At 58.4% G+C, this 56820-nt stretch carries 52 protein-coding genes and 1 pseudogene (2 of these 53 cut by a window edge); 39 read left to right on the top strand and 14 right to left on the bottom strand.

Going from position 1 to position 56820, the window contains the following annotated elements; translation table 11 throughout:
• The 10 genes from AC1RKH_RS21895 to AC1RKH_RS21850 form a co-directional block, all read left to right on the top strand.
• Nucleotides 1-349: the end of a glucokinase gene (locus AC1RKH_RS21895; RefSeq protein ID WP_493063163.1), read on the top strand. Its footprint begins 602 nt before the window's first position; 349 of the gene's 951 nt are visible here — the last part of the coding sequence; its start codon lies off the left edge, out of view; the stop codon is at nt 347-349.
• Between the two features lie 167 nt (nt 350-516).
• Complete coding sequence (locus AC1RKH_RS21890) at nt 517-1248, top strand: response regulator (protein WP_019693222.1); 732 nt, start codon at nt 517-519, stop codon at nt 1246-1248.
• A 31-nt stretch (nt 1249-1279) separates the two neighbouring features.
• Nucleotides 1280-2707, top strand: a complete 1428-nt coding sequence (locus AC1RKH_RS21885) for an ATP-binding protein (RefSeq protein WP_493063181.1) — start codon at nt 1280-1282, stop codon at nt 2705-2707.
• 229 nt (nt 2708-2936) lie between these two features.
• Nucleotides 2937-4196, top strand: coding sequence for a D-mannose isomerase (locus tag AC1RKH_RS21880; protein ID WP_493063162.1), 1260 nt, complete (start codon nt 2937-2939; stop codon nt 4194-4196).
• Nucleotides 4197-4313: 117 nt separating this feature from the next.
• Nucleotides 4314-5621: an ABC transporter substrate-binding protein gene (locus tag AC1RKH_RS21875; protein WP_493063161.1), complete on the top strand. Its 1308-nt coding sequence runs from the start codon at nt 4314-4316 to the stop codon at nt 5619-5621.
• A 155-nt stretch (nt 5622-5776) separates the two neighbouring features.
• Complete coding sequence (locus AC1RKH_RS21870) at nt 5777-6685, top strand: carbohydrate ABC transporter permease (RefSeq protein ID WP_493063160.1); 909 nt, start codon at nt 5777-5779, stop codon at nt 6683-6685.
• The gene (locus AC1RKH_RS21865; protein ID WP_123426693.1) at nt 6678-7523 is read left to right on the top strand and encodes a carbohydrate ABC transporter permease; all 846 of its coding nucleotides are present in this window, start codon (nt 6678-6680) and stop codon (nt 7521-7523) included. Before AC1RKH_RS21870 ends, AC1RKH_RS21865 begins: the two co-directional genes overlap by 8 nt.
• Before the next feature lie 3 nt (nt 7524-7526).
• A complete protein-coding gene (locus AC1RKH_RS21860) occupies nt 7527-8687 on the top strand; it encodes an ABC transporter ATP-binding protein (RefSeq protein ID WP_493063159.1) in 1161 nt (386 codons plus the stop codon).
• 192 nt (nt 8688-8879) lie between these two features.
• Entirely contained in the window at nt 8880-10226 is a 1347-nt protein-coding gene (locus AC1RKH_RS21855) for a carbohydrate porin (protein ID WP_493063158.1), read from the top strand.
• Nucleotides 10227-10353: 127 nt separating this feature from the next.
• Nucleotides 10354-11208: a D-hexose-6-phosphate mutarotase gene (locus tag AC1RKH_RS21850; RefSeq protein ID WP_493063157.1), complete on the top strand. Its 855-nt coding sequence runs from the start codon at nt 10354-10356 to the stop codon at nt 11206-11208.
• A 63-nt stretch (nt 11209-11271) separates the two neighbouring features.
• Here AC1RKH_RS21850 and AC1RKH_RS21845 read toward each other — a convergent pair whose 3' ends face one another.
• On the bottom strand, nt 11272-11841 hold the full coding sequence (locus AC1RKH_RS21845) for an antibiotic biosynthesis monooxygenase (protein WP_493063156.1): 570 nt from the start codon (nt 11839-11841) through the stop codon (nt 11272-11274).
• Between the two features lie 209 nt (nt 11842-12050).
• Between AC1RKH_RS21845 and AC1RKH_RS21840 the strand changes: the two genes are divergently transcribed.
• Nucleotides 12051-13010 (top strand): MerR family transcriptional regulator, encoded by a 960-nt coding sequence (locus AC1RKH_RS21840; RefSeq protein ID WP_493063155.1) that lies wholly within the window; start codon nt 12051-12053, stop codon nt 13008-13010.
• Between the two features lie 3 nt (nt 13011-13013).
• On the opposite strand, the gene AC1RKH_RS21835 is transcribed toward AC1RKH_RS21840, so the two are convergent.
• Nucleotides 13014-13619, bottom strand: a complete 606-nt coding sequence (locus AC1RKH_RS21835) for a hypothetical protein (RefSeq protein ID WP_493063154.1) — start codon at nt 13617-13619, stop codon at nt 13014-13016.
• A 324-nt stretch (nt 13620-13943) separates the two neighbouring features.
• Between AC1RKH_RS21835 and AC1RKH_RS21830 the strand changes: the two genes are divergently transcribed.
• From AC1RKH_RS21830 to AC1RKH_RS21815, 4 genes are all read left to right on the top strand, one after another.
• The gene (locus AC1RKH_RS21830; protein ID WP_493063153.1) at nt 13944-14399 is read left to right on the top strand and encodes a flavodoxin; all 456 of its coding nucleotides are present in this window, start codon (nt 13944-13946) and stop codon (nt 14397-14399) included.
• 190 nt (nt 14400-14589) lie between these two features.
• Nucleotides 14590-15372, top strand: coding sequence for a class II aldolase/adducin family protein (locus AC1RKH_RS21825; protein WP_123426700.1), 783 nt, complete (start codon nt 14590-14592; stop codon nt 15370-15372).
• Complete coding sequence (locus AC1RKH_RS21820) at nt 15372-16274, top strand: alpha/beta fold hydrolase (RefSeq protein ID WP_493063152.1); 903 nt, start codon at nt 15372-15374, stop codon at nt 16272-16274. The genes AC1RKH_RS21825 and AC1RKH_RS21820 overlap by 1 nt, the downstream gene beginning before the upstream one ends.
• A 143-nt stretch (nt 16275-16417) precedes the next feature.
• Nucleotides 16418-17329: an SDR family oxidoreductase gene (locus AC1RKH_RS21815; RefSeq protein WP_123426702.1), complete on the top strand. Its 912-nt coding sequence runs from the start codon at nt 16418-16420 to the stop codon at nt 17327-17329.
• Nucleotides 17330-17387: 58 nt separating this feature from the next.
• On the opposite strand, the gene AC1RKH_RS21810 is transcribed toward AC1RKH_RS21815, so the two are convergent.
• Together AC1RKH_RS21810 and AC1RKH_RS21805 are read right to left on the bottom strand one after the other, a co-directional pair.
• Nucleotides 17388-17645, bottom strand: coding sequence for a hypothetical protein (locus AC1RKH_RS21810; RefSeq protein ID WP_493063151.1), 258 nt, complete (start codon nt 17643-17645; stop codon nt 17388-17390).
• The gene (locus AC1RKH_RS21805) at nt 17645-19720 is read right to left on the bottom strand and encodes an S-type pyocin domain-containing protein (RefSeq protein WP_493063150.1); all 2076 of its coding nucleotides are present in this window, start codon (nt 19718-19720) and stop codon (nt 17645-17647) included. The genes AC1RKH_RS21810 and AC1RKH_RS21805 overlap by 1 nt, the downstream gene beginning before the upstream one ends.
• Before the next feature lie 751 nt (nt 19721-20471).
• Here AC1RKH_RS21805 and AC1RKH_RS21800 point away from each other — a divergent pair.
• From AC1RKH_RS21800 to AC1RKH_RS21780, 5 genes are all read left to right on the top strand, one after another.
• Nucleotides 20472-22265 carry a DUF1302 domain-containing protein gene (locus AC1RKH_RS21800; protein ID WP_493063149.1) on the top strand — a complete coding sequence of 598 codons (1794 nt, stop codon included), beginning with the start codon at nt 20472-20474 and terminating at the stop codon, nt 22263-22265.
• A 22-nt stretch (nt 22266-22287) separates the two neighbouring features.
• Nucleotides 22288-23655: a DUF1329 domain-containing protein gene (locus tag AC1RKH_RS21795; RefSeq protein ID WP_493063148.1), complete on the top strand. Its 1368-nt coding sequence runs from the start codon at nt 22288-22290 to the stop codon at nt 23653-23655.
• A gap of 307 nt (nt 23656-23962) precedes the next feature.
• Complete coding sequence (locus AC1RKH_RS21790; RefSeq protein ID WP_493063147.1) at nt 23963-26518, top strand: LuxR C-terminal-related transcriptional regulator; 2556 nt, start codon at nt 23963-23965, stop codon at nt 26516-26518.
• A gap of 220 nt (nt 26519-26738) precedes the next feature.
• Entirely contained in the window at nt 26739-27086 is a 348-nt protein-coding gene (locus AC1RKH_RS21785; protein ID WP_493063146.1) for a hypothetical protein, read from the top strand.
• A gap of 190 nt (nt 27087-27276) precedes the next feature.
• The gene (locus AC1RKH_RS21780) at nt 27277-29736 is read left to right on the top strand and encodes a dermonecrotic toxin domain-containing protein (protein WP_493063145.1); all 2460 of its coding nucleotides are present in this window, start codon (nt 27277-27279) and stop codon (nt 29734-29736) included.
• 25 nt (nt 29737-29761) lie between these two features.
• Here the strand turns inward: AC1RKH_RS21780 and AC1RKH_RS21775 are convergent, their stop codons facing one another.
• Nucleotides 29762-30565 carry an IclR family transcriptional regulator gene (locus AC1RKH_RS21775; protein ID WP_493063144.1) on the bottom strand — a complete coding sequence of 268 codons (804 nt, stop codon included), beginning with the start codon at nt 30563-30565 and terminating at the stop codon, nt 29762-29764.
• A 154-nt stretch (nt 30566-30719) separates the two neighbouring features.
• Here AC1RKH_RS21775 and hmgA point away from each other — a divergent pair, with 154 nt between their 5' ends.
• The 3 genes from hmgA to maiA are packed head-to-tail and all read left to right on the top strand — an operon-like array spanning nt 30720 to nt 33983.
• Nucleotides 30720-32024 carry a homogentisate 1,2-dioxygenase gene (gene hmgA / locus AC1RKH_RS21770; RefSeq protein ID WP_493063143.1) on the top strand — a complete coding sequence of 435 codons (1305 nt, stop codon included), beginning with the start codon at nt 30720-30722 and terminating at the stop codon, nt 32022-32024.
• A 3-nt stretch (nt 32025-32027) separates the two neighbouring features.
• The gene (gene fahA / locus AC1RKH_RS21765) at nt 32028-33332 is read left to right on the top strand and encodes a fumarylacetoacetase (protein WP_493063142.1); all 1305 of its coding nucleotides are present in this window, start codon (nt 32028-32030) and stop codon (nt 33330-33332) included.
• Nucleotides 33333-33344: 12 nt separating this feature from the next.
• Nucleotides 33345-33983 (top strand): maleylacetoacetate isomerase, encoded by a 639-nt coding sequence (maiA, locus tag AC1RKH_RS21760; protein WP_493063141.1) that lies wholly within the window; start codon nt 33345-33347, stop codon nt 33981-33983.
• Between the two features lie 129 nt (nt 33984-34112).
• Here the strand turns inward: maiA and AC1RKH_RS21755 are convergent, their stop codons facing one another.
• Nucleotides 34113-34973, bottom strand: a complete 861-nt coding sequence (locus tag AC1RKH_RS21755; protein WP_178098709.1) for a MurR/RpiR family transcriptional regulator — start codon at nt 34971-34973, stop codon at nt 34113-34115.
• Between the two features lie 206 nt (nt 34974-35179).
• Between AC1RKH_RS21755 and zwf the strand changes: the two genes are divergently transcribed.
• Genes zwf through AC1RKH_RS21740 form a run of 3 tightly spaced genes read left to right on the top strand, consistent with a single transcriptional unit; the run spans nt 35180 to nt 38032 of the window.
• Nucleotides 35180-36649 (top strand): glucose-6-phosphate dehydrogenase, encoded by a 1470-nt coding sequence (gene zwf, locus AC1RKH_RS21750; protein WP_123426712.1) that lies wholly within the window; start codon nt 35180-35182, stop codon nt 36647-36649.
• Nucleotides 36636-37349 (top strand): 6-phosphogluconolactonase, encoded by a 714-nt coding sequence (gene pgl / locus AC1RKH_RS21745; protein WP_493063140.1) that lies wholly within the window; start codon nt 36636-36638, stop codon nt 37347-37349. The genes zwf and pgl overlap by 14 nt, the downstream gene beginning before the upstream one ends.
• A 17-nt stretch (nt 37350-37366) precedes the next feature.
• Nucleotides 37367-38032: a bifunctional 4-hydroxy-2-oxoglutarate aldolase/2-dehydro-3-deoxy-phosphogluconate aldolase gene (locus AC1RKH_RS21740; protein WP_024264889.1), complete on the top strand. Its 666-nt coding sequence runs from the start codon at nt 37367-37369 to the stop codon at nt 38030-38032.
• A 422-nt stretch (nt 38033-38454) separates the two neighbouring features.
• Here AC1RKH_RS21740 and AC1RKH_RS21735 read toward each other — a convergent pair whose 3' ends face one another.
• Together AC1RKH_RS21735 and AC1RKH_RS21730 are read right to left on the bottom strand one after the other, a co-directional pair.
• Nucleotides 38455-39636: an aminotransferase class V-fold PLP-dependent enzyme gene (locus AC1RKH_RS21735; protein ID WP_493063139.1), complete on the bottom strand. Its 1182-nt coding sequence runs from the start codon at nt 39634-39636 to the stop codon at nt 38455-38457.
• A gap of 21 nt (nt 39637-39657) precedes the next feature.
• Nucleotides 39658-39894 (bottom strand): DUF3820 family protein, encoded by a 237-nt coding sequence (locus tag AC1RKH_RS21730; protein ID WP_019693207.1) that lies wholly within the window; start codon nt 39892-39894, stop codon nt 39658-39660.
• Between the two features lie 202 nt (nt 39895-40096).
• On the opposite strand from AC1RKH_RS21730, the gene AC1RKH_RS21725 reads away from it, so the two are divergent.
• Nucleotides 40097-40564 (top strand): PA2169 family four-helix-bundle protein, encoded by a 468-nt coding sequence (locus AC1RKH_RS21725; protein WP_493063138.1) that lies wholly within the window; start codon nt 40097-40099, stop codon nt 40562-40564.
• Nucleotides 40565-40659: 95 nt separating this feature from the next.
• Here AC1RKH_RS21725 and AC1RKH_RS21720 read toward each other — a convergent pair whose 3' ends face one another.
• Nucleotides 40660-41130: a MaoC family dehydratase gene (locus AC1RKH_RS21720; RefSeq protein ID WP_071553717.1), complete on the bottom strand. Its 471-nt coding sequence runs from the start codon at nt 41128-41130 to the stop codon at nt 40660-40662.
• Between the two features lie 42 nt (nt 41131-41172).
• Entirely contained in the window at nt 41173-42117 is a 945-nt protein-coding gene (locus AC1RKH_RS21715; RefSeq protein WP_493063137.1) for an alpha/beta hydrolase, read from the bottom strand.
• A gap of 228 nt (nt 42118-42345) precedes the next feature.
• Between AC1RKH_RS21715 and fadD2 the strand changes: the two genes are divergently transcribed.
• The gene (gene fadD2, locus AC1RKH_RS21710) at nt 42346-44034 is read left to right on the top strand and encodes a long-chain-fatty-acid--CoA ligase FadD2 (protein ID WP_493063136.1); all 1689 of its coding nucleotides are present in this window, start codon (nt 42346-42348) and stop codon (nt 44032-44034) included.
• A 374-nt stretch (nt 44035-44408) separates the two neighbouring features.
• Nucleotides 44409-46109: a long-chain-fatty-acid--CoA ligase FadD1 gene (gene fadD1, locus AC1RKH_RS21705; RefSeq protein WP_493063135.1), complete on the top strand. Its 1701-nt coding sequence runs from the start codon at nt 44409-44411 to the stop codon at nt 46107-46109.
• A 172-nt stretch (nt 46110-46281) separates the two neighbouring features.
• On the opposite strand, the gene AC1RKH_RS21700 is transcribed toward fadD1, so the two are convergent.
• Nucleotides 46282-46659 carry a hypothetical protein gene (locus AC1RKH_RS21700; protein ID WP_071553721.1) on the bottom strand — a complete coding sequence of 126 codons (378 nt, stop codon included), beginning with the start codon at nt 46657-46659 and terminating at the stop codon, nt 46282-46284.
• Between the two features lie 197 nt (nt 46660-46856).
• Here AC1RKH_RS21700 and AC1RKH_RS21695 point away from each other — a divergent pair, with 197 nt between their 5' ends.
• The 3 genes from AC1RKH_RS21695 to def all read left to right on the top strand — a co-directional run bounded on the left by AC1RKH_RS21695 (nt 46857) and on the right by def (nt 48717).
• Nucleotides 46857-47048, top strand: a complete 192-nt coding sequence (locus tag AC1RKH_RS21695) for a CsbD family protein (protein WP_123426720.1) — start codon at nt 46857-46859, stop codon at nt 47046-47048.
• A 182-nt stretch (nt 47049-47230) separates the two neighbouring features.
• The gene (locus tag AC1RKH_RS21690) at nt 47231-48175 is read left to right on the top strand and encodes a YihY/virulence factor BrkB family protein (protein WP_123426721.1); all 945 of its coding nucleotides are present in this window, start codon (nt 47231-47233) and stop codon (nt 48173-48175) included.
• A gap of 2 nt (nt 48176-48177) precedes the next feature.
• Complete coding sequence (def, locus tag AC1RKH_RS21685) at nt 48178-48717, top strand: peptide deformylase (RefSeq protein WP_493063134.1); 540 nt, start codon at nt 48178-48180, stop codon at nt 48715-48717.
• Between the two features lie 19 nt (nt 48718-48736).
• Here the strand turns inward: def and AC1RKH_RS21680 are convergent, their stop codons facing one another.
• Complete coding sequence (locus AC1RKH_RS21680) at nt 48737-49153, bottom strand: GNAT family N-acetyltransferase (protein WP_493063133.1); 417 nt, start codon at nt 49151-49153, stop codon at nt 48737-48739.
• Nucleotides 49154-49513: 360 nt separating this feature from the next.
• On the opposite strand from AC1RKH_RS21680, the gene AC1RKH_RS21675 reads away from it, so the two are divergent.
• From AC1RKH_RS21675 to AC1RKH_RS21660, 4 genes are all read left to right on the top strand, one after another.
• Nucleotides 49514-50455, top strand: coding sequence for a fatty acid desaturase (locus AC1RKH_RS21675; protein WP_493063132.1), 942 nt, complete (start codon nt 49514-49516; stop codon nt 50453-50455).
• 9 nt (nt 50456-50464) lie between these two features.
• Nucleotides 50465-51256, top strand: a complete 792-nt coding sequence (locus AC1RKH_RS21670; protein WP_493063131.1) for a phosphate/phosphite/phosphonate ABC transporter substrate-binding protein — start codon at nt 50465-50467, stop codon at nt 51254-51256.
• 153 nt (nt 51257-51409) lie between these two features.
• Nucleotides 51410-51955, top strand: coding sequence for a sigma-70 family RNA polymerase sigma factor (locus AC1RKH_RS21665; protein ID WP_493063130.1), 546 nt, complete (start codon nt 51410-51412; stop codon nt 51953-51955).
• Complete coding sequence (locus tag AC1RKH_RS21660; RefSeq protein ID WP_493063129.1) at nt 51952-52965, top strand: ABC transporter substrate-binding protein; 1014 nt, start codon at nt 51952-51954, stop codon at nt 52963-52965. Before AC1RKH_RS21665 ends, AC1RKH_RS21660 begins: the two co-directional genes overlap by 4 nt.
• A gap of 26 nt (nt 52966-52991) precedes the next feature.
• Here AC1RKH_RS21660 and gstA read toward each other — a convergent pair whose 3' ends face one another.
• Nucleotides 52992-53600 (bottom strand): glutathione transferase GstA, encoded by a 609-nt coding sequence (gstA, locus tag AC1RKH_RS21655; RefSeq protein ID WP_493063128.1) that lies wholly within the window; start codon nt 53598-53600, stop codon nt 52992-52994.
• Between the two features lie 99 nt (nt 53601-53699).
• Between gstA and AC1RKH_RS21650 the strand changes: the two genes are divergently transcribed.
• From AC1RKH_RS21650 to AC1RKH_RS21640, 3 genes and pseudogenes are all read left to right on the top strand, one after another.
• Nucleotides 53700-54578 (top strand): LysR family transcriptional regulator, encoded by an 879-nt coding sequence (locus AC1RKH_RS21650; RefSeq protein ID WP_493063127.1) that lies wholly within the window; start codon nt 53700-53702, stop codon nt 54576-54578.
• Between the two features lie 329 nt (nt 54579-54907).
• Nucleotides 54908-55681: pseudogene (locus tag AC1RKH_RS21645) on the top strand (PAS domain-containing protein); the annotation flags it as partial.
• Nucleotides 55682-55687: 6 nt separating this feature from the next.
• Complete coding sequence (locus tag AC1RKH_RS21640; RefSeq protein ID WP_493063180.1) at nt 55688-56227, top strand: methyl-accepting chemotaxis protein; 540 nt, start codon at nt 55688-55690, stop codon at nt 56225-56227.
• Between the two features lie 80 nt (nt 56228-56307).
• Here AC1RKH_RS21640 and AC1RKH_RS21635 read toward each other — a convergent pair whose 3' ends face one another.
• Nucleotides 56308-56820 carry the 3' portion of an IucA/IucC family protein gene (locus AC1RKH_RS21635; RefSeq protein WP_493063126.1) on the bottom strand. The gene runs 1398 nt beyond the window's last position, so the window shows 513 of its 1911 coding nt (coding positions 1399-1911); the start codon falls outside the window, past its right edge; the stop codon is at nt 56308-56310.

The following is a 56820-nucleotide window of genomic DNA, read 5'->3' as shown; positions in this document are numbered from 1 at the left end:
GGCGATCTGTGCCGTGGACGGGCATGAACCTGTGCTCGATACCCCGGAAGCCATCACCGCCGCAGGCCTTGCTGGTGACCCGATTGCCCTGGAAGTGCTCGAGCAGTTCTGTTGCTGGCTCGGTCGGGTGGCCGGCAACAACGTGCTGACCACCGGTGGACGTGGCGGTGTGTACATCGTCGGTGGGGTGATTCCGCGGTTTGCCGATTTCTTTCTCAAAAGTGGTTTTGCCCGTTGTTTTGCTGACAAGGGGTGCATGAGCGAGTACTTCAATGGCATTCCCGTCTGGCTGGTGACCGCACCGTATTCCGGATTGACTGGTGCGGGTGTGGCACTGGAACAGGCTTGAGACCGCGTCGACTTCATCGCGAGCAGGCTCGCTCCCACAGGGTTAATTGCATACATTCAAACCCTTGTGGGAGCGAGCCTGCTCGCGATGAGGCCCTGACAGGCAACATAGATCCATGAACGATCAGGCATAATCCGCCCCAACACTAACAACAAGGACGCCGCCCCGTGAGCTCAGTCAACAAGTCGATTTTGTTGGTCGATGACGATCAAGAGATACGCGAGTTGCTGGACACCTACCTCAGCCGCGCAGGCTTTCAGGTGCGGACCACGCCCGATGGCGCTGGCTTTCGCCAGGCACTGAACGAGGCGCCGAGTGATCTGGTGATCCTTGATGTGATGCTGCCGGACGAAGACGGCTTCAGCCTGTGTCGCTGGATTCGCCAGCACCCGCGTCAGGCCCAGGTGCCGATCATCATGCTCACCGCCAGTTCCGACGAAGCCGACCGGGTCATTGGCCTGGAGCTCGGCGCCGACGATTACCTTGGCAAGCCCTTCAGCCCCCGTGAGTTGCAGGCACGAATCAAAGCCTTGCTACGGCGTGCGCAGTTCGGTCAGGAGCGTTCCGGGGGTGAGGTGCTGGCCTTCGATGAATGGCGGCTGGACATGGTCAGCCATCGGCTGTTTCACACCGACGGCGAAGAGGTGATTCTCTCTGGAGCCGATTTTGCCCTGCTGAAACTCTTCCTCGATCACCCGCAGGAAATCCTCGACCGCGACACCATCGGCAATGCCACCCGTGGCCGTGACCTGATGCCGCTGGATCGCATCGTCGACATGGCCGTCAGTCGTTTGCGTCAGCGTTTGCGCGATACCGAAAAGCCTCCACGCTTGATCCGCACCGTGCGCGGCAGCGGCTATCAACTGGCCGCCAATGTGGTCGCCAGCAATGGTCACTGAGTTCTTCACGCGCCTGATACGGCGGATGCCGGTGCCGCGTTCGCTGCTCGGGCGGATGTTGCTGTTGACTCTGCTGGCGGTGTTGTTCGCGCAGACGCTGTCGAGCGTGATCTGGGTCTCGCAATTGCGTGCCACGCAGTTGGAAGGGTTGGTCACCGCCGCCCGCAGCCTGGCGCATTCGATGACTGCCAGTGTCAGTTACTTTCGCTCTTTGCCGGTGGCGTACCGGCCGTTGGTTCTCGACCAGTTGCGCAGCATGGGCGGCACCCGTTTCGTGGTGACGCTCAACGACAAACCGCTGGAAATGCAGTTGTTACCGCCGACCCCGCGCAAAGAAGCGGTGCTGGCGGCGGTGGATGAGGTGCTGCGGCAATCGCTGGGTGCGGACACCGATATCTCGGTGCAATTCGTCAGCCCGGACGATCTGCGGATCTTCAATGGCGGTTTGAAACTCGATGAATTGCCGCGTTCCTGGGCGCACTACGCGCTGACCCTGGAACCGGTCAATCCGCCGGTGCTGGTCACCCAGATCAAACTGGCCCAGGGCGAATGGCTGTACATCGCCTCGCTGTTGCCCGAGCCCTATACCAGCCTTGAAGAACAGGGGCTGCCTTCGCAGCAGGTCTGGTTCATCGTGCTCACCAGTGGGTTTCTGTTGTTGTTCATTGGTCTGTTGGTGCACTGGCAGAGCCGGCCACTCAAGCGCCTGGCACGGGCGGCGCGGGACATGTCGCTGGGCGCCGAAGTGGAACCAGTGGCCGAGGGCGGCGGCAGTGAGGTGGTCGAAGTCGGCCGCGCCTTCAACGCCATGCGCGCGCGCATCAGCCGCTACCTGACTGAGCGCAGCCAGTTGTTCAGTGCTATTTCCCATGACTTGCGCACGCCCATCACTCGTCTGCGACTGCGGGTCGAGCTGCTGGAGGATGAGCGACTGCAAGCCAAGTTCGGGCGGGATCTGGATGAGCTGGAGCTGTTGGTCAAAGGCGCGCTGCAATGCGTCAAGGACACCGACATCCACGAAAACATCGAGCCGGTGGACCTCAACCATGTGCTCGATTGCCTGGTCGAGCCCTACCTGGCACCCAATGGCAATGGCCGCGTGACCCAGCAGGGGCGGGCGCTGGCGCCGTATCCCGGTAAGCCGCTGGCGCTCAAGCGCTGTATTGGCAACCTGATCGACAACGCCCTCAAGTATGGGCAGAACGCGCATTTGCACATCGACGACGATGACGCTGCGTTCATCCTGCACGTCGACGACGAAGGCCCGGGGGTGCCCGAGCAGCGACTGGAGCAGGTGTTCGAACCGCACTTTCGTTTGGCCGGGCAGCAGCAGGGTTATGGGCTGGGGTTGGGCATCGCGCGCAATATCGCCCATAGCCATGGGGGGGAAGTGAGTTTGCAGAATTTGCGCGAGGGTGGACTGCGGGTGACGTTGCAGTTGCCCCGCAGTGTTGATTAAAAAGACCGCGTTATCGTTCATCGCGAGCAAGCTCGCTCCCACAGTGGTTCCGCGTCGTACACAAATCCAATGTGGGAGCGAGCCTGCTCGCGATGGCGTCAGTCCCTTCAACACATTCCTCAAGGCCAATGTCACAAGTCAGTGACATACCCAGCCGGCTTCGTTACCTGCGCCTTCCCACACGTTGTTTAGACTCATCTGCAGTCATAACAACAAAAACAGGTACCCAATGAACATCCTCCAACCTGCCTTCAGCAGTTGGCTGAACGCGCCTGCCCATCAGCAATGGCTAGCCGACGAAGGCCTGCGCCTGCTGGCTTTTGCCAAGGCGTCGAAGCTGCCCGAAGGCTTCGGCAATCTGGATGAATACGGTCGCCTGCCGGCCGACGCCCAGGCACACACCATGAACACCGCACGCATGACTCACAGCTTCGCCATGGCGCACATTCAGGGCTTGCCGGGATTTGCCGAGCTGGTGGATCACGGCATCAACGCCCTCAATGGCCCGCTGCGTGACTCCGAATTCGGTGGCTGGTTTGCGGCGCCCGATCACCGTGATGGCGATACCGGCAAGGCCGCTTACCTGCACGCTTTCGTGGCACTCGCGGCGAGTTCTGCGGTGGTCGCCCAAAGGCCCGGTGCAGAGGCCTTGCTCAGCGATGCCATCGCGATCATCGACCAGCATTTCTGGAACGAAGAGGAGGGCGCAATGCGCGAATCCTTCAACCGCGACTGGAGCGAAGAGGAACGCTATCGCGGCGCCAACAGCAACATGCACGCCACTGAAGCCTTTCTTGCGTTGGCCGATGTCACCCAGGACAGCCGTTGGTTGAACCGCGCCTTGCGGATTGTCGAGCGGGTGATTCACGGGCATGCGGCGCAAAATCAGTATTTGGTGGTCGAGCATTTTGATCCGCACTGGCAACCGTTGCGCGACTACAACCAGGCCAATCCGGCCGACGGTTTCCGACCTTATGGCACCACGCCGGGTCATGGTTTCGAATGGTCACGGCTGCTGTTGCACCTCGAAGCGGCACGCGTGCAGGCCGGCATGCTGACACCCGGCTGGCTGCTGATCGACGCGCAACAACTCTTCGCCCACAACTGCCTTCACGGTTGGGACGTCGATGGCGCGCCCGGCATTGTCTACACCCTCGACTGGGACAATCGCCCCGTCGTACGCCAACGCTTGCACTGGGTTCACTGCGAAGCCAGCGCTGCCGCCAGTGCCTTGCTCAAGCGCACGGGTGAGGCGCAGTACGAAACCTGGTATCGGTGCTTCTGGGAGTTCAGCGACAGCTGTCTGATTGACCGAATCCACGGCAGCTGGCACCACGAACTTGACCCGCAAAACCGCCCGAGCGCCGAGATCTGGGGCGGCAAGCCAGACCTCTATCACGCCTGGCAAGCGGTGTTGATTCCACGCTTGCCGCTGGCGCCGAGCATGGCCAGTGCATTGGCTCAGGGCTCTAATTCGGTACTTATGTAACCATGCGGTGACATTTTGCCGTCGCTTCGTTACCTGCCAAGCGATCTACGCTGTTTAAACTCGTTTGCAGCGCAAGCACCAGACTTGCATGCATAACAACAAGAAAGGTACTGCTAGATGAATGCGATTTCTCGCCTCGCCACTGTCGTTTCCCTCGCCTCGCTGCTTCCCCTGACTGCATTTCCTCTCAGCGCTCTTGCCGCCGATTCCAAAGGTTCCGTGGAAGTCGTGCACTGGTGGACTTCGGGTGGTGAAAAAGCAGCGGTCGATGTCCTCAAGGCTCAAGTCGAAAAAGACGGCTTCACCTGGAAGGACGGTGCGGTCGCCGGCGGCGGTGGCGCTACGGCCATGACCGTGCTCAAAAGCCGCGCCGTGGCCGGTAACCCACCGGGTGTTGCACAAATCAAAGGCCCGGACATTCAGGAGTGGGGCAGCACTGGCCTGCTCAGCACCGATGCGCTGAAAGGCGTTTCCAAAGCTGAAAACTGGGATGGCCTGCTCTCGAAGAAAGTCTCCGACACCGTCAAGTACGAAGGTGATTACGTCGCGGTTCCGGTGAACATTCACCGCGTCAACTGGCTGTGGATCAACCCGGCAGTCTTCAAGAAAGCCGGTATCGAAAAAGCCCCGACCACCCTCGAAGAATTCTATGTCGCTGGCGACAAACTGAAGGCCGCAGGCTTCATTGCCCTGGCCCACGGTGGTCAGCCTTGGCAGGACAGCACCGTGTTTGAAGACGTGGTGCTCTCGGTCATGGGCGCTGAAGGCTACAAGAAAGCCCTGGTCGATCTGGACCAGAAAACCCTTTCCGGCCCGGAAATGGTCAAGTCCTTCACCGAGCTGAAAAAACTCACCGGTTATATGGACCCCAACCGCGCGGGTCGTGACTGGAACATCGCTGCTGCCGATGTCATCAACGGCAAGGCTGGCATGCAGATGATGGGTGACTGGGCCAAGAGCGAATGGACCGCCGCCCACAAGGTAGCGGGCAAGGACTATCAGTGCGTGCCGTTCCCGGGCACTGAAAAAGCTTTCACCTACAACATCGATTCCCTCGCGGTGTTCAAGCTCAAGGCCGATCGCACCGGTGATATCGCTGCTCAGCAGGACCTGGCCAAAGTCGCGCTGGGTAAAGATTTCCAGAAGGTCTTCAGCATCAACAAAGGTTCGATCCCGGTTCGCACCGACATGCTCAATGACATGAGCACGTTGGGCTTCGACTCCTGCGCTCAGGCGTCGGCGAAGGATTTCCTGGCGGACGAGAAGACCGGCGGCCTGCAACCGAGCATGGCGCACAACATGGCCACGTCCCTGGCGGTACAGGGCGCGATCTTCGATGTGGTGACCAACTTCATGAACGACAAGAGCGCTGACCCGGCCAAGGCCAGCGCCCAACTGGCATCGGCCATCAAAGCCGCCCAGTAATCCCTGACGCCGCGTGACCCTGTGGGAGCGAGCTTGCTCGCGATAGCTGACTGACATTCAACAGAGATGTCGACTGTTATTGCGTCATCGCGAGCAAGCTCGCTCCCACAAGGGGTCACTGTGCGCATTCACTTCTCTTCACCTGGATTATCCCGATGAGCTCTGTGGCGGTTTTCAGCAAAGCCTCACCGTTCGACGCATTGCAGCGCTGGCTTCCCAAACTGGTTTTGGCGCCGAGCATGCTGATCGTCCTGGTTGGCTTTTACGGTTACATCATCTGGACATTCGTTTTGTCCTTCACCAACTCCAGCTTCATGCCGAGCTACAAGTGGGTCGGCCTGCAGCAGTACATCCGGTTGATGGAAAACGACCGCTGGTGGGTCGCGAGCAAGAACCTCGCGGTCTTCGGTGGCATGTTCATCGGCATCAGCCTGGTGCTCGGGGTGTTTCTGGCGGTGCTGCTGGATCAGCGCATTCGCAAGGAAGGCTTCATCCGCACCATCTACCTGTACCCGATGGCGCTGTCGATGATCGTCACTGGTACCGCCTGGAAATGGCTGCTCAACCCGGGCCTGGGTCTGGACAAGATGCTGCGTGACTGGGGCTGGGAAGGCTTCCGCCTGGACTGGCTGGTGGATCAGGATCGCGTGGTTTATTGCCTGGTGATCGCCGCTGTGTGGCAAGCCTCCGGGTTTGTGATGGCGATGTTTCTGGCCGGCCTGCGCGGTGTCGATCAGTCGATCATCCGTGCCGCTCAGGTCGACGGTGCGAGCCTGCCGACTATCTACATGAAAATCGTCCTGCCGAGCCTGCGTCCGGTGTTTTTCAGCGCCTTCATGATCCTTGCGCACATCGCGATCAAGAGCTTTGACCTGGTGGCGGCGATGACGGCCGGTGGTCCGGGTTACTCCTCCGACCTGCCGGCGATGTTCATGTATTCCTTCACCTTCAGCCGTGGCCAGATGGGCATCGGTTCGGCGAGCGCGATGATGATGCTCGGCGCGATCCTGGCGATTCTGGTGCCGTACCTGTACTCCGAACTGCGAGGCAAGCGCCATGAGTAATCAGCCTGGCAAACCTGCCATCAGCTTTAGCCGCATAGCGATCTACGCGACCTTGTTGCTGGCCGCTGCGATCTACCTGATCCCACTGGTGGTGATGCTGCTGACCAGCTTCAAATCCCCGGAAGACATCCGCACCGGCAACCTGCTGAGCTGGCCGCAAGTGATTGACGGTATTGGCTGGATCAAGGCCTGGGACGTCGTGGGTGGCTACTTCTGGAACTCGGTGAAAATCACCGTACCGGCGGTGCTGATCTCGACCTTCATCGGTGCAATGAACGGTTATGTGCTGTCGATGTGGCGCTTCCGTGGTTCGCAACTGTTCTTCGGCCTGCTGTTGTTCGGTTGCTTCCTGCCGTTCCAGACCGTGCTGCTGCCAGCCTCGTTCACCGTCGGCAAACTCGGCCTGGCGAACACCACCACGGGCCTGGTGCTGGTGCACATCGTCTACGGGCTGGCGTTCACCACGCTGTTCTTCCGTAACTACTACGTGAGCATTCCAGATGCGCTGGTGAAAGCGGCGCGGCTCGATGGCGCGGGCTTCTTCACGATCTTCGGGAAGATCCTGCTACCGATGTCGATCCCGATCGTGATGGTTTGCCTGATCTGGCAATTCACCCAGATCTGGAATGACTTCCTGTTCGGCGTGGTCTTCGCCAGTGGCGATGCCCAACCAATCACCGTGGCCCTGAACAACCTGGTCAACACCAGCACCGGGGTCAAGGAATACAACGTTGATATGGCGGCGGCGATGATCGCCGGGCTGCCGACACTGCTGGTCTACATATTCGCTGGCAAGTATTTCCTGCGTGGGCTGACGTCCGGCGCGGTCAAGGGGTAGAACATGGCAACTCTCGAATTACGCAACGTCAACAAAACCTACGGCAGCGGCTTGCCGGACACCCTGAAAAACATCGAACTGAAGATCGATGACGGTGAGTTCCTGATCCTCGTTGGCCCATCCGGTTGCGGCAAGTCGACCTTGATGAACTGCATCGCCGGACTTGAAAACATCAGCGGCGGGGCGATTCTGGTGGACGACGCTGATATCAGCGGCATGAGCCCCAAGGATCGCGACATCGCCATGGTGTTCCAGTCCTACGCGCTGTACCCGACCATGAGCGTGCGCGACAACATCGCCTTCGGCCTGAAGATTCGCAAAATGCCGGCCGCCGAAATCGACGAAGAAGTGGCGCGCGTCGCCAAGCTGCTGCAAATCGAACACCTGCTTAGCCGCAAACCCGGCCAGCTCTCCGGTGGTCAGCAACAGCGCGTGGCGATGGGCCGTGCGCTGGCGCGGCGGCCGAAGATTTATCTGTTCGACGAGCCACTGTCCAACCTCGACGCCAAGCTGCGGGTCGAGATGCGTACCGAAATGAAGCTGATGCACCAGCGCCTGAAAACCACCACGGTCTACGTGACTCACGACCAGATCGAAGCCATGACTCTGGGCGACAAGGTGGCGGTGATGAAGGACGGGATCATTCAGCAGTTCGGCACGCCGAAGCAGATCTACAACGATCCGGCCAACCTGTTCGTCGCAAGTTTCATCGGCTCGCCACCGATGAACTTCATCCCCCTGCGTTTGCAACGCAAGGACGGCCGTCTGTTGGCGCTGCTCGACAGCGGCCAGGCGCGTTGCGAGCTGCCGTTGGGCATGCAGGACGCCGGTCTTGAGGACCGCGAAGTGATCCTCGGCATGCGTCCGGAACAAATCGTTCTGGCGAACGGCGAGGCCAATGGTTTGCCGACCATTCGCGCCGAAGTCCAGGTCACCGAGCCGACCGGTCCCGACACCCTGGTGTTCGTCAATCTCAATGAAACCAAGGTCTGCTGCCGCCTGGCGCCGGATGTTGCGCCGGCCGTGGGCGAGACCCTGACCTTGCAATTCGATCCATCGAAAGTGCTGCTGTTCGATGCCAAGACTGGCGAACGTCTGGGGACGGCTGGTCAAGCGCAAACCGGGACTCACAGCGCCAACGTCGCTCAATTCAAAGGGCGCTGAAGATCAAGGTGGGAGCGAGCTTGCTCGCGATGGCTATCTGACATTCAACATCGATGTCGACTGAAACACCGCTATCGCGAGCAAGCTCGCTCCCACAGGGGGATATGCAGCGGGTGGTTTGTCACCCGCCGCAACCGCTGTAAACCGCGTTAGATAAAAACAGTTAATAACAATAAAGACGAGGATGTAGGGATGAAAAAGAACAACAACGCTCAGCTTATCTGCCAATTGTCAGCTGTTGCGGTGCTGATCATGGCCGGTAATGTACACGCGGCTGACGCATTCAGCGCCGACTCCAAATGGATGACGGGGGACTGGGGTGGCGAGCGGACCAAGCTGATCGAACAAGGTATCGACATCAAGGCGGATTACGTCGGTGAAGTGGGCGCCAACCTCCACGGCGGCTACAACCACGACAAGACGGCGCGTTACGCCGACCAGTTTGGCCTGGGCGTGGCGCTGGACCTGCAAAAGCTGTGGGGCTGGGATAACACCCAGGCCAAGATCCAGCTCACCAACCGTAACGGTCAGAACATCTCCAATGACCGTGTCGGCGACCCGCGTGCCGGCACCTTGAGTTCCTCCCAGGAAGTCTACGGCCGTGGCCATATGGTCCGTCTGACCCAATTGTGGGTCCAGCACCAGTTCCTCGACGGCAAACTGGACGTCAAAGCCGGTTACTTCGGCGAGGGCGAAGACTTCAACACCTTCCCTTGCGAGTTCCAGAACCTGGCGTTCTGCGGCTCCCAAGCGGGTAACTGGGCGACCGGTATCTGGTTCAACTGGCCGGTCATGCAGGCGGCGGTTCGCGTGAAGTACAACATCACGCCTGAGTTCTATGCGCAGATCGGCGCGTACAACCAGAACCCATCGCAACTGGAGCACGGTAACGGCTTCAAGCTCAGCGGCAGTGGTACCAAGGGCACCGTCTTGCCGGTCGAACTGGTCTGGTCGCCGAAGGTCAACAACCTGCCGGGCGAATACCGTGTCGGTTACTACAAGAGCACTGCCGACGCCAATGACGTCCGTAAAGACGACAATGGCAATGATGCAGCGACCACAGGCAACGCCTTCCGCAGCCATGACAGCAAGCACGGCTACTGGTTTGTGGCGCAGCAACAACTCACCACCCACAACGGTGACGCTTCTCGCGGTCTGAACATCGCGGCCAACGCCACTTTCCACGACAAGGACACCAACGTCGTCGACAACTACCAGTCGCTGATGTTTGTGTACAAGGGCCCATTCGACGCACGTCCAAAAGATGACGTCGGGATCGGTTTTGCCCGTATCCATGTCAACGATGACGTGAAGAAAAACGCCGAGTTGGTCAACGCCGCCAATGGTGTCACCGACTACGACAATCCGCTGTTCTCGCCACTGCGTTCCACCGAGTACAACTACGAGATCAACTACGGTTTCCACGTTACCAACTGGCTGACTGTGCGTCCTAACCTGCAATACATCACTCACCCGGGCGGTGTTGATGAAGTCGACAACGCGCTGGTGGCCGGTTTGAAAATTCAGTCGGTGTTCTAACGCTGTTGCGATAAGCTCCTCTCCATGTGCGCATTTTTGCGGACGGCCAAGGCTGTCCGCTTTTTTTTGGGGCGGCGCAACCCTGTAGCTCCTATCGGTATGGCAATGATTTTCAGGACCGCGGCACATGCTTGAGCATCCGCTACAACGCTTCTTCAAATCCCTGCGCGAGCGCCCGGTATTTGCCTGGGAGCGCTATCAGCAGCGCGAGGTGCTGGTGATCGACCATCCGCTGTGTCAGGCGGTGTTCAGTCGTCAGGGCGCGCAGTTGCTGCATTTCCAGCCCAAGGGCCAAAAGCCCTGGCTCTGGTGCGCGGCGAAGTGGCCGCATGTCGGGGCGATTCGCGGTGGCGTGCCGGTCTGCTGGCCATGGTATGGCCGTCATCCGAGTGAAAATGCCTGGCCGTCCCATGGTTGGGCGCGGCTGATCGACTGGAAACTGATCGACAGCAGCACCGCTGACGATGGCATACGCCTGCATTGGCAATTGCAGTTGTGCGACTGGCAAGTGGACCTGCATGCGCACTTGGGTGAGCGTATGGATTTGCGCCTGAGCACCGAGCATCAGGACAGCCTGCCGTGCCAACTGAGCCATGCATTGCACGCCTATTGGCGTATAGGCGACGTTGGTGAGGTAGCGCTGTCTGGACTCGATGGCGCGCAGGGTTATGATCAGCTCAAACGTGAGTTTTGCGAGCAGAAAGGCGAGTTGCGGGTTGAGGGTGGCTGTCAGCGGGTGTTCCAGCACGAGGGCGAGTTGCAGCTCAAGGATCACGCCTGGCAGCGTCAGTTGTGCATCGACACCGGTGACAGTGCCGACACGGTGGTCTGGCATCCGGGGTCACGGCCGCTGCTGGGCGTGAGCTGGAACGAAATCTCGGAGTTTGTCTGCGTGGAGGCGGCCAGCGGCGGCACCGATAGCCTGAGCCTGGCGCCCGGAGAGCGGGCGCATTTGAGTCTGCAGGCGCGGGTGGGGGCTTAGCTCAACGTGTGAGGCGGGGCTGATGAGGCTATCGCTGGCAAACAGACCGCCGTCCGGACACTCCTACGGAATTTGTCTCGAAGGCGCCGAGGGTAAGGGGCGCGTGGGTGTGTTGTTCAACCAGCCGGCCAGCAAGTGGGTCGACAGGGGAATGAAGAAGTAGACCATCAACGGCGTCAGGGCCAGGGTGCTGACGAATACACGGGTCAGCAGGCCCATGTCGCTCAGCAACGGACCGAGAACAAAGTTGAACAGCAGTGAAACCGGGAAAAACGCCAGCCAGATCGCCACGGCCTGTTTCCACCGGGGTGGGCGTTGCCCGACCGCGCCGAACCAGCCGTCGATGCCGCTGACCCGATGTTCGGAAGGGTGGGCGAACAAGTCGCTGCCGCGTCCCAGCCACGCAGTGCGCGAGGCGGAGTGTTCCCAGGCATGCAGGGTCTGCTCATCGGCGAAGCGGAAGATAATCTGGAACTCGTCATCGTCGGGTGGCGGAGCGAGCACGCCAGAGCCGAGATAGCCGGGAAAGTCGGTGGCCAGTTCTTCGCCTTCGCGCAGCCAGGCGATCAGGTCCTGATAACGGCCGTTGGCAACGCGGCGCGCAACCATCAGCGTGACGGGTGAGGTAGACATTGTGTATCTCCGTAGGGCGAGCACGCGGTTCCGGGTAGGAGGCGTACAAAACGCAGCACCGGGGTAAAGGGCTGTGTTTAAAAACAAGCAAGGATTATTCCCGATTTCACGCAATACGCCAGAGACGTTGGTCGGCTAACACTCCCTTGTATATTTGACACCGTTGAGCGCTAAATGGGATCCAATCTGACACGGACGTCTCAAAGCTCATGGTGGCTATCACTGAACCTCCCCAGACCTTGCAGTCTTCTGCCTCTGTAAAGCAGGAGCAAATGTTCCCGATCCGTGAAGTGGCACGCCTGACGGGTATCAACCCGGTGACCCTGCGGGCCTGGGAACGGCGCTATGGTTTGATCCAGCCGACACGCACCGAAAGCGGGCATCGACTGTATTCCATGACCGATATCGAGCGGGTTCGCAGCATTCTTGGCTGGATCGGTCGGGGTGTGGCGGTCAGCAAGGTAGGCAAGATTCTGGCGAAGAACAATGCAGCGTTGGCGTTGTCAGCCATCATCCCGGATGAGCTGGTTCAGGCTGACTATGCCCAGTGGCACACTCAGATCAAAGCAGCGCTCGGCAATTTTGACGATGTGGAGTTGGGGCGGATTTACGGCCAGGTATTTTCCACGTATTCACTGACCGTGGTGTTCCAGGACATTTTGATGCCACTGTGGACGCAGTTACTCCAGCAACACACCCTGTTCGGAGAAACCAGCGAGTGGGTGATGCTGGACGGGTTTCTACGTACCAGAGTTCTTCAGCGGCTGTTTTTGTTGCGAGGTACGCAGCCGTTGCGGGTGGTTGTTTCTGCGATGGATGGACAGTGCCGCAAGCTTGAGTTGCTATTGGCGGCTTTGTATATGGGCAGTGCAGAGGTGGGAATCAGGCTACTGGCACTGGGGCAGCCATTTGATGAGCTGTCCCTGGTCTGTGACAGGATCAAGCCGCACGCGCTGGTGTTGTTCTCCAATCAAGCGCCGACGCCTGACTTTTTCCGCCGTCTGAATGGATTGGCGATGGGCCTGGATTGCCGCCTGATGCTGGCCGGTGATTCGGCAGATCTGGCACAGGAGAGCCTGGCCGGGTCGTCGATTGGTTGTCTGGGGAGTGACGGAGCGTTGATGCAACAGCGTCTCCAGCAGTTCCTCGCGGGAACGCTCGATACCTGACACTCAAATATGCAAGGCGGGATGTGTCAGGCGATGCTGCTGAAGGATGTACTGACGCAGGCGTTCGGTTTCATCCTTGTCGCTTTGGCTGAGCCGATAGGCGTAATAGCTGTGCTCGGTTTCTCGCTCGAAGGTCCCACGCAACGCAATGCGTTCGTAGCCCGAAGGGCTGAACCACAACGCAAAGCTTTTTGGCGGCTTGGTCCGGTTACGGACTTCCAGCAAAATCCCTTTGAATGACACTTCGTGCACCCACAGCGTACCGGGCTGGCCTTTGGCATTCTCCAGGGCTACGGGCTCCTCCAGCGCCAGGCGCCAAGGGCGAACCATCGGTCCGTCCTCGTAAATGCTCGGTACGCCCAGGCGCAAATGCAGCGCATGAAACTCATCCTCCACCAGGTGCAGTGGAAAGGTCATTTGCTGATTTTCGAAGTGTGCCTGGATGGTGACCTGCTCATTGGCCGCCAGGCGGGTCAGCAAGTCGCGGATTTGCGAACCCCCATTAACCAGCAGGCTCGACGTCGCATCGCGCACATTGAGCTGCGGGTTGTGCTGCATGGTCTGGATGAAATCCAGTTCATCCTGAGTCAGGAGGGCATCGCGATGCATGGTTTGCTCGAAAGATATAATTACAAAGTCATTGGTGATTGTAGTTAATGACCATTAATTCGACAGCTTGTTTTGACCGTTTGTCGCTTTGAGCGCATGCAGTTCCGCTTGAACTTTGGCCCGTTGGACTTCCAGTTGTGCAATCCGTTGTATCAGCTGGGCATTGATCATCAGAAAGTCTTTTCTGCGCTAAATGATGCGCTGCATTTTATGACATGGCTGCGGGCTGTCCACTGGCCGGCAGCGCTAATTGAGAGGCAATCGCAGTTTTTTGGCGTCAGCTGTTAATATTCCGGTCTTTTATTCAGCTTCAGGATCAGATTGATGAAAGTCGCCATCCTTTCCGGCTCGGTGTACGGCACGGCTGAAGAAGTCGCCCGGCACGCGGCCAACCTTCTCAAGGCTGCGGGTTTTGAAACCTGGCACAACCCGCGTGCAACCCTGGCGGATGTTCAGGCATTTGGCCCGGAGGCCTTTCTGGCCGTGACCTCGACCACTGGCATGGGCGAGTTGCCGGACAACCTGCAACCGCTGTATTCGATGATTCGCGATCAACTGCCCGCTGCCTGGCGCGGTTTGCCTGGTGCAGTGATTGGTCTGGGGGATGCCAGCTACGGCGATACCTTCTGCGGTGGCGGCGAACAAATGCGCGAGCTGTTCGGTGAGTTGGGCGTGCGTGAAGTGCTGCCGATGCTGCGCCTGGACGCCAGCGAAAGCGTGACCCCGGAAACCGACGCCGAACCTTGGCTGGCAGAACTGATCAGTGCTCTGCGCGACTGACCGGGTTGTTGAACCTGTTTGCCGCGCCCTGTTGGCCCGGGTGTTGTGACAGTGCTCACGTCATTTAGCGGCCGAAAGCTTGCTGACCCGGTAGGTCAGTAAGCTGGCTGCCAATGCAACTACACGAATCCCGACAGCTGACTAGACTGCATTCACACCCACAAAATAATAAGAAACAGAGGTCCTTGCCGTGAGCGTAACCCCCGTTCAATCGACACCCGATGTGAAAGATCAGGTCAGTGCCGCCGAGTGGCAAACCCGTGTTGATCTGGCAGCCTGCTATCGGTTGGTGGCCCTGCAGGGTTGGGACGATCTGATCTTCACCCACATCTCGGCCAAGGTGCCGGGCACGGAAGATTTTTTGATCAATCCGTTCGGGATGATGTTTCACGAAATCACCGCTTCGAGCCTGGTCAAAGTCGATCAGGCCGGCAACAAGCTGATGGACAGCCCCTACGAGATCAACCCCGCCGGTTACACCATTCACAGCGCCGTGCACGAAGTGCGTCACGACGTGGTGTGTGTGCTGCATACCCACACGGCCGCCGGTGTGGCGGTTTCCGCGCAGAAGCAGGGCGTGTTGCCCATCAGCCAGCAATCGCTGTTTGTGCTGTCCAGCCTGGGGTATCACGCCTATGAAGGCGTCGCCCTCAACCACGAGGAAAAGGTGCGCCTGCAAGCTGACCTCGGTGAAAACAACTTCCTGATGCTACACAACCACGGACTACTGACCTGCGGCAGCAGCATTGCCGATACCTTTTTGATGATGTTCACCTTCCAGCGCGCTTGCGATATCCAGGTGCTGGCGCAGAACGGCGGGGCTGAACTGATTGCCATCGAACCGCAGATCCTCGCAGGCGCCAAGGCGATGATTGCCGGCGTGACCAAAAGTGCTCAAGGGATGGGCGGCGCACTGGCCTGGCCGGCGTTGCTGCGCAAACTCGATCAACAAGCCCCGGGTTTCAGACTCTAATGCCACTCGCCGAGATCCCTCTGTGCGTCTGGCGCAAACGCGGCCAGAGCTTCTTGTTCCGTGGCCAGACCATCCGCTACTGGGTGGCCGGACAGGGTGACCCGTTGCTGCTGATCCACGGTTTCCCCACTGCCAGCTGGGATTGGCATTATCTGTGGCAGCCATTGGCCCAGCGGTATCGGGTGATCGCTTGCGACATGCTCGGTTTTGGCGACTCGGCCAAGCCGCTGGACCATGAATATTGCCTGTTGGAGCAAGCCGATTTGCAGCAGGCACTGCTGGAACATTTGGGCGTCCGGCAGCCCGTACACCTCCTGGCGCATGATTACGGGGACAGCGTGGCTCAGGAGTTACTGGCGCGGCATGCTGAAGCGCGCATCGAGATCGGCAGTTGTGTGTTCCTCAACGGTGGCCTGTTTCCCGAGACTCATCGGCCGGTGTTGATGCAGAAACTGTTGCTCAGCCCGTTGGGCTGGATGATCGGGCGGGCGTTTAGCCGGGATGGGCTGGTCAAGAGTTTCCGGCAGATCTTCGGTCCCCAGACCCGTCCGAGCGAAAGCGAACTGGATGATTTCTGGAGCCTGATCGACAACAATCGCGGCACACGGATCATGCACAGGCTGATCAATTATATTCCACAGCGACGTATGCAGCGGGATCGCTGGGTCAGGGCCATGCAAGCGGGGACCGTCCCGCTTCGGGTGATCGATGGCGAAGTCGATCCGGTTTCCGGCGGCCACATGGTCGAACGTTACCGGCAACTGATCCCCAATCCGGACACGGTGTTGCTGCCCGGGATTGGTCATTACCCGCAAATCGAAGCGCCGGTTCAGGTGCTCAAACATTACCTGGCGTTTCGTGACCAGGTGGATCCCCCCGCGCTGAAAACCGCCTGTTCCTGATTCACGGATCGGCGTAAGCGCATCGTGCGCTCATCATCCTCCTGCCTTATCGCGCACCATTCAGCCTCAGCCCTGTTGATTGTGAGCACTCGCGCCGTGCCTGACACTCGGACTCACTGTCCCTGGTCCGCTGGAGTTTGGTAATGAAAGAGTCTGTTCGCTTCGAAGATAAAGTCGTGATCATCACGGGTGCAGGCGGCGGCCTCGGACGGGCTCATGCACTGTTATTCGCCAGGCAGGGCGCCAGGGTGCTGGTCAACGATCTCGGAGGCTCGGCTCAAGGTGAAGGCGCCAACGCTTCAGCGGCAGACCGTGTAGTCGCGGAAATTCGCGAAGCGGGCGGTATTGCCGAGGCCAACCACGATTCCGTCACCGACGGCGACAAAATTGTGCAAAACGCGCTTGATGCCTTCGGGCGTGTCGACGTGGTGGTCAACAACGCAGGGATTCTGCGTGACAAGACCTTCCACAAAATGGAAGACGGCGATTGGGACCTGGTTTACCGCGTCCATGTCGAAGGTGCCTATAAAGTCACCCGCGCCGCGTGGCCGCACATGCGTGAGCAAAACTACGGTCGAGTGATCTTCACTGCCTCGACGTCGGGCATCTACGGCAATTTCGGTCAGTCCAACTACGGCATGGCCAAACTCGGCCTCTATGGCCTGACCCGAACCCTGGCCATCGAAGGCCGCAAGAACAACATCCTGGTCAACGCCATCGCACCGACGGGCGGCACGCGCATGACCGAAGGCCTGATCCCGCCGCAAGTCTTCGAACAGCTGAAACCGGAACTGGTCAGCCCGCTGGTGGTGTACCTGGGCAGCGAAAACTGCCAGGAAACCTCCGGCCTGTTCGAAGTTGGCGGTGGCTGGATGGGTAAGGTGCGCTGGGAGCGCAGCCTCGGCGCCGGGTTTGATCCGCGTGAGGGGTTCTCGCCAGAAGACGTTGCTGCCCATTGGGAGCAGATTTGCGACTTCGAAGGTGCAGCGCATCCCAAGGACAATATTGAGGCGCTGAAGGAAATGATGGCGAATTTGCAGAAGTATTCGCTTTAAGAAATCTGGGCCACCAAGCCGCACAGATGCGACTTGGTGGCTTTTCCGGCCTGTTTGGCTAGCCGTATCGATTTTCTGTTACGAAGCTGGGGGCTTTCCAGTTAAGGCCTTTAGTCGCCAGCCCTTTTTCTCCCTTTGCCAATACCCCGTTTTCGAAGAGTCGTGCATAGATGCGTTGAAGTTCTCCGTGTCGGGTGGCTTCAGGTTTGTATCTCCCTATCATCATGTCCAAATGGGGCGTTGCTTTTACCAGCGCGAAGACCGTAACGATATCTTCCAGAGATTCATTCTTCACAATTTGCTCAATAGTATTCATTACCACATCTCCTTCAGAAATCTTTGATAGTCGCGTTTATCTTGTTCTTCTGCGGCGGCTAGTGCATTCGGCGTATAGAGTAGCGAGGGATCGTCTTTCAGTTTGAAGTCTTCCAACGTTGCGGTATGAACATTGTTCCATACCGAGGAGTCTGCATCAGGCATCTCAGTGTCTCCATAGCCCAGAGCTCTAAATCTTTCGAGTTCCCTTATTTCATGAGTGTAGAAACGTTTGTCGGTGTCAGTTATCTCAAGCTCTCCTTTGAGAATTTTCTCCAGCCGATCGATCATCACTTTATTGGCATCAGACGGAAGAAACCGAGACGTATGCAAATTGACCATATTGACTCCTTCTTGGGAGGCGGTTGCAGACCGCCACTCCATTTCTAAAACTGGCCCACCTGTCTGTTCAGGATTGAAATCACGTCCGCTGTGTTCTCCCTCGACAACTGCTCCCTCATATGGGCTGTTGAACACAACATAGAGCGGCGGAATGCCCGAATCTGCCGGAAAGACAGTGATGAAGCCGCCAAAACTATAGAGATCCAACTCCGGAAATACATCGATCCTTCCTTCGACGGCAGTCACGGTAGTGCCGTTATAAACGAAAATGTTTGGCTCGCTCTTTGGACGCGAAGTTGACGCGTTGTCCGGTTCCACAATCGGCGTCCAGGTCATACCGGTGGACGACGCATCGGGGGTGTAGGACCTGTAGACGTTTATATCTGGATCGCGGGTGGCGAGCCGCACCGGTACTTTAGAAGGCACCGTCGTTCCGTTCGTGGCGGCAACAAAGAACTCCGTTATGTTGCCCACAGTTCTCGAGCCAATAGCCACCGGCAGTTCAATTTCCCCATTCGCCGCCGCGATGGCGTGCAAGTCATGGGGATCGTCGGGCGTGAGATCTGAAAGTGGAACGCTCAAGGCGTGAAGGTCACTGTTAGCCAATGGTGAGGGAAACAGCAGCGCCGCAAACCCGCCAATAATTGCGCCTGCCGAGGCGGCGGCGCCTGCAATTACAGCTGCCACTGCTGCTCGCAGTGCAGACTTCAAGGCGAGGTTGGTCGCTGTGCTTGTGGCAAGGTTTGCCGTTGCAATGGTAAACACCGGCCCAGCTGCGGCGGCCGAGCCTGATACGGGAAACGGGCGATTGATCTGGGCGTTTTCAAGCGACGCTATTAGCGATCTAAGCCTCGCGGATTGTGCCTCTCGTTCTGCTCGTGCCTTTGCCGCATTCTCTTCTCGTGCTTTAGCTTCTTGCGCTATACGCGCCTGTTCGGCTAGCGCCGCGAGATGCGCTTGTTCGGCAGCGATGTGCCGCGCGGCTGCTTCTGCTGCAATCTGAGCCTGCTCGTTGGCCAATCGCTGAGCTTCTGCCAATGCTGCAAGCCGCGCCTGCTCTCGGGCCTGGGCCTCTGCTAGCGCGTTCATATGCGCCAATTGCGCTGCGACCCTCTGGGCTTGCTGTTCCGCCGCCATTCGGGCCTGATCATCTGCCTGCACAGCGCGGAGAAAGTTCTGCACATTGACGGATTGCTGGTTGAGCAAGTGGATGGTTTGGTACAACAGGCGTGCGTCGTGGGCCGCCCTGTACGACGCGGTCCATGCCTGCATCGCAGAGTCGACCGACTTCCCCATGGCCAAGGCTCTTGGGGGGAACTCATGCACAGACCTGCCAATGGGGTCGATGCCATAAAAACTATTGGCGATTGCCGTTTTGCCATGAAACTCCGCGGTCTTTCGAAGCAACAGCGTGTGACGCACGCCCAACTCGCGAATGATCGCGTCGGCGGGTGGAAGCGGGGCGGTTGAACCTTCCAGTCTTGTTGCGGCCAGTTCATGCTCAATGGTCTGCGGTAGTTGACTTATTCGGATTGCATACTCCTGCTCCGAAGCCTGGATGACGGCCCGCAATGTGGTAAAAGTTATATCGACTATCGAATTGACGCCGTAGTGATCGCTGTAAAGAATGGTTCCAGAGTCGTTGCTGAAACCTCCACCTATGAGATCTATACCACCGGGTAGTGGCTGAGCACCAATGTAGAGTGTTGGAAGTTCCAAGGGAGGTTTTTGCATATTCATATCCTTTTGAATGTGCTTGATACGTTAAAAGAACAACTTGTTGGCCACCCACTGTATTCATGGACTGCCGTTTTTTGCTTGGTGCGATTTAAAGTTACAACAGAAGCGAAAGGCATGGGTCCGAGAGAGGTGTGGGTTATTACATGTAAAGCTGAAAGAGGCTTCGATGAAACCTAAGCAGAGGCAGGATTATCGCTGGAGTAAAAAGATGTTTCTTATAGGACTTACGGAAACTTATTGTAGGAAAACGAAAAGTCGTCGTTTACCGGAATGCCACCCATAAAAAAGGCCGCTGCAAACGCAGCGGCCAAGGTAAGACGTTGGATCAAGGAGCTACAAATCAACGTCAGTGAACACGGGGCGATGAACTGAAAAGGTTTCAGTTCACCTGGATTCTGTCGCCAGTGAGGCGGGAGGGTCACACCTCGGTACATCGTGCTTTCGGGCCCATTGCCGTGAAAGCCAGGCAAGGATAAGTCCTTATCGCCAAAGGAAAAATAGCGATTCGGGACAATGACTGTTACAGCCTCGGCAACAGTCGCTGCCACACACAGCGTAGCAGCTGGCCCGCGTCATGCGCGTGACTGATAGCCCTTCATCCAGCCCATCCATGCCCGGCGCAAAGCCCCGGCCCGTGCGGGCATTCATCCTTTGGAGGTACAACGCGAATACCTCCTTGGTGCGCTTATCGCGCCCATAGGGCGGCAGTAGGGTGGGGCCTTCTGTCACTCACCGGGGAAGACGCATGACAAAAACAACAATGCGCGCCATCTTCACGCCGCAGACGCTCGCCGTCGCGGTCGCCTTGGGTTGCTGTGCCCAGGCACAGGCTGTCGATTTCAATATCGGGGAAATCGAGGGCACGTTCGACTCTTCGCTGTCGATCGGCGCGAGCTGGGGCATGCGCGATGCCGACAAGTCGCTGGTGGGCATCGTCAATGGCGGCACGGGCCAGTCATCGACCGGTGACGACGGGCGTTTGAACTTCAAGAAAGGGCAGGCTTATTCGGAAATCTTCAAGGGCATCCATGACCTCGAACTGAAGTACGGCGATAGCGGGGTCTTCGTGCGGGGTAAATACTGGTACGACTTTGCGCTGCAAAACCGCGACCTGGAGTTCAAGAACGTCAGCAACGACGACCGCAAGGAAGGCGCCAAATCCTCCGGTGGGGAGATTCTCGATGCGTTCGTCTATCACAACTATTCCATCGCCGATCTGCCGGGCACCGTGCGTGCCGGTAAGCAGGTGGTCAGTTGGGGTGAAAGTACCTTCATCGGCAACTCGATCAACAGTATCAACCCGATCGACGTCTCAGCGTTCCGCCGTCCCGGTGCGGAAATCAAGGAAGGCCTGATTCCGGTCAACATGCTGTTTGCCTCCCAAGGGCTTACCGACCAGCTGACGGTGGAAGGTTTCTACCAGTTGCAGTGGGACGAGACCGTTCTGGATAACTGCGGCACCTTCTTCGGCGTCGACGTGGCGGCTGAAGGTTGCACCAAGGGTTACACCGTCGGCAGCCCGGCGATTGCACCGTTGCAGCCGATTGCCGCGGCGTTTGGCCAGGGTTTCGAAGTCAGCCGCGAAGGGGTGATCGTCCAGCGCGCCAGCGACCGTGATGCGCGTAATTCCGGGCAGTGGGGGACCGCCTTGCGCTGGCTGGGCGACGGTACCGAGTACGGCCTGTACTTCATGAACTACCACAGTCGCACGCCGACCGTCGGCACCATCACCGCGGGCCGCTCGACGCTGTCGGCGCTCCCGGGGATTGTCGGCACCGCCAACGCGATTGCTCCGGGTACCGGCTCTGCTCTGGCGCAAAGCGTGATGCTCGGACGCGGCCAGTATTTCCTCGAATACCCGGAGGACATTCGCCTGTACGGCGCGAGCTTCGCGACCACCTTGCCCACAGGCACTGCGTGGACCGGGGAAATCAGCTATCGGCCGAACGCGCCGATACAGGTCAACACCAATGACCTGACGCTGGCGCTGCTCAACCCGATTGCCGGCGGTGCCGCGTCGCCGATCAAGACCACGCCGGGCGCGGATAACAGCGGCTACCGGCGCAAGGAAGTGACCCAGGTGCAAAGCACCCTGACGCACTTCTTCGACCAGGTACTCGGCGCGGAGCGTTTGACCGTTGTCGGCGAGGCGGCGGTGGTGCGCGTCGGCGGTCTGGAGCCGCGCAGCCAACTGCGTTACGGCCGTGACTCGGTCTACGGCCAGTACGGTTTCGGTGGTGACACCGGCGGCTTTGTCACCTCGATGTCCTGGGGTTACCGCGCGCGGGCGATCCTCGATTACGCCAACGTGATCGGCGGGGTCAACCTCAAGCCCAACCTCTCCTGGTCGCATGACGTCAGTGGTTACGGGCCCAACGGATTGTTCAACCAGGGTGCCAAGGCCGTGAGCCTTGGGGTCGATGCCGACTACCGCAACACCTACACCGCAAGCCTCAGTTACACCGACTTCTTCGGTGGCCGTTACAACACCCTGACTGACCGCGACTTCCTCGCTTTGAGTGTCGGCGTGAACTTCTGATTTGTCTGAGAAGGATGATTTTATGCGCAAGATTATTCTGCAATGCGGTGCCCTGGCCCTGAGCTTGCTGGCAGCCAACGTGATGGCGGCGGTATCGCCCGAAGAAGCTGGAAAACTGGGCACTAGCCTGACGCCGCTGGGCGCGGAGAAGGCCGGGAACGCCGATGGTTCGATTCCAGCCTGGACCGGCGGCATCCCGAAAAACGCCGGTGCGGTGGACAGCAAAGGCTTTTTGGCGGACCCGTTCGCCAGTGAAAAACCGCTGTTCACCATCACCACGGCCACGGTCGACAAATACAAGGACAAGCTCTCGGACGGGCAGGTGGCGATGTTCAAACGCTACCCGGACACCTACAAAATCCCGGTCTACCCGACCCACCGCACAGTCGCCGTGCCGCCGGATATCTATGAGTCGGCCAAGCGCAGCGCGCTGAACGTCACCAGCATCAACGACGGTAACGGTTTGGCCAACTTCACCGGTAACCGTTACTACGCCTTCCCGATTCCGAAGAATGGCGTCGAGGTGCTGTGGAACCACATCACCCGTTATCACGGCGGCAATCTCAAACGCATCATCACTCAGGTGACTCCGCAGACCAACGGCGCCTACACGCCGATTCGCTTCGAGGAAGAGATCGCCGTACCGCACCTGATCAAGGACATCGATCCGGAAAAAGCCGCCAACGTGCTGACCTTCTTCAAGCAGTCGGTGACTGCGCCGGCACGTTTGGCCGGTAACGTCCTGCTGGTTCACGAAACCCTCGATCAGGTGAAAGAGCCGCGCCTGGCGTGGATCTACAACGCCGGTCAACGTCGCGTACGCCGTGCTCCGCAAGTGGCCTACGACGGACCAGGCACCGCCGCCGACGGTCTGCGGACCTCGGACAACTTCGACATGTTTTCCGGGGCGCCGGATCGCTATGACTGGAAGCTGATCGGCAAGAAGGAAATGTACATTCCGTACAACAGCTACAAGCTAGATTCACCGAGCCTGAAGTACGACGATGTGATCAAGGCCGGGCACATCAACCAGGACCTGACTCGCTATGAGCTGCACCGGGTCTGGGAAATTGTCGGCACGGTCAAACCGAGCGAGCGGCACATCTACGCCAAACGCCACATGTTCCTCGACGAAGACAGCTGGCAAGTCGCGCTGGTGGACCACTACGACGGTCGCGGCCAACTCTGGCGAGTGGCCGAAGGTCATGCCCAGTACTACTACGATCACCAGACACCGGCTTACACCCTGGAAGCGCTCTACGACATCATCGCCGGCCGTTACATCGCCTTGGGGATGAAGAACGAAGAGAAGCACAGCTTCGAGTTCGGCTTCGACGCCAAGACGGCCGACTACACTCCGGCAGCCTTGCGTGCAGAGGGCGTTCGGTAAGGGTTTTGACACGCCGGCCGAGTAGAGGGTGACCTTCTGGTTAATGCCAATCAGTCATGGTACGCAACCTGTGGGAGCGGGCTTGCTCGCGAAGACGGTGTATCAGTCAACAGAGATGTTGAATGTGATGGCCTCTTCGCGAGCAAGCCCGCTCCCACAAGGATTTCGTCATTCAACTCCTTGACTGACTGGTATCAGACCCGCCGGTCACCTTTTTTATGGGCGCCAATCAGCGTCCTGAATGTTTCTCAACACGGCGCCGGGAGAGGGTTAGGGTTGCGCCACAACTATAAAAAGGCACGCCGCAATGACCGCCATGACTCAGTGTCTGGACCGTCCAGGATTCCTGCCCCGTTTGTCTTCCCAACACCTGCCCCGCGAGCGCCTGGCGCAACCGTTACTGGCATCGACTGCGCGGGTGAAATTGCTCTGCGCACCGGCTGGCAGCGGTAAAAGCGCGCTGTTCGCCGAGTGCCTGTTGCAGGCGCCGCCTCCGTGCACGGTTTATTGGCTGCCCTTGAACGGCGCGCTGCAAAGCCGCGCTGAATTTTGTCGGACGTTGGCGCAGGTGTTAGGGCTTGCGGTGCAAGACGAGCCGAGTCTGTTGGCGTATCTGGCGCACTTGCAGGCACCCACCTGGTTATTTCTCGATGACTATTGCCGCGTTCCGGCACCAGAGCTCGACGCGCTGCTTGATCGCGTGCTGGCCGTCAGCAGCCCGGCCCTGACGTGGTGGCTGGGTGGACGTCGACGTCCGCATTGCAACTGGCCGCGGTTGTTGCTCGATGACGAACTGTACGAGTGCGCCAGTGCCGAGCTGGTATTCAATCGCGAAGAAATCCAGCAATTGATCGATAAGCTCCCCCATTCGCTGTGTGCGAATGCGAGCGAACGGATCTTTCAGCGCAGCGGTGGTTGGTGCGCCTGCGTGCGGGTGGCCTTGCTCGATGGCAACGGGAGCAGTGTCAGTGAACTCAAGCAAGGGCGTTCGGCGACGTTGCTCGATTACCTGGATCACGAGCTGTTCAGCACCTTGTCACCGGAACTCTCCGAAGCCTGGCGAGTGCTGGCTCATCTACCGCGTTTCAACGTCGGACTCTGCGAACATCTGTTCGGCGCGGGCGAGGGTGGCCACTGGTTACGAACCTTGCAGGAGCTCGGCTGCTTCATCGAGCCCTGGGAAGACTCGGCAGACTGGCTGCAGGTGTTCCCGCCGCTGGCGAAGCTGGTACGCGATGATGAATGGGAGGCCGGTCGCTCGTGGCATCGTCGGGCCTGTCAGTGGTTCATTGCACAGCAAGACTGGCAAGTGGCGTTCGAGCAGGCGCTATTGGCCGAAGAGTTTGAGGTCGCGGTCAGCCTGTTGCAGCATTTCAGCTTCGAGCATTTGTTCCAGCATCAGAATGTGCTGTTGCTGCTGCGTCTGCATGAACAGCAAGGTGCCGACCTGATGTTTGGCAGCCCGCAGTTGGTCGGGTTGATCACCGCTGCATTGTTGTTCGCCGGACGCTTCGAACAAGCGGGCGTCTGTATCGAGCAAATGGCCCGATTCGCCCCGCAACCGTCGGCCACGTTGCAGCGTCAACTGGTGGCGCGCTGGCAGGCTCAGCAAGGTTGGTTGTTGCATTTGCAAGGGCGCATGGAACCTGCCCGTGAGCATTTTCTCGATGCGTTGACCGAGCTTCCAGCCTTGGCCTGGCCGGCACGTTTGCTGTGTTTGTCCGGGTTGACGCAGCAAGCCTTGCTCAAGGGTGAACTTGATGTGGCTCAGGCGTTCAATCGCCAGGCGCTGTGTCTGGCGCGGGCGCAAGGGGCGTTGCTGTTCGAGGGCTTGCTGGAGCTCGATCACGCGCAACTGCTGGAGCAGCGCGGTGCGCCTCATCGCGCCGAAAGCCTGTTGTGCAGCATCAATAAGTTGCTTTGCGAGCAAGCCAGACATGCCACGCCATTGCTGGGGCGGATTGCCCTGCGTCGGGGGCGATTGGCTCTGTGTCAGGGGCATGACGATCAAGCTGCCGAGCTTTTTGAGTCAGGACTTCAACTGTGTTTGCGCAGTCAGGACAAGCGCGTGTTGTACGGCTTTCTGGGGCTGGCCCAAGTGGCCGCCAATCAGGGCGATTACGCTCAGGCCTTCGTCCGCTTGCGAGACGCAGAGCGAATGATGCAGCGCCAGCACATTCCCGATACCGTTTATCGCGGTGTCCTGCTGCAAGTCAGTAGCCACTTCTGGTTGCAGCAGGGGCGCCCGGAGTTGGCCCACGAAGCCTTGACCCGGGTGCTGCGCCACTATCACGGGCCCGACGCGCGTCAGGCTCCACCGGCTACTTTGGAACTGATCCCACGTATTGAGTGCTTGCTGATACTGGCTAATGTGTACCTGCAACAGGCGAATGATCCTCAGGCAAAACTCAAGGTATTGCAGGAGCAGGCGCACGAACGGGGTATGCACAGTCTGGAGACAGAACTCCATCTCGCATCGGCTGAGGTGGCTTATCTGGCAGGGAATCGAGTCCTGGCCAAGCAAGCCCTGAAAGTGGGCCTGGAATGGGTGAAACGTTGTCATGGTGAGCAGGCGTTACGCGAACTGGGTTTGCGTCAGCCGAACCTGATCGCAGTCCTGGAAGAGACACAAACGCAGCTCGAGAGTGTTGGGTCAGGTCTCAAAGAAAACCCTCTGAGTCTGCGTGAAATGGAAGTGCTCAAGTTGATAGCGTTGGGGTGTTCCAATCAACAGATCGCGGAGCAACTGTTCATTTCGCTGCACACGGTGAAAACCCACGCGCGACGGATACACAGCAAGTTTGGGGTCCAGCGCAGGACGCAAGCAGTGGCTAAGGCCATTATGTTAGGGGGGGTGGTTTAATAGTTGAATGTGTCTGTAGTGTGTAGAAAGAATAGGCTGATTTTGCTGTAATGGCTGGGTATTTGACGGGGTTGTGGGTTGTTTCAGTTGCTGTTTTTACGAATTTAAACAAGTTTGTGAGTGCTCTTGATGTTGTAAGTGTCTATAAATGATTGGGCGGCCAGTTAGCGTTTTGTTTTCTAGTGTTGTTCAATTAATAATTCATTTATAGGTCTTTGTGATGTCTGATGTTCTTCGCGAAAAAACTCGTATTAAGCTGAACCATATTTTCAAAGAGCGTGGTTATGGTCTGGATCCCGATGACACCTTTTTTTCTGGTTGGGTTATCAATGATCTGAAGCAGGAAGTTGTCTCTTACTCAGAGTCTCTGACGTGGGCTGTCATGGAGAAAGTGCAGCACGATGAGTTTCCGTCATTCGATGAAAAGTCCGCCGGCATTTTTTCTGTTCGATGGAGCATGGATCTGAAATATCGTGTAGATCCACGTGTGCTGGATGTCAGGGAGTTTAATAGGATCTGTCATGGGATTGTTATTGAGTTCAGGAAAGAAAAGTTCTTCGCTGACTAAGAGCAGGCTCATCGTGTGACATTCGATAAGAACCCCATGCGCGCCGGATGAATGAGAGATTGGGAGAGGCAGAATTCAGTCTCTCAGGCTGTTGCTCAGGCGAAGCTGTTTGGTGGTTTTGTTCAATGTGGAGTTATTGAGTCAGTCCGTGGCAATTTGCTGTTCTATAAAACACCAAAAGGAAGAGTGTGTGAGTATTGATACTTTAACAAAGATTGCGGGTGATAAGGTTCAGGAAGAACTTTTACGCCCATCGAAACGAGCAATGATTGAGCGACTTCACCTGATACCGGATTGGTTGCAACGCGCCAGTGAAGAGGATCGCCAGTATTACTTCGATTCTGAACAGTCCCTGACACAAAAAGAACAAGTACTGGATAAACTGTTGAGGGAAATGAAATCCCTCAAGGATTTCGTGAACTTTCATGTCCAGGAAATTATCAGAGTTGAAACCGACGAACTCGTCGACCCGGAGCAGATTTTCGTCAACGCTCGCCATACATTCTATGTGGGGCAGCAAAAGGTCATTCAATGTAATCGCCTGACCCTGTCCGAGTTCGTACTCAACGGTGTGTATGATCCGGCCTCTGCTCCATTGGAGATCACCCTTGAAGGTGAAACACTGCCGGCGGGCTTGACCAGGCAATTTCTCTTGGAGGATCTGAGAGAGACTAGTCTTCGTTCGGCGTATGCCGTTCTTTTTGAAGAAAGATACCGCAATGAAGCGGTGCTGCAAGCCCTGCAATCTGTGTTGGAAACTCGCACGGTACTGAGTTCGCTCAGCGCAAAACTGCGGGGGCATATCAGCGCCGAGAGCCTCAAGATTGTCGATCGGGCCAGCCAGAATGCAGAAAACTATTCACTGGGAGATCTTTCGTTCGAAGGCTGGGAACATGCCTTCCAGGGGATGATTGTCTATTGCGGGCCGGAAGGTGAAGGCGGTACTTGCGTCCTTTATGCGCCGGAGGCTCCCGGGGGCAGGATCTGGTACGAATTTGCAAGCATCAGGCAATTGAACTTCCACCTGTTTGACTGGACGACTCAGCCAGCGGGACGCAGCTACCTGAGCCGACAATCTCACGCCAGTGAGCGAGGGCGTACTGATGCGTACATGAGGCTCTTGCTGGAACTTCCGAGTCAGTGGCGCGGTATCCAGCGCAACCCTTGGCCGTCGGTCGGTGCAGGTGCATTACGTCAAGGTGTTTTGCTTAATGTCGGTTGGCTGCGGGGCGAAATGGAGGCGGTCATTCCCGCCGGTTATCGCTCGGCCTCGTCCTACCAGCGACAGCACTTCGCCCGGTTGAACACCGAGCTTAAAGCGTTGACCTTGCTTGCCACCCGCGAGGCGGCGCTGATCAGCTACGAGAAATTCGCCTATGACCTGATTAAAACGCGAATTGAAGATGTCCTGGCGGAAAACGGCGAAACGGTCGTCATCGACCCCGACCGGATCATGGTGGAGCTGGACGTCTCGAAAGAGATGACCTTGTCTCAACTGATCATCAAAGAGCATCACATTACTGACGATGGTGACTCTGGAAGTTACCCGGGGATTTACCCAAGAGTTCGTTTGTTGCTCGGTCATCCACCTGTTTCCGATCTGTTGATTAAATATTTGCCTGGCTGGTCAAGGACGCTGCGTCCGGGGGAAAAGTACATTGACATGTTGGAAGCAAACTATCTGGATACAAATGCCCCGGGCTACGCGCTGAAACGCGATGTGTATGTGAACCTGCGACTGCATGAAATGCAGCGTGCCGCGTTAGCGGAATTCTTCAGCGGCAGACTGACCAGGCAACAAAGTTGGGAGATCGAAGGGGCCATTGATCGGTTGCGCGAGCCGGAGCCTTCGGATCGGTGGGAGTTTGAAGAGCCCGAGTCCCCCCAGCGCAACGGTGTGTACACGTTTCATCTGGACGGCCGCAGGATCGAGGGTGTTTATGTTTTTCGCACGATGAACAAGGGCGTGGCAGAGGACTTGTTGTATACCCCTTATGCCCCGGATGACCGATGGTTTCGACCGCTGGCCGAGTTCGCCAGGTCGGTCAAAGTGAACGGTTTAGGCAGTTATTACTGCAAGCGCGCCAAGTTCACCGACCAGCGGGTGGTCGCCGCTTACATCGAAACAGTGCGGATCAGCAGTGCCGACGTCGAGCCGCCACGACTGCAATTTGAGAGCCGTGTGCGTGACTTTTCTCGTTGTTACACCGATATGATCGGTCAGATCATTGACGGTGTAGATGCCCAGACCACGAGTCTTATCGAGATTGTCGGCAAACTGGCCTACGACGCTGCGGTAGCGGCCGTCACCGTCGTAGGGTGTGTGTTCCCGCCGATTGGTCTCGGACTGAGCGCCGTGGTGATGGCAAAAGGGCTGTTCGATGGGGCCAGGGCTTACCACGAAGGTGATTATGAGGCGCTGTTCGCAAGCTACCTCGATTGCATGCTGGAACTGGCCACGATGCGCATCGGCAAGTTGGGGTTCTCGCAGATGCAGAAGGCGATTGCCAAGCGCTTGGGCGATGCGAATACCTGCTTGAACGTTGTCTCGGCGTGCAGTGGAACAACAGTGGATCTGGCGGTGATGACCGCCTTGATGAAGGAGGCGCTCGAGGAGCCAGAGTCCAGCGAGCGGACAATCCTGGCGTAAGTACAGGCGTTCAGTGCCAAACGATTTAACCAGCGGCGACGGGCTCATAGCCCATCCGCCAACTCACGGCCCGGGTCGCCGCCAGCAGTCGCTGCGCCGCCGGGCCGTTTTCGTCGGCGTGAAACAATGAGGTCGGCCCAACGATGGTCAGCACCGCAGCTACTTGGCCGACAGCGTTGAACACCGGTGCCGAGAGCGCATCGACTCCCGGCATCAGCAAACCATGCACATGATGCAGGCCGCGTTCGCGGATCTGTTCACACAAGGTTGTGTAGGTCTGGATATCAGCCAGCGGGTGGGCAGCCGTTGCCTGAAATTCCAGTTCCCGTAACTCAACGGTTTCACGGTTCGGCAAATACGCGCTGAACACCAAGCCTGTGGATGAACTGAGCAGCGGCAACACTGACCCGAGTTGCGTCACCACCGTCACCGCTCGCACCGCCGGCTCGATATGCACCACGGTCGCGCCCTGGTTGCCCCATACCGCGAGGAAACAGGTTTCGTTCAGGTCATCGCGCAACTCGGCCAGTGGCAGGGCGGCGACTTTCAGCACGTCCATACTGTTTAGAGCGGCCAAGCCAACACGCAAGGCTTCGCGGCCGAGGCCGTAATGGTTGGTGGCGGTGTTTTGTTCGGCAAACCCGCTGGCGATCAACGCCTGCAAATAGCGGTGAACCTTGCTCGCCGGCATCTGCACGTGTTCAGCCAGACGCGACAAAGATGTCGACGGCGACAATTCGGCCAAGGCCTTGAGGATGTCGGTGCCGACCTCGGCCGAGCGGACTTTCTGTTTGCCGTTGCTATCGGCGGTATTGCGCGGCTTTTCCATGGAGGCGGTGTGATCCCGGGACGAATGGGCGTCTTTATAGCTTGACGGTCAATACCAATCAAATTACGTTATGCGTAATCTAATTACGATAAAAATAACCCGGGCGTGCCAATACTTCTATAGGCCACGACCTACTCCCTGTTCAGGAGGCTCCATGAACCGCGATTCAACGGCGCCAGCGCTGGTTTACCAGTCAGGCTTCGGTAACGAATTCAGCAGTGAAGCGTTGCCCGGCGCACTGCCCGTCGGCCAGAACTCCCCGCAAAAAGCCCCTTACGGTCTCTACACCGAACTGTTCTCCGGAACTGCGTTCACCATGGCGCGCAGTGAAGCGCGACGCACCTGGATGTACCGTATTCAGCCGTCGGCCAATCACCCGGCGTTCGTCAAGCTTGATCGACAGCTGGCCGGTGGTTCGCTGGGCGAAGTGACGCCCAATCGCCTGCGCTGGAACCCGTTGGACATCCCTGCCGAGCCGACCGACTTCATCGACGGTCTGGTGCGCATGGCGGCCAATTCGGGTTCGGAAAAACCGACCGGGATCAGCATTTATCACTACCGCGCCAATCGCTCGATGGAGCGGGTGTTTTTCAACGCCGATGGCGAGTGGTTGCTGGTGCCGGAGCTGGGTCGGTTGCGCATCGCCACCGAGCTCGGCGTGCTGGAGCTGGAGCCGCTGGAAATCGCCGTGCTGCCACGCGGTCTGAAGTTCCGCATCGAATTGCTCGACCCGCAAGCCCGTGGCTACCTGGCCGAGAACCATGGCGCGCCGTTGCGTCTACCGGACCTCGGACCGATTGGCAGCAACGGTCTGGCCAATCCACGGGACTTCCTGACGCCGGTCGCGCATTACGAAGACCTCAAGCAGCCGACCACCCTGGTGCAGAAATTCCTCGGTGAGTTGTGGGGCTGCGAGCTCGACCATTCGCCGCTGAACGTGGTCGCCTGGCACGGTAATAATGTGCCGTACAAATATGACCTGCGCCGCTTCAACACCATCGGTACGGTCAGCTTCGATCATCCGGACCCGTCGATCTTCACCGTACTGACCTCGCCGACCAGTGTTCACGGCCTGGCCAACCTCGATTTCGTGATCTTCCCGCCGCGCTGGATGGTGGCCGAAAACACCTTCCGTCCACCGTGGTTCCACCGCAACCTGATGAACGAATTCATGGGCCTGATCCAGGGCACCTACGACGCCAAGGCCGAAGGCTTCCTGCCGGGTGGCGCGTCGTTGCACAGTTGCATGAGCGCTCACGGGCCGGACGGCGAAACCTGCACCAAGGCGATCAATGCCGAGCTTGCGCCGAGCAAAATCGACAACACCATGGCCTTCATGTTCGAGACCAGCCAGGTATTGCGCCCAAGCCGCTTTGCCCTCGATTGCCCGCAACTGCAAAACACCTACGATGCTTGCTGGGCCTCGCTGCCCGCTACTTTCAATCCGAATCGGAGATAACCCATGACTCAGACCACCGCCACTCGTAGCTGGGTTGCCTCCGCCAATGGCCATGCCGATTTCCCGCTGCAAAACCTGCCGCTGGGTGTGTTCAGCACAAAGGGTTCGGCGCCGCGCAGCGGTGTGGCGATCGGCGAACATATTTTCGATCTGCACGCGGCGCTCGACGCCGGTCTGTTTGACGGTGCTGCGCGCACGGCTGTTGAAGCCACCCGTGGCGGTCAGTTGAACGCTTTCTTCGACCTCGGTCGTGGTGCCCGCGTTGCCCTGCGTGAGCGTCTGCTGGAACTGTTCGCTGAAGGCAGCACCCTGCACGGCAAGATCGAAGCCCAAGGCGCGAAACTGCTGCCATTGGCCGCCGATTGCCAGATGCATTTGCCTGCGAAGATCAATGACTACACCGACTTTTACGTCGGTATCGAGCACGCGCAGAACGTCGGCAAACTGTTCCGTCCGGACAACCCGCTGCTGCCGAACTACAAGTATGTGCCGATCGGCTACCACGGCCGTGCGTCGACCATTCGCCCGTCCGGCACTGACGTGCGCCGCCCGAAAGGCCAGACCTTGCCCGCCGGTCAGACCGAGCCAACCTTCGGCCCGTGTGCGCGTCTGGACTATGAGCTGGAACTGGGCATCTGGATCGGCCAGGGCAATGAAATGGGCGACTCGATTGCCATCGGCGACGCCGCCGAGCACATCGCCGGTTTCTGCCTGCTCAACGACTGGTCGGCACGCGACATCCAGGCCTGGGAATACCAGCCATTGGGCCCGTTCCTGTCGAAAAGCTTCATCACCAGCATCTCGCCATGGGTCGTCACTGCTGAAGCCCTGGAGCCGTTCCGCCGTGCCCAACCGGCGCGTCCCGAGGGCGATCCGCAGCCGCTGCCGTACCTGTTCGACAAACGCGATCAGGCCGCTGGTGCCTTTGATATCGAGCTGGAAGTGCTGCTGCTCACCGACGCCATGCGCGAACAGAACCTGCCGGCCCATCGCCTGACCCTGAGCAACACCCGGCACATGTACTGGACCGTGGCGCAACTGGTTGCGCACCACAGCGTCAACGGTTGCCAGTTGCAGGCTGGTGACCTGTTTGGTTCGGGCACCTTGTCGGGGCCGGAAAACGGTCAGTTCGGCAGCCTGCTGGAAATCACCGAAGGCGGTAAGAAGCCGATCGAACTGGCTTCAGGCGAAGTGCGCAAGTTCCTTGAAGACGGCGACGAAATCATCCTGCGTGCACGTTGCAGCCGTGACGGTTTCGCCTCTATTGGTTTCGGCGAATGCCGCGGCAAAATCCTGCCAGCACGCTAAGAGGTTCAGGCTATGGAACTCTTTACCTACTACCGTTCGACGTCGTCCTTTCGGGTGCGCATTGCCCTGGCACTCAAAGGGCTGGATTACCAGGCGCTGCCGATCAATCTGATCGCGCCGCAAGGTGGCGAGCATCAGCAACCAGCTTATCTGCGGATCAACCCGCAAGGCCGGGTGCCGGCCTTGCGCACCGATGAAGGCGAGTTGCTGATTCAGTCCCCGGCGATCATCGAGTACCTGGAGGAGCGTTATCCGCAGGTACCGCTATTGTCCAGGGACCTGGTCAAACGCGCGCACGAGCGAGCGGTGGCGGCGTTGATCGGTTGCGACATTCATCCGCTGCACAACGTCAGCGTGCTCAATCAGCTGCGCCAACTTGGTCATGATGAGCCGCAGGTGGTGCACTGGATCGGCCACTGGATCACTCAGGGGCTGGCGGCAGTCGAGCACTTGATCGGTGACGATGGTTACTGCTTCGGCAGCGCGCCCGGGTTGGCGGATGTCTACCTGATTCCACAGCTGTATGCAGCCGAGCGTTTCAACATTTCTCTTGAGGCTTATCCGCGGATTCGTCGGGTCGCGGCACTGGCGGTGCAGCATCCGGCCTTCGTCAAAGCCCATCCGGCGAATCAGCCCGATACCCCGAAGTAACGCAAAACCCTGTGGGAGCGAGCCTGCTCGCGATGGCGGTCTGACAGTCAAGATTGATCTTGAATGTGATGGCCTCATCGCGAGCAGGCTCGCTCCCACAGGTTCTGCGCCTTATCCCACTTGCCGGCGTTAGTTGAACTCATCCCCGATCGGATACCGGCTGGCGTTGAGGCTTTCCTTGATCTTGCGCAAGTGCGGCTGGAAGTCGACGCCGCGGCGCAGGGTCATGCCGGTGGCGAGCACATCGAGCACTGTCAGCTGGATGATCCTCGACGTCATCGGCATGTAGATGTCGGTGTCTTCCGGCAGCGGAATGTTCAGGCTCAAGGTGCTGGCCTTGGCCAGTGGCGAACCCTCGGCCGTCAGACCCAGCACCGAGGCACCGTTCTCACGGGCAATGCGTGCCACTTCCACCAGTTCGCGGGTGCGTCCGGTGTAGGAAATGATCACGAACAATTCGCCCGTGTGGGCCACCGAGGCAATCATCCGCTGCATCAGCACGTCCGCATGGGCGGTGACCGCCAGGTTGAAGCGGAAGAACTTGTGCTGCGCATCCAGCGCCACCGGGGCTGACGCGCCGAGGCCGAAGAAGTGGATCTGCCGGGCCTGGATCAGCAAATCCACGGCGCGGCTGATCAGGTTCGGGTCCAGTGCCTGGCAGGCGCTGTCCAGCGATGCGATGGCGCTGCCAAAGATTTTCTGGGTGTAGGCTTCAGGGTTGTCGTCGGCTTCCACTGCGCGGCTGACATACGCCGCGCCGCTGGCCAGGCTTTGGGCCAGTTGCAGTTTGAGTTCCGGATAGCCGCTGACACCGAACGAACGGCAGAAACGGTTGACCGTCGGCTCGCTGACTGACGCGGCCTGGGCGAGGGCGGCAATACTGAAGCGAGTGGCCTGCTGTGGGTTGAGCAGGATGACTTCGGCGACCTTGCGCTCGGCCTTGTTCAGGTCTGCAAGGCGATTCTGGATCTGTTCCAGTAAATTTCGCACGCGGTCCATTCATGTTCCTTAGGTCGGCTATGCAGATTGGGCCCGTGTAGCGGCCCATAATGGTGGCCTATCCTACTGGTGGCCCCGACCGACCACCACTCGGAATCTGTATTTTGGAAAAATGTTGTGGTTATTACTACATTTTTCCTTGAGCGATGCCTTAAAAAAAGGTATTTGTAGCTTAACTTGATAAAAGAACAAACATCATGCCTTCGATTACGGTTGAACCGTGCACCTTTGCCTTGTTCGGCGCCCTCGGCGATCTGGCCCTGCGCAAGCTGTTTCCTGCCTTGTACCAACTCGATGGCGCCGACCTGCTGCATGAGGACACGCGCATTATCGCACTGGCCCGTGAACCGGGCACCGAGCAAGAGCATCTGGCCCTTATTGCCAGTGAGCTGCGCCATTACGTCGATGCCAAGGAGCTCGACGAAGCCGTGGTCGAACGCTTCCTGGCACGCCTGACGTACCTGCATGTCGACTTCCTCAAGTCTGACGACTACGTCGCCCTGGCCGAACTGGCCGGCACGGCGCAGCGGATGATTGCCTACTTCGCGACGCCGGCTGCGGTGTACGGTGCGATTTGCGAGAACCTGGCGAAAGTCGGCCTGACTGAAAACACCCGTGTGGTGCTGGAAAAGCCGATCGGTTCGGATCTTGAGTCGTCGCGCAAGGTCAACGACGCGGTGGCGCGGTACTTCCCGGAAAACCGCACCTACCGCATCGACCACTACCTGGGCAAAGAGACGGTGCAGAACCTGATCGCCCTGCGTTTCGCCAACAGCCTGTTCGAAACCCAGTGGAACCAGAACTATATTTCCCATGTGGAAATCACCGTCGCCGAGAAGGTCGGGATCGAGGGCCGCTGGGGCTACTTCGACAAGGCCGGCCAGCTGCGGGACATGATTCAGAACCACCTGTTGCAGCTGCTGTGCCTGATCGCCATGGACCCGCCAGCGGATCTTTCGGCCGACAGTATCCGTGACGAGAAAGTCAAAGTGCTCAAGGCGCTGGCGCCGATCAGCCCGGAAGGCCTGACTACCCAGGTGGTGCGTGGCCAGTACATCGCCGGTCACAGCGAAGGCAAGTCGGTGCCGGGTTACCTGGAGGAAGAGAACTCCAACACCCAGAGCGATACCGAAACCTTCGTCGCCCTGCGTGCCGACATCCGCAACTGGCGTTGGGCCGGCGTACCGTTTTACCTGCGTACTGGTAAGCGCATGCCGCAGAAGCTGTCGCAGATCGTCATCCACTTCAAGGAGCCGTCGCACTACATCTTCGCCCCCGAGCAGCGCTTGCAGATCAGCAACAAGCTGATCATTCGCCTGCAACCGGACGAGGGTATTTCCTTGCGGGTGATGACCAAGGAACAAGGCCTGGACAAGGGCATGCAGCTGCGCAGCGGTCCGTTGCAGCTGAATTTTTCCGATACCTATCGCAGCGCACGGATCCCCGATGCCTACGAGCGGTTGTTGCTGGAAGTGATGCGTGGCAATCAGAACCTGTTTGTCCGTAAAGATGAAATCGAAGCCGCGTGGAAGTGGTGTGACCAGTTGATCGCCGGGTGGAAGAAGTCCGGTGATGCGCCCAAGCCGTATGCGGCGGGCTCCTGGGGACCGATGAGCTCCATTGCACTGATCACGCGGGACGGGAGGTCGTGGTATGGCGATATCTGAATTCAAACTGCCTCAGGGCGTCAGCGCTCATGAGTTTCGCAGCCCCGTGTTGCTGGCCGAAGGCCTGGCACTGACGGTGGCCAAGCAACTCAGCGACGCGATCGATGCCCGCGGCACCGCGACGCTGGTAGTGTCCGGCGGACGCAGCCCGGTGGCGTTTTTCCAGCACCTGGCCAAACAGGCGCTGGACTGGTCCAAGGTCGTGGTGACCCTGGCGGACGAGCGCTGGGTGCCGGTGGAGCACGCCGACAGCAATGCCGGTCTGCTCAAGCGTTACTTGTTGCAAGGCCCGGCGGCCAAGGCGAAGTTCCTCAGCCTCTACAGCGCCACTGCCAACCTTGAGCAGGCAGCCGAGCAGGCCGACCGCTTGCTCGCCGAGTTGCCGGCAATCGACGCGCTGGTGCTGGGGATGGGTGACGACGGTCATACCGCCTCGCTGTTCCCCAACAGCCCGAATCTTGTCGAAGCCTTGCAGGTCGACGGCACGCGCCGTTGCTGGCCGATGCTGGCGCCGACCGTGCCGCATCAGCGCCTGACCATGAGTCGTGCGCTGCTGGCCTCGGCACGCTTCACCGTTCTATCGATTTCCGGTCAGTCCAAACTGACCACCTTGAGTGCCGCACTGGCCGGTGACGATGTCGCCGCAATGCCGATTCGTGCGTTTCTGCAACCCACGTTAGAGATTTACTGGTGCCCATGAGCCAAGGATCAGCCGCTATGACAAACACTCAACCGACCGTTTCCATGGCGGACAAAGTTGCCCTGATCGACAGCCTTTGCGTCAAGGCGCGGATTCTGCCGGTGATCACCATTGCCCGTGAGCAAGACATTCTGCCGCTGGCCGATGCCCTTGCCGCAGGCGGGTTGACGGCCCTGGAAGTGACCCTGCGTTCGCAATTTGGCCTCAAGGCCATCCAGGTCCTGCGTGAGCAGCGCCCGGAGCTGGTCACCGGTGCCGGCACCGTGCTCGATCGCAACATGCTGGCCGCCGCTGAAGCCGCCGGTTCGCAGTTCATCGTGACGCCAGGCATTACCCGTGACCTGCTGGAAGCCAGCGTTGCCAGCCCGATTCCATTGTTGCCGGGTATCAGCAACGCTTCCGGGATCATGGAGGGTTACGCCCTGGGCTATCGTCGCTTCAAGCTGTTCCCGGCGGAAGTCAGCGGTGGTGTGGCGGCGATCAAGGCCCTTGGCGGCCCGTTCGGCGAAGTGCGCTTCTGCCCGACTGGCGGCGTTGGTCCAGCCAACATCAAGAGCTACATGGCGCTGAAAAACGTGATGTGCGTCGGCGGCAGCTGGATGCTCGATCCAGAGTGGATCAAGAACGGCGACTGGGCACGTATCCAGGAGTGCACCGCCGAGGCGCTGGCCCTGCTGGACTGATTGGTTTTACCGGCGGTTTTTTACGCAGAATCGTTGTAGTTGTGTTCTACGGCTTTACGGCGCACTTGGTCAGTGCGCCGTTTTTTTTTGCCTGTAGCAGCTGTCGAGCCTGCGAGGCTGCGTCCGGCCGCAAAGCGGTCGTTAAATCAGGCAACGCGCTCTTCCAGGCAAACTGCGTACGCAGGGTTTGCGAGGACTTCGCCCGAACGCGGTCCGCCTCTAACGCAGCCTCGCAGGCTCGACAGCTGCTACGGGTGTTGTATACATAGTTACCGCAACCGAGCCAGTCTGTTAAAGCAGCTATTTCGGGCAGTTGACCATTGGTATCGACAAGCGCGCGATGTCCGCGCAGATCAAGCCCGAAGACTTCGACATCTACACCGTGTGAACACCAGGGGAGTGGTCACACGGTGTTCATTGCATCAACTCAGTTCGATCAGGGCCTGAGCCAGCCGATGCATTTCTCGTGCGGTGTTGGTCAGGCCCGGTGTAATGCGAATACAGCTGCCGCAGGCCGAACCGTTGCGGGCCACGGTGAACAGGTTGTACTCGCTGAGCAGGCGGTCGACCATCGCTTGCTGGTCGGCATGCCGGGTGAAACGCATCGAGGTGATGCCGCAATACAGTCGCGGATCATCCGGGGTCATGACTTCAATGCCCGGCACGTCGCGTACGGCCTCGACCCACAGATTGCGCAGGTAATTGAGCCGCGCGCCTTTGGCCGCCGCGCCACCGATGGCATGATGCTCTTCGAACACCAGCGGCAACGTCAGCAGCGCCGGGATGTTGGGTGTGCTGTACGGCGTACGCGCGCGGATGTCGGTGACCGGGAAATGAAACTCGCCCATGTCGGGATCAATATCGGCCAGGCGCTGTGGCGCTATGTAGATAAAACCCAGGGTCAGCGGCGCGCCGATCCATTTGTGCAGGTTGTAGCCGGCAAAGGAGATACCCAGTTCATCGAGGTTGAATTCGATCTGGCCGAGGGCGTGGGCACCGTCGAGGATCACATCGATCCCGTGCTCTTTGGCCGCCGCGGCAATCGCCTTGACCGGCATCACCAGACCGGTGCGATGGGTGACGTGGGTCAACGCCATCAGCTTGAGCCTTGGATAGCGGACGAACGCCTCGCGGTAGCTCGCCACCAATGACTCGAAGCTGGCGGGATGGGCGTGTTCGATCTCGATCACTTCGACACCGCGATGGTGTGCCAGCCAGCGCATCGCACTTTTGACCGTGTCGTATTCCAGATCGCAGAGCAGTACCTGATCGCCCGGCTGCAAACCGTTGTAGTTGCGAATCAGTGATTGCAGGGCGTCCGAGGCGCTGCGGGTCAGGGCAACCGCTTCGGCGGGCACCCGTAAGAGCTCGGCCAGCTGCCGGCGTATTTCCACGCTTTCGAGCTTTTCGAAGCGCTGGCGCACATGCACCGAGTTGCTGCGGTTGATGAGTTCGATGTTGCGCTGGTATTCCTCGATCACGGTGCGTGACATGCGGCCGAAATAACCGTTTTCCAGGTTGATCGGACCTGGCTGGACTTCGTAGCGGTCGGCAAATGTCTGCCAAAAAGCTTCATCAAGGGCGCGGCGAGTATTTTCGGGCATAGGGGCGACTCGTTCCGTGGGTCAGTGGCGAGGTTTGGGTTTGCCATGTTTGGCGCGCAGCGGGTCGAGCAAGTCGGACAGACCGTTGTGATCGATTTCCTGCATCAGGGCCAACAAGCCACCCAGTTCACCGTGGGGGAAACCCTCGCGGGCGAACCAGTTCAGGTATTGGCCGGGCAGGTCGGCAATGATGCGACCCTTGTACTTGCCAAAGGGCATTTCGCGGGTGACCAGCAGTTCGAGCTTTTCGGGATTCATCGATCGGTCGTCTTGATTCAAACAGTTTGGAAAATACAGGCATTCTGCATGCAGGCCAATTGACAGATCATGCAAATAACTCGGGTACAGATTCTTGGTAAAAAGTTAACGTGTTGAAATATAGCGTGAAAATTTCAATTCAAGAGCTGGCATACGAGGTGCAACACCTTATGCACTCTCTCAACCCATGAGGAATTGAAAAATGACCGATATCAATAAAGAAGCGATTTCAGTCCTGAACGACCTGATCGAGACCAGTAAGGACGGTCAGGAAGGTTTCAATACCTGTGCGCAGGACATCAAGCATCCTGAACTCAAAGCGCTGTTTGTCAAACGCGCTGCCGACTGCGCCACTGCCGCTGCCGAACTTCAAGGCACCGTGCGTTCGATGGGCGGCGATCCTGAGACCAAAACCAGTGTCAGCGGTGATTTGCATCGTCGTTGGGTTGACCTCAAATCGTTGGTCACCGGCAAGGACGAAGAAGCGGTGCTCAACGAAGCCGAGCGCGGCGAGGACCATGCCCTGAAGGCTTACAAAGCAGCGATCGAGAAGATCGACAAACACAATCTGGTGGGTATTCGTGATCTGGTCGAACGTCAGTATCACGGCGCGCAACGCAATCACGATCAGGTTAAAGCCTTGCGTAACCTGGCGCGTGCCCGTTCGTAAGAAGATCAAAAGATCGCAGCCTGCGGCAGCTCCTACAGGGTTTTGAATACATCCGGAGGAGCTGCCGCAGGCTGCGATCTTTTTGGGCCTTGCGATCAGCCGATGCTGATCGCCGGCAATGTTGGCAATGTCACGGTTTGCTGTTTGCGCGGTGCCAGAATTTCGGCCTCGCCATCCACCACCAGCTCATCGCGCTGGTTGAATACCCGAGTGGCGATGCGCACGCGGAATTTCGGCAGTTTCTCGAGGATTTCCAGGCGTACCGTCAGGGTGTCGCCGATCTTCACTGGCTTCTGAAAGCTCATTTGCTGACCGATATAAATAGTCCCCGGCCCGGGCAGCTCGCAGGCGACGGCGGCGCTGATCAGTGCACCGCTGAACATGCCGTGGGCGATGCGTTCCTTGAACATGCTCGCCGCCGCAAACTCGGCGTCCAGGTGCACCGGGTTGTGGTCGCCGGACATCGCCGCGAACAGCTGAATGTCGCGTTCTTCGACGGTCTTGCTGTAGCTGGCGGTCTGGCCGACTTCGAGGGCTTCGTAAGGGGTATTGGTAACCTGGGTCATGTGTCTTGAATCCTGTGACGAGTTAAGTGAAATAACCAAACATTATTCGGTTCTGGGTGGTCGGCGATGGCTCAGCGCCTCGGCCAGCCATTTGAGCAGGTCCGCGGTCACTTCATCGCGGTTGCTCTCGTTGAACAGTTCGTGCCGGGCTTGCGGGTAAATGTTCAGTTGCATGCACTGGCTACCCGCCCCGCGCAGCGCGTCGGCCAGAGTCTTGAGACGTTTGCCTTCGCTCACCGGATCACATTCACCGCCGATCACCAGCAACGGCAAGCCCGGATCGATCTGCGCGAGATTGGACGCTTTGCTGATCTGCTGCAAGCCGCCGAGCAGGTCGATCCACAGTTGATTGGTGCAACGGTAGCCGCAGAGCGGGTCGTGGACGTACTTGTCGACTTCGGCCGGGTCGCGGCTGAGCCAGTCGAACCGAGTGCGATGGGGTTTGAAAGGCTTGTTGAATGAGCCGAACGACAACCACTCGATCAACGCGCTGCGCCCGGTAGCACCCTGGCGCCAGCGTTCGAAGCGCGCAATCAGGCGCGCCACGCGGTAGAGCGCGGTTGGCTGGAAGTTCGAACCGCTGAGCACGGCGCCGTACAGGCTGGCGCTGTGGTGTAACAGGTAGGCCTGGGCGATGTAGCTGCCCATGCTGTGGCCAAGTAGCACGATCGGTATGCCCGGATGGTGCTGGCCGATGTGCTGGTTGAGGCTGGCCAGGTCGCCGACCACTTTGCGCCAGCCGTCCTTGTCCGCGAAATGCCCGAGCACGCCGTTTTCGGCGGTTTTGCCATGGCCGCGCTGGTCCAGCGCATAGACGCCGTAACCCTCGGCACATAAAGCCTGTGCCAGCCGCGCGTAACGGCCGCTGTGTTCAGCCATGCCGTGGGACAGCAGGATCACTGCCTTGAGCGGGCCCTCAGGCAGCCACTGGTTGACGAAAAGCTGACTGTGGTCACTCGCGGTCAACCAGAAAGTGTCGTGGATCATGGCGATTCCTTTGCACGGTGTTGTTTAGGCGCGGCGTCGTTGCATTGTATAGCTCATCATCCGCAGGACGTGCGATGTGGGTGTCCCTCAGCAGCAAGATTCACACTATCAATGAAGCGGGTGCGTATATTTGCCTGAATCACCATAACTGCTAGTGTCCCAGAAGCCCCGCTTTTCAGCGTCACAGAGATGCGGCCCGGATTCGCTCAGGTAAAGAGGACAAGAACAATGCAACCTGATTTCTGGAATGACAAACGCCCGGCCGGCGTACCCAATGATATCGATCTGGGTACCTATAAGTCGGTGATCGAGGTGTTCGAGCGTTCCTGCAAGAAATTCGCTGACCGTCCGGCGTTCAGCAACATGGGCGTGACGCTCACCTATGCGGAGCTGGAACGCTACAGCGCGGCGTTCGCTGGCTACCTGCAAACACAGACCGATCTGCTGCCTGGCGATCGCATCGCGGTACAGATGCCCAATGTCCTGCATTACCCGATCGCCGTGTTCGGCGCACTGCGGGCTGGCCTGATTGTGGTCAACACCAACCCGCTGTACACCGCGCGTGAGATGCGTCACCAGTTCAAGGATTCCGGTGCCCGGGCGCTGGTGTACCTGAACATGTTCGGGCAGAAGGTCCAGGAAGTACTGCCCGACACCGAGATTCAGTACCTGATCGAAGCAAAGATGGGCGACCTGATGTCGACCGCCAAGGGCTGGCTGATCAACACCGTGGTCGACAAGGTCAAGAAGATGGTGCCGACCTATGACCTGCCGCAGGCGATTTCCTTCAAGAGCGCGTTACGCCTGGGCCGCGGTCAGAGCATCAAGCCATTGAAAGTCAGCCTCGACGATGTCGCCGTGCTGCAATACACCGGCGGCACCACTGGGCTGGCCAAGGGCGCGATGCTGACCCATGGCAATCTGGTTGCCAACATGCAGCAGGCCCGCGCCTGTCTTGGCCAGTTCGGCAGCGATGGCAAACCGCTGCTGCGTGAAGGTCAGGAAGTGATGATCGCGCCGCTGCCGCTGTACCACATCTATGCCTTCACGGCGAACTGTATGTGCATGATGGTCACCGGCAACCACAACGTGCTGATCACCAATCCACGGGACATCGCCGGCTTTATCAAAGAGCTGAAAAACTGGCGGTTCTCGGCGCTGCTGGGGCTCAACACACTGTTCGTCGCGCTGATGGATCATCCAGACTTCAAGACCCTGGACTTCTCCAGCCTCAAACTCACCAACTCCGGCGGCACCGCGCTGGTCAAGGCCACCGCCGAGCGTTGGGAGCAACTGACCGGTTGCCGGATCACCGAAGGCTACGGCTTGACCGAAACCTCGCCAGTGGCCTGCACCAACCCGTATGGCGATAAGTCACGCATTGGCACGGTCGGCCTGCCGGTGCCGGGCACTACGCTGAAAGTCATCAATGATGACGGTGTCGAACAGCCCTTGGGCGAGCGCGGCGAGCTTTGCATCAAGGGCCCGCAAATCATGAAGGGCTATTGGCAGAAACCCGAAGCCACCGCCGAAGTGCTGGATGCCGAGGGCTGGTTCAAGTCCGGCGACATCGCGGTGATCGACCCGGACGGGTTTGTGCGGATTGTCGACCGCAAGAAAGACATGATCATCGTCTCGGGTTTCAACGTATACCCGAACGAGATCGAGGACGTGGTCATGGCGCACCCGAAGGTCGCGAACTGCGCGGTGATCGGCGTGCCGGACGAACGTTCCGGGGAAGCGGTGAAGCTCTTCGTGGTGGCACGTGAAGCAGGAATCAGCCTTGAAGAGCTGAAGGCCTACTGCAAGGAAAATTTCACCGCCTACAAGGTGCCCAAACACATTGTGCTGCGCGAGTCGCTGCCGATGACACCGGTGGGCAAGATATTGCGACGGGAGCTGCGCGATATCGCCTGACGGATAGTAGACGGAGGCGATCCGAAATGATCGCAGCCTCCGGCAGCTCCTACACAGGGATCGCATTCCCCCCGTAGGAGCTGCCGAAGGCTGCGATCTTTTGCTTTTAAGGCCCATTTTACGGGGCTTTCAAGGTGTTATAGAATTTTTGCTCTAAAATGACTGCTTGCTATTCTTGAGTCATTAAAGTGACTGTAGAGGCTCTATTTGGCTCTAGTAGGGCCTTGGCAAAGCTGCTACTCTCGGCGCGCTTTGTGACTTCTCGGCCTAGGTAAAAGCCGGACTCGCCAACAAAAAGACACCCATAAAAAACACACACCAATAATAATCGCAAAATGCGCTGAAGAATTCGCGTTGCTGAGGAGTGGGCTTCCATGATCGAAGACTTTTGGAAGGATAAGTACCCAGCTGGAATTGCTGCCGAGATCAATCCAGACGAGTATCCGAATATTCAGGCAGTGTTAAAGCAATCCTGCCAACGCTTCGCCAACAAACCGGCCTTTAGTAACCTGGGCAAGACACTCACCTACGGTGAGCTGTACGAATTGTCGGGTGCTTTTGCCGCTTACCTGCAACAGCATACCGATTTGCAGCCGGGCGATCGAATCGCCGTACAACTGCCAAACCTGCTGCAGTACCCGGTCGCCGTGTTTGGTGCTATCCGCGCCGGCTTGATCGTGGTCAACACCAACCCGCTGTACACCGCGCGGGAAATGGAACACCAATTCAACGATTCCGGCGCCAAGGCGCTGGTTTGCCTGGCGAACATGGCGCACCTGGCCGAGACCGTGGTGCCCAAGACGGGCGTCAAGCACGTTATCGTCACCGAAGTGGCCGACCTGCTGCCACCGCTCAAGCGCCTGCTGATCAACAGTGTCATCAAGTACGTGAAGAAGATGGTCCCGGCGTTCCATCTGCCCAAGGCCATCAAGTTCAATGACGTGTTGAGCAAGGGCCTCGGCCAACCCGTGACCGAAGCCAACCCGGCCAGCAGCGACGTTGCCGTGCTGCAATACACCGGCGGCACCACCGGCGTGGCCAAGGGGGCAATGCTGACCCACCGCAACCTGGTGGCGAACATGATGCAGTGCAGGGCGCTGATGGGTTCCAACCTGAATGAAGGTTGCGAAATCCTCATCACGCCGCTGCCGCTGTACCACATCTATGCCTTCACCTTTCATTGCATGGCGATGATGCTGATCGGCAATCACAACATCCTGATCAGCAACCCGCGCGACCTGCCGGCGATGGTCAAGGAGCTGTCGAAGTGGAAGTTCAGCGGTTTTGTCGGCCTGAACACCTTGTTTGTGGCGCTGTGCAACAACGAAGCGTTCCGCAAGCTGGATTTCTCAGGCCTGAAAATCACCTTGTCCGGTGGCATGGCCCTGCAACTGGCCGCTGCCGAACGCTGGAAAGCTGTGACCGGTTGTGCCATCTGCGAAGGCTACGGCATGACCGAAACCAGCCCGGTGGCCACCGTCAATCCAAACCAGAACATTCAGGTGGGCACGATCGGTATTCCGGTCCCGTCGACCCTGTGCAAAGTTATCGATGACGCCGGCGTTGAGCAGCCGTTGGGCGAAATCGGTGAACTGTGCGTGAAAGGTCCGCAAGTGATGAAGGGCTACTGGCAGCGCCAGGAAGCCACCGACGAGATCCTCGACAGCGAAGGCTGGTTGAAGACCGGTGACATCGCGCTGATCCAGCCAGACGGCTACATGCGCATTGTCGATCGCAAGAAAGACATGATTCTGGTCTCCGGTTTCAACGTGTACCCGAACGAACTCGAAGACGTACTGGCCACCTTGCCAGGCGTGTTGCAATGCGCGGCCATTGGCGTGCCGGACGAGAAGTCGGGCGAGGCGATCAAGATTTTCATCGTCGCCAAACCGGGGGTAACCCTGACCAAAGAGCAGGTGATGACGCACATGCGTGCCAACGTTACCGGCTATAAAGTGCCGAAAGCCATCGAGTTCCGCGATGCGCTGCCGACCACCAACGTGGGCAAGATCCTGCGTCGCGAACTGCGCGATGAAGAGCTGAAGAAGCTCGGCTTGAAGAAGGTCGGCGCATAAAACCAAAGCCCCGCAGATGCGGGGCTTTTTTTTGCTGGCAGAGAAATTTTCGGTGCCCGGCAGGCTGCCTTCGCGAGCAAGCCCGCTCCCACAATGGATTCCGCTCGTACACATATTCTGTGTTCGCTGAAGATCAAAGGTGGGAGCGGGCTTGCTCGCGAAGCTTTTGCTGTTACAGTCGGAACTGCGCGAAATTGACGTTGGTACCGGCTGGGCGCATGTCCTGAAGGTATGAGTCCTTGTCGGCGCTCAGTTCCAGGCTCAGGGCTGCCTTGCGCTTGCCTTCGTTGCGTACCACCAGGCCTTCGAGCTTCTCGCGCAGGAACACCGTCGGCACTTTCAGGTGCAGCAGTTCGTCGGTGGCTGGCGTGTGCATCAGCAGGTGAACCCACTCGTACTGACCAATGGCCAGACGCGCAACCGGGATATCAAACCACCAGATGTTGCGGTTGCGGTTCAATTCGGTGAAATGGCAATTGTTGACGCCAAGCACTGCACCGCCGAGTTCCTGGTTTCTGCGGGCAATGGCCTGCTTTTTATCGAGTTTCATAACGTTCCTACGGGATTGGATCTTCAGCGCCATGGCCTGAATACGTTGCGCATTCTCGGGGGTTGGCTGGCAAACATAAAGCCCAACCTGCATTTGCAGATGAAATGACCCGATGAAAATAAATGAAACTCTGTGCAACGCCCACCGGTCAACCTCTACGTAGTCACTGACCTTTGAATGTTCACAGGAGAAATACCATGAGCAGCACTGGCGATAAAGTTAAAGGCCTGGCCAACGAAGCGGTCGGCAACGTCAAGCAAGGTGTGGGTAAAGCCACCGATAATCCCAAGCTGCGAGCCGAAGGCAAGATTCAGGAAAAGAAAGGCGAAGCCCAGCAAGCGCTCGGCAAGGCTAAAGACGCGATCAAGAAAACCATCGATAAAGCCTGACCCAATAACCTGCGTGAGCGCAGTGTGACGGCCATCCTCGGATGGCCGTTTTTATGTCGGTTACTGTATTTAACCCCCCCCGAAATTGTTTCAAAGTCGCCAAGTAGGTTACTTTGATGTAGAAAACGGCCCCTGAGTCGCCCCCGACTTCAAACTTTTTTTTTGCGGCGAAAGGAGACGCTATGATTTTCCCGGAGTTGAAAGGCTTGCCCTTGCACCGCGTGATGATGCGCACGGTCACCGAGTTCATCAATGACGAGATGTCGACGTATGCCTCGGCGCTGGCCTATCAGATGCTGTTCTCGCTGTTTCCCTTCATTCTGTTTCTGATAGCCCTGATCGGTTTCCTGCACCTGCCGGATTTCTTTTCCTGGCTGCGCCTTCAGTCAGAGCTGGTATTGCCGCCGCAAGCGCTGGAGCAAGTGAACCCGGTCATCGACCAGCTCCAGCAATCCAAGGGTGGATTGCTCTCGGTGGGTATCGTCATCGCCCTGTGGACCGCCTCGGCAGGTGTGCGGCTGATGATGAGCGCAATGAACGCAGCCTACGATGTGGTCGAAGGCCGGCCGATCTGGAAGCGCTTTCCACTGTCGATCTTCTACACCGTTGGCGTTGCCGGAATGTTGCTGGTCGCGGCGGCATTGATGGTGCTCGGCCCGCAGGTAATGGAATGGATTGCGTCGCAGATCGGCATGGAAGAGTTCATCGTCACCCTCTGGACGATACTGCGCTGGCCGGTGATCGTCATTTTGCTGATGGTCGCGGTCGCGTTGATGTACTACGTGATGCCTGATGTGAAGCAGAAGTTTCGCTTCATCACGCCAGGCTCGGTGCTGGCGGTGGTGGTGTGGATCGTCGCTTCGCTGGGCTTTGGTTATTACGTCAAAACCTTCGCCAACTACAATGCCATGTATGGCAGTATCGGCGCGATCATCGTGCTGTTGCTGTACTTCTACATTTCCGCTGCGGTGCTATTGCTCGGTGCGGAGATGAATGCGGTGATCGATCACATGTCGACCGAAGGCAAGCATCCTGGCGAAAAGGGCTTCGGCGAACACGACGAAAAACAACATGTTTCGGGACTGGGCCGGGACCACTCGCTCAACCCGACCACTGACGAAGCCTGACGATGATCCGTGAAATTCTCAAAATGGGCGATGAGCGCCTGCTGCGTATCGCTCCGCCGGTACCAGCCGAAATGTTCGACAGCCCCGAGCTGTGGCAGTTGATCGACGACATGTTCCAGACCATGGAAAGCGTCGGAGGCGTTGGCCTGGCTGCTCCGCAGATCGGTGTCGACCTGCAACTGGTGATCTTCGGCTTTGAACACAGCGAACGTTATCCGGACGCTGACGCCGTACCGCAGACGATCCTGATCAACCCGCTGATTACGCCACTTGATCCGACGCTGGAAGAGGGCTTCGAAGGTTGCCTGTCGGTGCCGGGACTGCGGGGGGCGGTGGAGCGCTATCAGCACATTCGCTATGAGGGATTTGATCCCAAGGGCCAGCCGATTGTGCGCATCGCCTCGGGTTTCCACGCTCGAGTGGTGCAACACGAATGCGATCACCTGATCGGCCGGTTGTACCCGTCGCGGATCTCTGACTTTCGCAAGTTCGGGTTTACCGAGGTGATGTTCCCGGATCTTGATCCGGCGGCTGATGATTAAAGCGCTAAAAGATCGCTGTTTACTTGCCCGACTCCAGGCCCATGGCAATCATCGGCTTGCTGCGGTTGTAGCGAGCCAGACGCTCGGCCAGTGCATAGGGCAGCAACGGGCCGGCAGTGAAGCCATTACGCTCATAAAAACCGCGCAAGTCCGGGTGGCAGAACAGCCACACCGGCGCCTTGATCTGCAATAGCGCCTGGGCCATCAATGCCGCCGCAATACCTTGTCCCCGAAGGGCCGGGTCGACAAATAACCCTGTCAGCCAAAACCCCTCCGCCATCGGTCGCAAACAGAGCCCGGCGATGATCTCGTCACGCTTGCCAACCCACAGTTGAGCGTCGCGAACGGCTTTCATCGATGACTGGTGACGGCGGTAGAACTTGTTCAACAAAGGCCACAGTGGCTCGGCAAGCTGGGTGTACTGGGTGCTGGGCATGTGCAAGAGGGTCGCTGCGCAAAATGGGCCTATTATAAAAGAACCAACGCTGCGAGATAGGTGTATACCTGATCCCATATTCCCAGTTGGTGGAGCGTGCATCATGAGCAAAGGCATGGATTCGAAGAAAGCGGCGAAAAAGAAACCGACCAAGACCGCCGTTGAAAAACGCGCTGACAAAAAGGCCAAAAAGGTCGGTGTGTTCGGGCACTGAGCCCGCTTTGACGGAGCCCGGCAATCGGGCTCCGCGTTCACTTCCAGGTAAATAACCCATCGATCTGCAAGATTTCCCTGCGTCGTTGCACAGAAGGGGATAAGGCCGACATTTGTCTGTTGGCTTGTCCTGTTCTGAGCCGAGCCATGCCCCATTACCTTGATCAAAACCTGCGTGAAGAAATCGAAACCCTGCGCCGAACGTTTGCCGGTCGCAGCGAATGGCCGACCTGGCTGCTGTTGATTGGCGTCTACGCTGCCTGGTTTGGCGTGCTGCTGGCCAGTGCCTGGCTGGGGCTGTGGCTGAGTACGCTGCTGCTGATACCGATCGTGGTGCTGTGGATGTCGGTCCAGCATGAGCTGTTGCACGGACACCCGACGCGCTTTACCGCGTTGAACAAACTCCTCGGTTACGCACCTTTTGCCGTCTGGTATCCCTACACCCTGTACCGTGACAGCCACCTTGTGCATCACCGTGACGAGGACCTGACGTTACCCGGCCGCGATCCGGAAAGTCGCTATGTGAGCGCACAGCAGTGGCAGGGCAGTTCAGTGTTCGAGCGCAGCCTGCACTGGCTGAACAAAACCGTGCTGGGGCGCTTCGCCGTCGGTGCACCGTTGGCCTTGCTGGCGCTGGCCAGGGAAGAATTCCAGCGTTTACGCCAAGGCAATCGCCAGGCCTGGTTGATGTGGCTGACCCACGGGGCGTTGACCATGCTGATGCTGGCCTTCATCGCTCGTTACAGTGTTGTTCCCGTCTGGCATTACCTGTTCTTGATCAGCGTGCCGGCGTTGTCGGTAGGGACGATCCGTTCCTACTATGAACATCGCCCACACCCGGACCCGGAAAAGCGCACGGTGCTCAACGAGGCCGCCTGGCCTTGGCGCTGGTTGTTCCTCAACCTGAACCTGCACCTGGTGCATCACGATCTGCCAGGTTTGCCGTGGTTCTATTTGCCGCAGGTTTATCGCGCGCGACGCGAGCAATGGCAGGCACGCAGTGGCGGGTTTCTGGTACGCGGCTATGGTGAGCTGTTGCGTCAGCATGGGCTCAGGCCCGTGGACAGTCCACGGCACCCCTTCAGTTGAGAACCGAGCATGACTTCAGGCTATGCAGAGTTGTTGATGTACGTCGCCCCCGAGCCCATACGCCTGGCTAATGAGCGATGGTTGGAACGCATCGTCGAGCGGCTCGGCGCCACCCGTTTAAGCGCTGAAGGTCTGTCGTTGAGAGAGCTTTGGCTGGCCCCGCAATTGCTGCTCACTCAGACCTGCGGCTATCCACTGATGACGGCGTTGCGCGGGCAGGTGCGGGTGATTGGTCGACCGCGCTATGAGCTGCCGGACAGTAGCGCCGGCAACCATTGCAGCGTGCTACTGACGCGTGCCGATGAACCGCGTCGTACCTTGCCGGCGCTGCTGGGTTGTCGCGCGGTGATCAATGGCGAGGACTCCAACAGCGGGATGAATCTGCTGCGTCAGCGCATCGCCCCGTTGCAACGCAACGGTCAGTTTTTCTCCAGCGTCGAGGTCAGCGGCAGTCACCGTGAAAGCCTGCGCTGGCTGCGTGACGGGCACGCGGATCTGGCGGCCATCGACAGCGTGACCTTCGCCTATCTGGCGCGCCATGCGCCGCAGGAAGTCGAAGGTTTGCGAGTGGTAGCGCGCAGTGCGTTCAGCCCGACCTTGCCGTATATCGGTGTCGCCAGCCTGACGAATGCTCAAGTCGAGCACCTTCGCGAGGTGATGAATCAGGCATTGAGTGAGCTGCCTGAGGTGGCTGAGACCTTGGGGCTAAACGAGGTTTTGCCGGCCACTGAAAGCGACTATCAAATCATCCTCGATTACCAGCAGGAGGCCGAAGAACTGGGGTTTGGACGCTTGCGTTGAGGGTTGAAACGATTGCCGGGCAATGTGATTGTTTATATGTCAAAAAAATATATAAAAATAGTTTTTAAGTATTATTAAAGAATAAGGCTCCTTGCTAGGATCGCTGCACCGGACCACCGGACATCCAGCGCAACCCTATTAACTGGAGCCTTCATGTCCGGCACCGACTTTTCTCACAGCGAATACGTGGGTGGATTGTTCCGCAGTCATTATGTTTGGTTGTGCAATCGCTTGCGCGGCTACCTCGATGCTGGCATCAGCGCCGAAGATGTCGCCGCCGAGGCCTTTGCGCAGCTCCTTGACTCGCCGAGCCTGACGTCGATCCAACAGCCCCGCGCCTTGCTGACCACCCTTGCTCAGCGGGTGATTTATCGCCTCTGGTACCGGCGGGACCGCGAGCGCGAACACCTCGATCAGTTGCAGCACATTCAGCCAGGCCTTGGGCCGTCACCGGAAGTTCTGACGCAGCAGTGGCAGACCTTGAGCGTGCTCGATCAGGCGCTTGAGCGCTTGCCGGGCAAGGTCCGGGCGACGTTCCTGTTGTCACGGCTCGAAGGCCTGACTTACCCGCAAATTGCCGCCGAACTGGGCATCTCCCAGCGTTCGGTCAGTGTCTACATGACCCGCTGCCAGGCGCTTTGCCAGCGCAGCGCCAATCAACCCTTGCTCACACACCCCACCTTGCAGAGGTCCGCATGAGATCAATCAAAACCTGGCTCGGCAGTTCGCTGCTGGTCTTCAGCCTTATAGCGACACAGGCCCCCGCGACGGAAAAAGTCGCCCCCATTCACTTTGGCGACATCACCTGGGAAAGCGGCAGCCTGATCACCGAGATCCTGCGGTTGATCGTCGAGAAAGGTTACGGCTACCCGACCGACACGCTGCCGGGCAGCACCGTCAGCCTTGAAGCCGCCCTGGCCAAAGATGATATTCAGGTCATCGGCGAGGAGTGGGCGGGGCGTAGTCCGGCCTGGATCAAGGCTCAGGCCGAGGGCAAAGTGTTCGGCCTGGGTGATACGGTCAAGGGCGCCACCGAAGGGTGGTGGGTGCCGGAATATGTGATCAAGGGTGACCCCGAACGCGGGATCAAACCACTGGCGCCGGAGTTGAAATCGGTGGCCGATCTGGCGCGCTACAAGGACCTGTTCCGTGATCCGGAAGACCCGACTCGCGGTCGTTTCCTCAACAGTCCCACCGGCTGGACCTCGGAGATCGTCAACAGCCAGAAACTCAAGGCCTACGCGTTGACTGATAGCTTCGTCAACTTCCGCACCGGCTCGGGCGCGGCGCTGGATGCCGAGGTCAGTTCGTCGATTCGTCGTGGCAAACCGGTGCTCTTCTACTACTGGTCACCAACGCCGTTGTTGGGGCGTTTCAAACTGGTAAAACTCGACGAACCGGCCTTCGACGCCGAAGCCTGGAAGACCCTGGCCGACGTCAACAACCCGCACCCGAAAGGGACGCGCTCGATGCCGGCCAACCTGGCCATCGGCGTCTCGGCACCGTTCAAGGCCCAATACCCGGACCTGGTTGCGTTCTTCGAGAAGGTTGATGTACCGATCGATTTGCTGAACCAGACCCTCGGCCAGATGAGCGAAAAACGCCAAAAACCGCGCGAAGTCGCACAAGCCTTCCTGCGTGAGCAACCGCAAGTGTGGCAGGGCTGGGTGCCGGCGCAGGTTGCAACGAAAGTCAGCAGCAGTTTGTAGCGCGGTTGTGAGTAGGCGCTGGGTCGTCAAGCGTGCGCCACTTCCGCCGCCAGCGCCTCGCTCACCGCCGGCCGTGCGCCAATTTTCGACTGAAAACGTTCCAGCGGCGGCCATTGCTTCAGGTCGATATCGAACAAGGAAGTCCAGCGCAGCACAGTGAACAGATAAGCATCAGCGATGCTGAAGCGCTCGCCGAGCAGATAGTCCTGTTGTTCCAGTGTCCGGGTCAGCACGGCAAACCGCTTGAACAGTTTTTCCTTGAGGAACGCCTTCACCTCATCAGGAAACTGCGCGTTGAACAGCAGTCCCAGACCACCGTGAATCTCACTCGAAATGAAGTTCAGTGCTTCCTGCAAACGTACTCTTTCCCAGGATCCGTTTGCGGGTGCAAGGCCGGCAAGCGGACGAAGATCGGCAAGGTATTGCAGGATTGCCGGTCCCTCAGTCAGCACATCGCCGTTGTCCAGTTGCAGCGCCGCGACGTAACCTTTCGGGTTGATCGCAAGGAAGTCGGCGCCGTCGCGGGTCTTCTTGGTGCGGTTGTCGACGCGAACCAGTTCGAATGCCAGTTGCAGTTCGCGCAGCACAATGTGCGGTGCGAGGGAGCAGGCTTGAGGCGAAAAATACAACTTCATGATCAGGGCTCTAGGTGAGGATTTTGATCAGTGTCATAGTCTGCCGTGCGCCTCGTAAAATTAATCTTTCAGACATCAGCCATAAGGACAGCTACTGCCATGATGAACCTGATGCATTGGCGGATGCTGGTGGCTATCGCCGATGCTGGCAACATCACTCGCGCTGCCGAGCATGTCGGCATGACTCAGTCGGGTGCCAGTCAAGCGCTGGCACTGCTTGAGGACATGCTCGGCGTTCAATTGTTTGTCCGGGAAAACCGTCAGACCTTGCCGACCGCCGTTGGAGCGCAAGTGATCGAACAGGCGCGGGTGATGCTCCTGGCCCTTGAGACCATCCGGGCCACCACCGATGTGGCTCGGGATATTCAGCGTGGGACGATCCGCCTGGCCAGTTTCCCGATGGTGCTCGCGACGTTTCTGCCGCCACTGTTGCGTCAGTTCAAACAACTTTATCCCGGTATTCAGGTGGTAGCGCTGGAGGTCAGCGACAACGAAGTCGAAGCGTTACTCGGCGCTGGCCTGGTTGATCTGGGCGTGGTGCTCAATCCGCCACCTGAACGCAATGGCGGATTGTTGGGCCGCGATACCTGGGTTGCGGTGTTGCCGATTGCCCATCCATTGGCCCGCCGACCCCACGAGCACGGGTTGATGCTGGCGGAGTTGGTCGAGCAACCGTTCGTGCTGGCCACTGGCGGTTGCAGCGTCAATGCTCGCAGCCTGGCAGCGGATGCAGGTCTTGCGCTGCTTGATGTACGGGTTGAAGTTCGAGAGTGGGGCAGTGCGTTCACACTGGTTCGGGAAAACGTCGGGGTGACGCTGGTTCCGGAAATGACCTTACCGACCCATCGCAAGGGGTTGCGCGTGCTGCCGTTGGCGGTGCCCGTTCATCGAGAGTTTGCGCTGGTCGCCACACCGCTCAGGGAACCCTCGGTGGCGGTGCAGGCGCTGCTGGCGATGCTCCATCCTGCTGCTCTCTGATCATCGGTAAAAAGATGGCCTATTGATGGCCTTGCATCCGTGGCGTTGCTGTCTATGCTCACTCGTGACTACTTATGTCGTTCAAAATATAAAGCGTGAAAGTGTCAATGTCTCACGCTGTTGGGTTGGCCCCGCGTGCGGGGCGTCAAGAAAAGGATGGCTTGATAAGAGCGTTGCGTTACGGACACTCCGATTGAACATCATTGATCACCTGACTCTTATCCTTAGTGTGGGGATGCGTTTGCCTGTTCTGTGGAAAGTTGTCGTAAGTCCAGTGAAAGACTAGGAACTTCCGTTAATCAAAAGACAGCGCTGAAGGTGATTCCACCATGTTTAACCTACACCATAAATCTGACGTGCTTGAGATAGAACGATTGAGCTGCGCGTTGACTGAAGCCAATGCCAAGTTGGCGGCGATCGGCCGCTCAATGGCAATGATCGAGTTTGATTCCACTGGCGTGATCCTCGAGGCCAACGAGAACTTCTGCAAAGCCGTCGGCTACTCCATCGAGGAGATTCGCGGCAAGCATCACCGGATTTTTTGTGAAGAGGCTTACGCCAACAGCGAAGACTACCAGCGGTTCTGGCGCGAGCTGGGTCGTGGCGAACCTGACAGCGGAACATTTTTGCGCTTGAACAAGGCCGGCAAGGAAGTCTGGCTTGAGGCCAGCTACATGCCGGTGATCGGAGCGGATCGGCACGTTCGAAGCGTGATCAAGGTGGCGGCGGACATCACGGCCCGGATCAACCAGGAGCATGAAAGCCAGAGCCTGGTGAATGCCCTGGGCCGCGCCATGGCGGTGATCGAGTTTTCCCCCGACGGCAGGGTGATTACCGCCAACGATAACTTCTTGCAGACCATGCACTATTCGCTTAATGAAATAGTGGGCCAGCATCACAGCCTGTTCTGTCACCGAGCGGAGAGCGAGTCTGCGGCCTACAAGGCGTTCTGGGCTTCGCTCAACCGTGGCGAGTTCCATTCGCGTCGGTTTGAACGGGTCGACAAACACGGTCGTATGGTCTTTCTCGAAGCTTCGTACAACCCGATCTTCGACGCCAAGGGCCGTTTGTATAAAGTGGTCAAGTTCGCCAGCAACATCACCCAACAAATGACCACGTTGCAGACCGCCGCCGAGTCGGCTCATTCTACCTCGGTGCAAAACGATGCTTGCGCCCAGAAAGGTTCGCAGGTGGTGCAGCAGACCGTGCAGATCATCGAAGAGATCTCCAGGGATCTCAACGAAGCGGCCCTCAGCATCGATGCGGTGAGCAAACAGTCCGACATCATCGGCACCATTGTTCAGACCATTCGCGGCATCGCCGATCAGACCAATCTGCTGGCACTCAACGCCGCTATCGAGGCCGCTCGGGCTGGTGAGCATGGGCGAGGATTTGCGGTCGTTGCCGACGAAGTGCGCAGCCTGGCGGCACGTACCAGCCAGGCAACAGTGGAAATTGTCGAAGTGGTGCGCAAGAACCACGACTTGTCCTTGAGTGCAGTGTCGAGCATGCAATCAAGTTTGAGCCGTACTGGACTTGGCGTGGAACTGGCCAATGAAGCAGGCGAGGTGATCCTGGAAATTCAACAGGGCTCACGGCATGTAGTAGACGCCATCAGTCAGTTCAACTCGACGTTGCAACTTAATTAAAACGTCATGCAACTAAAAAGGGTTTTCGATCAAGTGCTATTACTTGATCGAGAGTCCTTTTGGCTGCTCTAGCGAGTAGTTTACGAGTGCACGCGAAGCGGGTTGCTCAGACGACCCACGATATCGAGCGCGCTGTCGAGCAAGCGCATCCGCATGAAGGATTTGGCTGGCCAGTCCTGTTCCAGCAAGGCCGAACGCTCGATTGCCCAGCGCTGTGGTTCGACCCGTTCACGCAGGTTGTCAAAGCAGTCGCTGACGTGAATGGCCAACTCATTCCAAAGCGCATTTTCTGGCATTTTCCAATGCCGGGCGCAGAGCAGAGTCAGTTCACCAAGATGGCACATGAAAGTGGTGTGCAAGAGTTTGTCGCGCACGAAGTCCGCATCGTCATACAGCGTCATCTGCGGGTCATGCAATTGAAGGTCGAGGCCTTGCCGGTGCAAGGTCTGGCGGTGAATCCGAATGTCGCCAAAGTCACGCACCATCAGTCGGCTCAAGTGTCCCTCGGCATTCATGACCATGAAGCTGTTCTGCTGATGCGCCTCGAACGCTACTCCGTAGAGCAGGTAAAGACCGAGCAATCCGGGAACGGC

This window comes from Pseudomonas sp. GW822-FHT06B12 (genome assembly GCF_058799675.1).
This window is presented reverse-complemented; position numbering and strand designations above follow the sequence as displayed.

What these genes read in the sequence shown, in the direction of transcription:
- AC1RKH_RS21690 (WP_123426721.1), top strand. Translation starts at nt 47,231, where the DNA reads ATGATTTTCCCGGAGTTGAAAGGCTTGCCCTTGCACCGCGTGATGATG.
- pgl (WP_493063140.1), top strand. Translation starts at nt 36,636, where the DNA reads ATGGCGATATCTGAATTCAAACTGCCTCAGGGCGTCAGCGCTCATGAG.
- AC1RKH_RS21680 (WP_493063133.1), bottom strand. Translation starts at nt 49,153, where the DNA reads ATGCCCAGCACCCAGTACACCCAGCTTGCCGAGCCACTGTGGCCTTTG.
- AC1RKH_RS21740 (WP_024264889.1), top strand. Translation starts at nt 37,367, where the DNA reads ATGACAAACACTCAACCGACCGTTTCCATGGCGGACAAAGTTGCCCTG.
- AC1RKH_RS21695 (WP_123426720.1), top strand. Translation starts at nt 46,857, where the DNA reads ATGAGCAGCACTGGCGATAAAGTTAAAGGCCTGGCCAACGAAGCGGTC.
- AC1RKH_RS21640 (WP_493063180.1), top strand. Translation starts at nt 55,688, where the DNA reads ATGACCACGTTGCAGACCGCCGCCGAGTCGGCTCATTCTACCTCGGTG.
- AC1RKH_RS21800 (WP_493063149.1), top strand. Translation starts at nt 20,472, where the DNA reads ATGACAAAAACAACAATGCGCGCCATCTTCACGCCGCAGACGCTCGCC.
- AC1RKH_RS21650 (WP_493063127.1), top strand. Translation starts at nt 53,700, where the DNA reads ATGATGAACCTGATGCATTGGCGGATGCTGGTGGCTATCGCCGATGCT.
- zwf (WP_123426712.1), top strand. Translation starts at nt 35,180, where the DNA reads ATGCCTTCGATTACGGTTGAACCGTGCACCTTTGCCTTGTTCGGCGCC.
- AC1RKH_RS21870 (WP_493063160.1), top strand. Translation starts at nt 5,777, where the DNA reads ATGAGCTCTGTGGCGGTTTTCAGCAAAGCCTCACCGTTCGACGCATTG.
- AC1RKH_RS21735 (WP_493063139.1), bottom strand. Translation starts at nt 39,636, where the DNA reads ATGCCCGAAAATACTCGCCGCGCCCTTGATGAAGCTTTTTGGCAGACA.
- fadD1 (WP_493063135.1), top strand. Translation starts at nt 44,409, where the DNA reads ATGATCGAAGACTTTTGGAAGGATAAGTACCCAGCTGGAATTGCTGCC.
- AC1RKH_RS21855 (WP_493063158.1), top strand. Translation starts at nt 8,880, where the DNA reads ATGAAAAAGAACAACAACGCTCAGCTTATCTGCCAATTGTCAGCTGTT.
- AC1RKH_RS21835 (WP_493063154.1), bottom strand. Translation starts at nt 13,619, where the DNA reads ATGCATCGCGATGCCCTCCTGACTCAGGATGAACTGGATTTCATCCAG.
- gstA (WP_493063128.1), bottom strand. Translation starts at nt 53,600, where the DNA reads ATGAAGTTGTATTTTTCGCCTCAAGCCTGCTCCCTCGCACCGCACATT.
- AC1RKH_RS21700 (WP_071553721.1), bottom strand. Translation starts at nt 46,659, where the DNA reads ATGAAACTCGATAAAAAGCAGGCCATTGCCCGCAGAAACCAGGAACTC.
- AC1RKH_RS21865 (WP_123426693.1), top strand. Translation starts at nt 6,678, where the DNA reads ATGAGTAATCAGCCTGGCAAACCTGCCATCAGCTTTAGCCGCATAGCG.
- AC1RKH_RS21795 (WP_493063148.1), top strand. Translation starts at nt 22,288, where the DNA reads ATGCGCAAGATTATTCTGCAATGCGGTGCCCTGGCCCTGAGCTTGCTG.
- AC1RKH_RS21830 (WP_493063153.1), top strand. Translation starts at nt 13,944, where the DNA reads ATGAAAGTCGCCATCCTTTCCGGCTCGGTGTACGGCACGGCTGAAGAA.
- AC1RKH_RS21790 (WP_493063147.1), top strand. Translation starts at nt 23,963, where the DNA reads ATGACCGCCATGACTCAGTGTCTGGACCGTCCAGGATTCCTGCCCCGT.
- AC1RKH_RS21785 (WP_493063146.1), top strand. Translation starts at nt 26,739, where the DNA reads ATGTCTGATGTTCTTCGCGAAAAAACTCGTATTAAGCTGAACCATATT.
- AC1RKH_RS21845 (WP_493063156.1), bottom strand. Translation starts at nt 11,841, where the DNA reads ATGTCTACCTCACCCGTCACGCTGATGGTTGCGCGCCGCGTTGCCAAC.
- AC1RKH_RS21715 (WP_493063137.1), bottom strand. Translation starts at nt 42,117, where the DNA reads ATGATCCACGACACTTTCTGGTTGACCGCGAGTGACCACAGTCAGCTT.
- AC1RKH_RS21675 (WP_493063132.1), top strand. Translation starts at nt 49,514, where the DNA reads ATGCCCCATTACCTTGATCAAAACCTGCGTGAAGAAATCGAAACCCTG.
- fahA (WP_493063142.1), top strand. Translation starts at nt 32,028, where the DNA reads ATGACTCAGACCACCGCCACTCGTAGCTGGGTTGCCTCCGCCAATGGC.
- maiA (WP_493063141.1), top strand. Translation starts at nt 33,345, where the DNA reads ATGGAACTCTTTACCTACTACCGTTCGACGTCGTCCTTTCGGGTGCGC.
- AC1RKH_RS21720 (WP_071553717.1), bottom strand. Translation starts at nt 41,130, where the DNA reads ATGACCCAGGTTACCAATACCCCTTACGAAGCCCTCGAAGTCGGCCAG.
- AC1RKH_RS21840 (WP_493063155.1), top strand. Translation starts at nt 12,051, where the DNA reads ATGGTGGCTATCACTGAACCTCCCCAGACCTTGCAGTCTTCTGCCTCT.
- hmgA (WP_493063143.1), top strand. Translation starts at nt 30,720, where the DNA reads ATGAACCGCGATTCAACGGCGCCAGCGCTGGTTTACCAGTCAGGCTTC.
- AC1RKH_RS21810 (WP_493063151.1), bottom strand. Translation starts at nt 17,645, where the DNA reads ATGAATACTATTGAGCAAATTGTGAAGAATGAATCTCTGGAAGATATC.
- AC1RKH_RS21880 (WP_493063162.1), top strand. Translation starts at nt 2,937, where the DNA reads ATGAACATCCTCCAACCTGCCTTCAGCAGTTGGCTGAACGCGCCTGCC.
- AC1RKH_RS21730 (WP_019693207.1), bottom strand. Translation starts at nt 39,894, where the DNA reads ATGAATCCCGAAAAGCTCGAACTGCTGGTCACCCGCGAAATGCCCTTT.
- AC1RKH_RS21660 (WP_493063129.1), top strand. Translation starts at nt 51,952, where the DNA reads ATGAGATCAATCAAAACCTGGCTCGGCAGTTCGCTGCTGGTCTTCAGC.
- fadD2 (WP_493063136.1), top strand. Translation starts at nt 42,346, where the DNA reads ATGCAACCTGATTTCTGGAATGACAAACGCCCGGCCGGCGTACCCAAT.
- AC1RKH_RS21670 (WP_493063131.1), top strand. Translation starts at nt 50,465, where the DNA reads ATGACTTCAGGCTATGCAGAGTTGTTGATGTACGTCGCCCCCGAGCCC.
- AC1RKH_RS21850 (WP_493063157.1), top strand. Translation starts at nt 10,354, where the DNA reads ATGCTTGAGCATCCGCTACAACGCTTCTTCAAATCCCTGCGCGAGCGC.
- AC1RKH_RS21860 (WP_493063159.1), top strand. Translation starts at nt 7,527, where the DNA reads ATGGCAACTCTCGAATTACGCAACGTCAACAAAACCTACGGCAGCGGC.
- def (WP_493063134.1), top strand. Translation starts at nt 48,178, where the DNA reads ATGATCCGTGAAATTCTCAAAATGGGCGATGAGCGCCTGCTGCGTATC.
- AC1RKH_RS21875 (WP_493063161.1), top strand. Translation starts at nt 4,314, where the DNA reads ATGAATGCGATTTCTCGCCTCGCCACTGTCGTTTCCCTCGCCTCGCTG.
- AC1RKH_RS21665 (WP_493063130.1), top strand. Translation starts at nt 51,410, where the DNA reads ATGTCCGGCACCGACTTTTCTCACAGCGAATACGTGGGTGGATTGTTC.
- AC1RKH_RS21815 (WP_123426702.1), top strand. Translation starts at nt 16,418, where the DNA reads ATGAAAGAGTCTGTTCGCTTCGAAGATAAAGTCGTGATCATCACGGGT.
- AC1RKH_RS21805 (WP_493063150.1), bottom strand. Translation starts at nt 19,720, where the DNA reads ATGCAAAAACCTCCCTTGGAACTTCCAACACTCTACATTGGTGCTCAG.
- AC1RKH_RS21820 (WP_493063152.1), top strand. Translation starts at nt 15,372, where the DNA reads ATGCCACTCGCCGAGATCCCTCTGTGCGTCTGGCGCAAACGCGGCCAG.
- AC1RKH_RS21725 (WP_493063138.1), top strand. Translation starts at nt 40,097, where the DNA reads ATGACCGATATCAATAAAGAAGCGATTTCAGTCCTGAACGACCTGATC.
- AC1RKH_RS21775 (WP_493063144.1), bottom strand. Translation starts at nt 30,565, where the DNA reads ATGGAAAAGCCGCGCAATACCGCCGATAGCAACGGCAAACAGAAAGTC.